Source organism: Rhizobium zaerense (genome assembly GCF_051810725.1).
Taxonomy (GTDB): Bacteria; Pseudomonadota; Alphaproteobacteria; order Rhizobiales; family Rhizobiaceae; genus Rhizobium; species Rhizobium leguminosarum_I.
In genome coordinates this window covers 2609495-2666445 of sequence record NZ_CM132690.1, presented here as the reverse complement: position 1 = coordinate 2666445, position 56951 = coordinate 2609495, and the positions used below count along the sequence as shown (strand labels likewise).

Genomic DNA, 56951 nt, shown 5'->3' with positions numbered 1-56951 from the left:
CCAGCCTTGCCGCCAACGCCGAAGGCAACGCCGACATTGTTCGGACCATCGTCCGCAGTAAAGACGGTGGTGCCGGGAATGACGCCGGGAGCAAAGGTACCCTGGTAAACGCCGTCTTCCAGTTCATCGACGCTGAGGCCGGCGTAGAAGGTGCCGCTTTCATACTGATAGCGGATCGAGTTGTGCAGCGTTACGACCGAACCGATGTCGTCGGTTTCGCCAGAGAGACCATCGTCCCACCAGCTGTAGAACAGACCGGCGCGGAAGCCCGCGACGTCGAGGTAAGCGGAGTCGAGGATGGCTTCCTGATCGGTGGCATTGTCAGCATTGAACTGCATGACGATGACGCCGGTCAGCGGACCATACTCGGTGTCGCTCTTGGCCGTGAACTGAACCTGACCGCGGGTGACGGCATCCCAATCCGAATCGCCGCCGACATCTTCGCCAACGTTGACCTGGAAACGGATGTAGCCTTCGATCTTGAGGCAGGTTTCGGTGCCCGGGATGTAGAAGTAGCCGGTGCCGTAAGCGTCGCAGACGCGAACATATTCAACCGGTTCCGGCTCAGCAGCAACAATAGCGTCAGCTGCAAGAACCGGCGTCGATGCAGCAAATGCTGCTGCTGATGCAAGCAAAACCATTCTGATGTTCATTTACCAATCCATTCCTTTGTCGATCGGGGCTGGCTTCAGATCGGGTAGTCGATTTGAAGCCGGCCCAGTTTGAACAGCCATCTCGGCGTGCGGATCGATCGAACCGCCAAACCGTCATCACATACAAGGCTCTATCAAGCAATTCTCGATACACGCCAGATGGGTTCTCACGGGCTACTTTCCCCGGCAACGTGATCTTTATACAACAATTTCAAATATTTATACAAAAAACATGCAAAACAGCTCCGCGACGGAAACCCTCCATCGCAAGCCGCACACGCTACACCCCATTGTCAAATTCTCCACCGTCCGACCCCGTCGAACATACTGGTGAAGCACATAAACTCTACCGCCGGCTAACAAGCACAAACAAGGTGGCGGTTTAGAACATAGTGTTCTGAATTCGATACCAATGAGACAAAATTATGACATATCACCCACTGGTTTCATCGACCATAACCCCAGAATCCTTACCAGGCTATTCATTTTTCCAGGAAATTGGTTCGATTTGAGCGTTTTTTCGCTATTTTTGAGGCTTTTTTTCAGTCGGGGGACCGCACATCCCCAAACTCGGCCTTCCTAACTGGCATTCCCACGTGCGGCCAGGATGTCACAAGTCGCCTCCAACGGGCATATCCGAGGTCGCAGACTCACGCCTGGTATGAGGCCGCGCTGGACTTTGCAGTCTCGCGTGCGGTCACGGCCGCACGCTTGACCTCAATCCTCGTTGGATTTGGCATTATCGAGAATCATGTAGTCGAGCGGCAGCTGCGTCGAATACTTGATCTGCTCCATCGCAAAGGCGGAGGAAACGTCGCGAATCTCGATCTTGGCGATCATCCGCTTATAAAAGGCGTCATAGGCGGCAATATCGGGTACGACGACTCGCAAGAGATAATCGACATCGCCACTCATCCGGTAGAATTCGACCACTTCGGGGAATTCGGCGACCACCTCGGAAAAGCGGCGCAGCCATTCGATCGAATGGGTGGCAGTGCAGATCGACACGAAGACGGTGACCTTGGTATTGACCTTTTCCGGATCGAGGATGGCGACTCGGCGCTTGATGACGCCGTCTTCTTCCATCTTCTGGATGCGCCGCCAGCATGGCGTCGTCGAGAGACCCACTTTCTTGGCAAGATCGGCAACGGCGAGCGTCGAATCTTCTTGCAGAAGACGCAGTATTTTTCGGTCGAGGCGGTCCATGCGCACAACAGTCCTTTCGAATTATTTTCTTTGTATAACTCGATTCCGCGCAACTAAAAGAATTTTGTTTCAGGAAAGCAGCGTTTTCGCCCGTTCCTGCAAGACCGGGAGCAATTCTTTCTCAAACCAGGGATTGCGCTTCAGCCAGCCGCTGTTGCGCCAGCTCGGATGCGGCAGCGGCAGCACGGCCGGCGATCGGTCGGACAGAAGACAGTCACGCCATGCTCGCACCGTCTCGGTCATATTGTCCCGCCTTTCACCGGCCATATGCCAGGCCTGCGCATATTGGCCGATGACCAGCACCAGTTCGATTTGCGGCATGGCTGAGATCACTCTTTGCCGCCAGAACGGCGCGCACTCGCGCCGCGGCGGCAGATCGGCGCCCTTGTCGTCATAGCCAGGAAAGCAGAAGCCCATGGGCACGATGGCGAATCGCCCGCGGTCGTAGAAGCTTGCCCTGTCAACGCCTAGCCATGACCGCAACCGGTCGCCCGAGGCATCGTCGAATGGCAGGCCGCTCTCATGCACCCGAAGTCCCGGCGCCTGCCCGGCGATCAGGATGCGCGCGCTCGACGAGATCACCGCCACCGGCCGCGGCTCGTGCGGCAGCCGGTGTTCGGGGCCTTTCGCCGGTGCGTCACGACAGATCCGGCAGGAGGCGATCTCCCGCCGGAGCGTCTCCAGCATGGCTTCGTCGGTCATGACTTTACTCCCATCCGACGATCTGCGCGATGAAGCGCAAGGCGCCGTCGAAACCAGACCTCTGGCGCGCATGATCGCGCAAGTCGCGCGGCCGCTCGAAAGTTCCGGCCCAGAGGCCCGCCTTCCGAGCTCTCGCCTCGGCCTCCTCTTTGCCATAATCGCCATAGGAAATGGCCATGCCCTCGCGCACCATGGCGGCATTGATGTCGCCGCCTGCCCCGCTCCGGCAGATGACGAGCAGCCTGTCGTAGCGGTCACGCCGGCTGCCCTGACAGAGTGTTCCCGATGCCAGCACCATCTCCTGCAGCGCCGCGCGCGCCGCGCGCCCGCAGGCCCAGGCTTTCCCCGCCCGCTCGCAGCTCTGGTTGAGCTCCGGCGCATCGACGCCTTCGAGGCGCAGACGTTCGTCTCCCAATGTCAGACTGTCGCCGTCGGCAGCATGAAAGGCGCCGGTATGCTCGATTTTTGCTGCATCGTTGAGCTTGGCGGCAATCAGCGCCACGAGCGCCAGCAGAGCAAAAGCGGTCACGCCGTCGCGAATCAGGCGCAGGCCCCTTGTCACGCTTTCGCCTCCTTAAAAAACAAATCCTTGGCAAAGATGGCAAACATCTTCTTAAGAATTGTCGGTTAAGCTCTTATCCACCCTGGGATGAAGTTTCAACGTGCACATGAGTACCGGCGTAAGCACATCGACCGACAAGATCATCGTCGACAGGTCGCGCAGCCACCGCAACAAGGCCGTTTCCAAGGCCGTGCGGCAGACGCGCGAACGTCTTCAGTCCGGTCACGCGTCCAATTCCTCCTTCGATCTTGACGTGCTCAAGATGTATGTGGCGTCGGTGCTGCAGAGCGCGACGATCATGCCGCTCTTCGTCGTCATCATCACCGCGCTTGGCGTCTATTTCACTGAAGATACGCAATTGCTCTTCTGGGCGCTGCTGACGCTCACCTGCCACGCCGGCAATATCCTGCTCGCAAGGCGCGCGCGCCGGCAGGAGATTACCTCCGACAGCGCCCGCAAATGGCGCCGGCTGCTGCTCTCCGGCCAGTTCCTCCTCGGCTGCTGCTGGGCCGTCTTTGCGCTGCAGGGCTGCGACACCTGCGCGCCGTCGAGCTTCATTCTTTATAAGGGCGCGACGTTGCTGATTGCGCTCTCCGTCACGGCGATGTCGAACTTCATGCTGACGCCGGCCGTGCTCGCTGCCTTTTCACCTGCGGTCCTGGCACTCGCCGCCAAGAGCGGCCTGTCACGCGACCTCCTCGAGATCAGCCTGACCGGGGCCTTCACCACCACCCTTGTCTTCTTCAATTATATCAGCGATCGGCTCTTCAAGTCGAACCTCAGGATTCTCTCCTATCAGTCGGAGAAGGACGACCTGATCGCCGAGCTGGAAGTGGCGAAATCGATGTCGGACGAGGCTCGCCGCCGCGCCGAGGAGGCAAACCTCGCCAAGTCGCGCTTCCTTGCCTCCATGTCGCACGAGCTCAGGACCCCACTCAACGCCATCCTCGGCTTTTCGGAGGTGATGTCGGCCGAAGTCATGGGACCGCTCGCCAATCCGACCTACAAGGAATATGCCGGCGATATCCACCGCTCCGGCCAGCATTTGCTCGATCTCATCAACGAGATCCTCGACCTGTCGCGCATCGAGGCTGGCAAATACGAACTGAGCGAGGAGGCGATTTCGCTGCTCGATATCACCGAAGATTGCATCGGCATGGTCCAGCTGCGCGCCCGCGCCAAGAACATTGCCATTTCGGACCAGTTCGAGCGGCAGCTGCCGGCCATCTGGGCGGATGAGAAGTCGATGCGCCAGGTGGTGCTCAACCTTCTCTCCAATGCGGTCAAGTTCACGCCGCAGGGTGGCGAGATCCACGTCAAGGTCGGCTGGACAGCTGGCGGCGGACAGTACATCTCGATCAAGGACAACGGCCCCGGTATTCCGGAAGAAGAGATTCCCGTCGTCCTGTCGGCCTTTGGCCAGGGCTCGATCGCCATCAAGAGCGCCGAACAGGGTACAGGCCTCGGCCTGCCGATCGTCCAGGCGATCCTTGCCAAACATGACGGACAGTTCCTGCTGAAATCGAAGCTGCGCGAAGGCACCGAAGTTATCGCCATCCTGCCTGCCAAGCGCGTGCTCCAGAGCCTGCCGGCCGTCGAGGAGGCTCAGGCCGTCGCGCGCAAACGCAAGAGTTTTGCCTGATTCAGCTAAAGCATGATGCCGAAAACTGTGAGCGGTTTTCGGGCAACATCATGCTCCAATTTTTAGACCTGGATCCGGGTGACTTCAGGCCGATCCAGCGTGAAATCATCCGGATTCAAAGAACAGGTGCTTGCTGAGGACGAAGCCGAGATAGAGGCTGCAGGCGGCGATCATGCAGGTCACCGCGAAGGAGCCGAGATCCTTGGCATGTTTGCCGACGATTGAAATCTCGGGCGAAATCCGGTCGATCACCTCTTCAACGGCGGTATTCATCGCCTCCATCGAAAAGAGCCCGAGAAACAGAAGCACCGCGACGACGATCTCGTCCGCAGTCGCTCCCACCAGCGCCAACGCCGCGATCGAAACGGCGAAGAAACCGAGTTCCTGGCGGAAGGCCGCCTCTTTCAGCACCCGCAGGAAGCCCGCCCAAGAGTAGCTGGCGGCGGCGATGAAATGCCGAAGTCCGGTCTCTTTCGTCACCGCAGGCTTCGTCAAGATGCCCTCTCCTCTTCCCGTTGCATCACAGACAAGGAGAGGCTTTGCCGTCTCCTCTTTGATGAGCGAATACGCAAATACCGAATCCACTTGAGGCGCGCAAGCGAACGCGTACGGATCGACGGCGCCCACCGCGGTCTTAATGCTTATTCGACACACCGGCCTGAGCGAAGGTCGCCATGCCGGAATGACAGGCAGCAGCCGCCTTGACGATACCGGCGGCAAGCGCCGCACCGGTGCCTTCGCCGAGCCGCATGCCGAGCGCCAGAAGCGGCGTCTTGCCGAGCATCTCGATCGAGCGCAAATGTCCGGGCTCGCCGGAGACATGTCCGATCAGGCAATGATCGAGGGCGGATGGATTGGCGGCTTTCAGGATCGCCGCCGCCGCGGTCGCGACATAACCGTCGATCAGCACCGGGATGCGCTCCATGCGGGCGGCAAGAATGGCGCCGGCCATCGCCGCGATCTCACGGCCGCCGAGCCGGCGCATGATCTCGAGCGGATCATCGAGATGGTCACCATGCAGTGCCACCGCCTTTTCCACCGCCGCGATCTTGCGCTCCAGCATCTCGCCTTCCGAACCGGTGCCGGGTCCCACCCAGTCGCGCGCCGAACCGCCGTAGAGCGCATAGTTGATCGCCGCCGCAATCGTCGTATTGCCGATGCCCATCTCGCCGATGCAAAGCAGGTCGGTGCCGCCGGCGATCGCCTCCATGCCGAAGGCCATGGTCGCGGCGCAATCGCGCTCGGAAAGCGCTGCCTCCTCGGTAATGTCGCCGGTAGGATAATCGAGCGCCAGGTCGAAGACTTTCAGCCCGAGATCATAGGCAACACAGATCTGATTGATCGCAGCGCCGCCGGCCGCGAAGTTCTCGACCATCTGTTGCGTCACCGTGGCCGGAAAGGGCGTGATGCCCTGTTTGGTGACACCGTGATTGCCGGCAAATATCGCCACCAGCGGCCGATTGACGGCGGGTGTGCGGCCCGTCCAGGCGGCAAGCCAGAAGGCAATCTCCTCGAGCCGTCCGAGCGCGCCCGGCGGCTTGGTCAGCTGCGCGTCGCGTTCGCGGGCAGCCACCAGCGCGCGGGCATCCGGCCCCGGCAGGTCGCGGAGCAGGATACGGAAATCGTCGAACGGCAGGCCTGAAACGCTCATTTGTGCGGTTTTCCTATGAATCCGGGTATTCTTGTCTTTTCCACGCAAATCAGCTTCCTTGCGGGTGGCAACTCTCTTAAAGCGGGCGGACGAGGCGAACAACTCCAAAAGCGCCGCCGCGACCATAAGCCGAGGCCTCCGGCCGGAACGAAGTAGAATGAAGATCAAGGATCATGCGGTCGATACCGCCCGCGCCGTCGCCTTCCTCAGCCGCATTCCCCTGCCGCAATCGCTGTTCAAAGGCTATGACGGCAGGCTTGGCCGGCTGGTGCGCGCCTTTCCCCTCGCAGGCATCGTCATCGGTTTCGTCCCCGCACTCGCCCTCCTCCTGCTTTTGGGGCTGCGCGCCGATCCGCTGATGGCGGCCCTGATCGCGCTTTCCGTTCAGGTCATCGTCACCGGGGCGCTGCACGAGGACGGCCTGGCCGATGCGGCCGATGGCATTGGAGGCGGCAAGAGCCGCGAGCAGAGCCTCCTCATCATGAAGGACAGCCGGATCGGCACCTATGGCGCGATAGCGCTGATCCTCTCCTTCGCGATCCGCGCAGCCGCGCTTGCCGCTATCGCCGGCCATTCCTCGCCGCTCGCTGCCGCCCTTGCCATTCCCGCCGTCGCGGCCCTCAGTCGCGGCGCCATCGCCTGGCACTGGCAACGGCTGCCGCCGGCAAAGGCCGATGGCGTCGCCGCCTCGACCGGCCAGCCGGACGAGGCGGCGATGCAGTTTGCGCTCGCCTCGGCCGGCCTCGTCGCAGCGCTTCTGATCTGGCCGGCTTTCGGCCTGCGGCCGCTCATCGCAAGCCTGCTCGCCACCGGTATCGCAGGTCTTGCCTTCACCGCTTTCATCCGCCGCAAGCTTGCCGGCCACACCGGCGATACGCTGGGCGCGACGCAGCAGATTTGCGAGATCGCCACTCTTTGCGCCCTTGCCACGGCTCTTTGAAATTCCGATATATCCTTCATGCAAACACCCTGCATTCACCTCTGCTCCCTCGTTTCCGCCACCGGATTTTGCGCCGGATGCGGCCGGACTCTTGAGGAAATCGGCAGTTGGATGAGGTACTCCGACACCGAGCGAAGACGGATCATGGCACTGCTGCCGGCAAGGCTCGGAAGCGCCGCCACGGTGTCGAACCATATGAAATCAAGCCTCGTCGCCGGGCCAGAGCGGCCTTTATGATTCGTTTGACCGTCTTCCTCGTCGTAATCGGCATCGGCCTTGCCGTGCTGATCGTCAACAATGACAGCAGCCGCATCGTCGGCCTGCAGACTGATGACTTCGGCCGTGTCGTCTACCTGCTGCCGATCGCGCTGATGCTATCGGCCGGCATCTGGGCGAGCCGGCGCAGCGTCGGCGAAACGATGCGACATATGATGATCTGGCTGGTCATCATCCTGGCACTCGTGACCGTCTATCTCTATCGCCAGGAAGCGCTCGGCGTCGGCAACAGGCTGCTCGCCGGCCTCGTTCCCGGCCGCGCCGTCGTCGTCACGACAAGCGAGGGCGGCCAGGAGATCATTCTGCACAAGCTGCTGAACGGCCATTTCGAAGCCGATGTTGCGGTCAACGGCCAGACGATCGAGATGCTCGTCGACACCGGCGCCAGCATGGTGGCGCTGTCGCGCGAAGATGCCGAACGGATCGGCATCGATCTCTCCCGCCTCACCTATTCCATGACGGTCATGACCGCCAACGGCCGCGGCCGGGCGGCACCCGTCACCCTCGACCAGGTGGCGATCGGCCCGATCATCCGTAACAATGTCGCAGCCAGCGTCGCCGAAGACGGCCGGCTCGACCAGAGCCTGCTCGGCATGAGCTTCCTGGAAACGCTGGGCTCGCTGCAGATGCGGACCGACGAACTCCGCATGCGCGACTAGTTGCGGCTCCGCCGCTTTACGGCGAGGACCGGATCTGGCAGCTGAACTGGAAGGCATGACACCTCGGCAGAAACAGGCTCCGTTCCCTCGACCACCACAGCAAAGGTAACCTTGATGGGGTCGGCGGCCTCCTGCGACCGACTTTGCTGCGGGGCTAGGCAATGGATGGAGGCGATTGCGAGACATCCAAGCACATTGCTGCTGACCATTGATTGCCCCATGACCGATGACGTCTTGCTGAGCAATCTTTCATGTTGAAATTGCGGCGTTCTTCGGGCCGGATCAGTTCCGCAGCCGGTAGCCGGTCTTGAATATCCAGCCGAGCGTTCCCAGGCAGATCACCAGGAACACCGTGATCATCGCCAGGCTGATCGCCGGGTTGACGTCGGCGATCCCGTAAAAACTCCAGCGGAAGCCGCTGACGAGATAGAGCACCGGGTTGAGGTGGCTGACCGCCTGCCAGAACGGCGGCAGCATGCTGACGGAATAGAAGCTCCCGCCGAGGAAGGTCAGCGGCGGCACGACCAGCATGGGAATGAGGTTCAGCTGCTCGAAATTACCGGCCCAGATGCCGATCATGAAGCCGAACAGGCTGAAGGTGATCGCCGTCAACAAGAAAAATAGGATCATCATGAAGGGATGCTCGATCCTGACGTCGACGAAGAGATTGGCAGTCAGGAGGATGATGAAGCCGATGATCATGCCCTTGGTCGCCGCAGCCCCGACATAACCGAGCAGGATCTCAGTCATCGCCACCGGCGCCGAAAGCACCTCGTAAATCGTGCCTGTGAATTTCGGGAAATAGATGCCGAAGGAGCCGTTGCTGATGCACTGGCCAAGCAGCGTCAGCATAATCAAGCCGGGCGTGATAAAGGCGCCGTAGGACACGCCCTCCACCTCCTGAATACGTGATCCCACAGCGGCACCGAAGACGATGAAATAGAGCGAGGTTGAGATCACGGGCGAGATGACGCTCTGCAGCAGCGTGCGGCGCGTGCGCGCCATCTCGAAGAAATAGATGGATTTGACGGCCTCGACGTTCATTTGCTCGCTCCCACCAGCGCCACGAAAATGTCCTCGAGCGAGCTTTGCCGCGTCGAGAGATCCTTGAAATGGATATTGTTCTCGCCGAGCCTGGTCAGCAGAGCTGCAATGCTTTCCTGCTCGTCGTCAGTGTCGAAATCATAGGTCAGGCGGTTGCCGTCTGCCTCCAGCGTCAGTCCATTGCCGGCAAAACAATCCGGCAGCCGGTTGAGCGGTTCGGTGAGATCGAGGATGAGCTGCTTGCGGCCGAGCTTGGCCATCAGCGCCGCCTTGTCCTCGACGAGCAGCAATTCGCCGCCATTGATGACGCCGACGCGGTCAGCGATTTCCTCGGCCTCTTCGATATAATGGGTGGTCAGGATAATGGTGACGCCGGAGGCCCGAAGCTCTTCGACGACATGCCACATGTCCTTGCGCAGCGTCACGTCGACGCCGGCGGTCGGCTCGTCGAGGAAAAGAATATCCGGCTCATGGGATAGCGCCTTAGCGATCAGCACCCGCCGCTTCATCCCGCCTGAGAGCTGGCGCAGCATATTGTCCTTCTTCTCCCAGAGCGAGAGCGAGCGCAGCACCTTCTCGATATGGGCAGGATTGGCTTTCTTGCCGTGCAGACCGCGCGAAAAGCTCACCGTATTGAACACCGTTTCGAACTGATCGGTGGTCAGCTCCTGCGGCACCAGCCCGATCATCCCGCGGGTGGCGCGGAAATCCTTCACGACGTCGTGGCCGGCGACCAGCACCCGGCCGCCGCTCGGATTGGCGATGCCGCAGATGATCGAGATCAGCGTCGTCTTGCCCGCGCCGTTCGGCCCGAGCAGCGCCAGAATCTCACCCTTTTCGACGTCGAGATTGATGCCCTTCAGGGCCTCGAACCCATTGGCGTAGGTCTTGGTAAGATTTTGAACGGAAATGATGGGGGCCATGCAGGACTCTTGCGGATTCTCGGAGGTTACTTCGGCCCGCTATATAGTCCCTTTGTAACGCTTTAACATCCTTAAGCCCATGAACACTGCATTCGCGCGCTGCGAACACAGTTGGCCTGCCGAAGCGGTTGGCCGGCGAAAGAAAGGCTGCGACCGGCTTCAGATGTCATCATCCGGTGATCTTCGTGCCCGATAAGAGAGCCGAGGTCAGCACCGGCATCCGCCCCGCCGCCCACTCCTTTGCGGAGCCGTTTCCGGGTGTTCTCGTTGCGCCCCATTTTTGCTGCCTCGGCATGTAGAGAAAGTTATTGTTCAGTCACGAAGTGCTTGGAACCGGCCAGTATCCCCTGTTCAGCCGCGTTCGTCTTAGCCGGCCTTGCGCCGGCTTTCTTTTTTCGTTCCGCACCTCATCCTTTCCGTGGTCCACCGCGGATGAATGCGACCAGGGGCGCTCCTCACAGCTCGTCGTAATTGAACCAATCAAAATCCGCGATCTTCGCCCGGCCTGACGTATCGAAGGCAAACACGCCGGCGAAAGCGCCGGTGAAGGAGCCGTGTTCGCCGCGTCCGCCCTCGTCTGAGATCACGCCGGCATCGAGGACCGGGCCGATCGGCTGCCAGGCGCCCTTGCCTTCGGTCTGCCAGAAGAATTGCAGGTCGTTCTCCCGGATTTCCATGGCGAGCTGGACACGGCCCTCGGCGGCAATCGCCACGCCGCTTTCTGCGGGAAAGCTCAGCCGTCCGTTCGGGTAGTCGCCGTTGCAGGAGAGGATCGTCACGCAGCGGCCGAGTGTTTCGTGCAGCGTCACGGCGACGGCGTGGAATTTGTGACGGTTGTAGTAATGCGTCAGCCCCGCCACCTGCTGGTAGGTGTCGGGCGAGAATTCGATCACGGTCTCGGCACGGAAACTGTGATGCTCTTGGCGGCGGGCAACCAGCGACTGTTCGAACCAGGAGCCGATGCTTTCGCGCGCAATCAGGCGCAGATGGCCGGGACGATCCGTCAGGTTGAAGATGCGCGCGGGCTCTGGCGTCCGCAGCCATTGGAAATCGGCGGGCAGCGTGCCGCCATCGAAGCTGTATTCGCTGCGCATCGGCTTTTCCACCGGCACCGCGCCAAAGAGGCCCGGCACATCGACATCGGGCACTGAGGTGCCGTTTTCAAGATAGAGCCAGTCATCGTCGCGCCAGACGCATTTCTGTAAGGACGTCTCGCGCCCCAGCGTACAGCGCCGTTTCGGTGGCAGCGGCCGGCCGCAAAGATGGGTGTGATAGGCCTCCCCCTCCGGCGTCTCGACATATTGGCCATGCCCTGCTCGCTGCAGCACTGCGCCCGGATGATCCTTGGAGGTGATGAGATGTATGTTCGGATGCATCTCATAGGGCCCGTCGATATCACGCGACCGCGCCATGGTGACGGCGTGGTCGTAGCCGGTGCCGCCCTCGGCGGTGGTCAGGTAATACCAACCGTTGCGCTTGAAGAGATGCGGTCCTTCGACGAGGCCGAGCGGGCTGCCGGCGAAGATGTTCTTGATCGGACCCTTCAGCGCCTTTGTCGCCGGATCCCATTCCTGCAGCAGGATGCCGTCAAAGGCCGGCGATTTCGGCGAGCCGCCATAGCTTTCGGTGCGGTGGTTCCACTGCATGTTGACGAACCATTTCCGGCCGTCATCGTCGTGGAAGAGCGAGGGATCGAAGCCGGAGGAATTGACATAGACCGGCTCGGACCAATCGGCCTCGATCGTAGGTGCCGTGACGATATAGTTCGGCGCATCCTTGAAGTTGCCGTCGTAGCGTTTGACGTCGGTATAGACCAGCCAGAACTGCCCGTCGGCATAGGACAGGCACGGCGCCCAGATGCCGCAGCTATCCGGATTGCCGCGCATGTCGAGCTGCGATCGCCGCTCCAGCGGCCGGCGCACCAGCGTCCAGTTCACCAGGTCGCGCGAATGGTGGATCTGCACGCCGGGATACCATTCGAAGGTTGAGGTGGCGATGTGATAATCCGCACCGACGCGGCAGATCGACGGATCGGGGTTGAACCCGGGCAGGATGGGGTTGCGGATCATGACAGGGTCTCCTCCGACCAGCGGTGCTTTTTGCTGTACGTACGTCAGATTATAGCAGAAAAAGGCCTGGAAGACTTGCCTCCGGGCCTGAGATGACTAGTCGCGTTCGGCCGACTTGGCCCAGAGGTTAATGTCGGCCTCGCGGGCATAAACGTCGATCTCGGCAAGTTCCTCGACGCTGAAATCGAGATTGTCGAGCGCCTTGACGCAATCGACGATCTGCGACGAGCGGCTGGCGCCGATCAGCGCCGAGGTCACGCGGCCGCCGCGCAACACCCAGGCGATCGCCATCTGCGCCAGCGTCTGGCCGCGCCTTTCGGCGATCTCGTTGAGCTTGCGGATATTGTCGATGATCGAGGGGCGGATGTAGTCGCGCTTGAGAAAGTGGTTCTGCGCCGCGCGGCTGTCTTCGGGAATGCCGCCGAGATATTTCGTTGTCAGCATGCCCTGGGCAAGCGGCGAGAAGACGATCGAGCCCATGCCGATCTCATCCAGCGTATCGAGCAGCCTGTCGTCCTCGACCCAGCGGTTGAGCATCGAATAGCTCGGCTGATGGATCAGGCACGGCGTACCAAGCTCCTTGAGGATTGCGGCGGCTTCTCGCGAGCGCTGCGAATTGTAAGAGGAGATGCCGACATAGAGCGCTCGGCCGGAACGGACGATATGATCGAGCGCGCCGCAGGTCTCTTCCAGCGGCGTTTCCGGGTCGAAGCGGTGCGAATAGAAGATGTCGACATAATCGAGGCCCATCCGCTTCAGGCTCTGGTCGCAGGAGGCGATCAGATACTTGCGGCTGCCCCATTCGCCGTAAGGGCCAGGCCACATGTCATAGCCGGCCTTGGAGGAGATGATCAGCTCGTCGCGAAGCCCGACGAATTCGGTGCGCAGGATTTCGCCGAAGGCAGTTTCGGCACTGCCGGGCGGCGGGCCGTAATTGTTGGCGAGGTCGAAATGGGTGATGCCGAGGTCGAAGGCCGTGCGGCACATATCGATCTTGCGGTCATGCGGCGTGTCGCCGCCGAAATTGTGCCAGAGGCCGAGCGAGACGGCCGGCAGCTTCAGGCCGGAACGGCCCGTGCGGTTATATTTCATTTTCGAATAGCGGTCTGCGGCCGGTTGCCAGCTCATCCGAATGTCTCCTTGATAAAATAGCTATAAGGTCGTCGTGCGACATTATCGGCCCAAGAGATTGCCGACACCCGCCCCTCATCCGGCTGCCGCCACCTTCTCCCCGTAAACGGGGCGAAGGGACAAGCCGCGCCGCCTTCCTCAACCTCGACGCTGCGTTTGGCGCGTCCCCTCTCCCCGTCTTTACGGGGAGAGGGTTAGGGTGAGGGGCAGCCATCGGCGCGAACAGCACAGCCGTGGGACAGGCCCACGGTTGACGAAACTATTGTAGCAAGCGCGCCGATACGCCAAGCCCAAGGCGCGCGTGCTCTCTACTTCAAGAGCGCTTGCGCCTCTTCGATACCAAGCGCGGCCGGCTGCGTGCAGGTCGTGGTCAGGTCGATGAAACGGCCCTCTTCGCCCGATTTCAGGATCGATGTCATGACGTCGACGCCGTGCAGCGTGCGGTCGAGCGAGCAGCGCGCATCGCGGCCCTCGATCAACGACATCGCCATGTCGGCCAAGCCGGCGGTGCGGTAGTTGGCGCGCGATCCGCTCGGGTTTTCTTGGTTGATCTTGCCGAATGGATGCTCCCAGGCATCGAGCGGCTTGATGTCCTTGTCACGGCCGCTTGCCTCAACCACGCCGCCGAAGAAGTTCGGATCCGGAACGTAGAGCGAACCGTCGGTGCCGTAGAGTTCCATATTGGCATGGCGGTGCGACCACACATCCCAGCTTGCCGTCAGCGTCACCGTGGCGCCGTTGACGAATTCGAGCAGCGCCTGGATCGTCGTCGGCGTCTTGACTGGGATGATCTCGCCATTGCGCGGCGCGCTGGTGATCGTGCGGGTGGGCGACGCCATCGAGGTCATGCCGCCCACCCGTTTGACCGGGCCGATCAGGTTGATCAGATTGGCGATGTAATATGGGCCGAGATCGAGGATCGGGCCGCCCCCCGCCAGGAAGAAGAAATCCGGGTTCGGATGCCACATTTCCATGCCGGGGCTCATCACGTAACAGGCGCCCGATGTCACCCGGCCGATGCCGCCGTCGTCGATGAACTTGCGGGCGAGCTGATGGGCGCCGCCGAGGAACGTGTCGGGGGCGCAGCCGACGGCGAGGTTCTTCTGCTTGGCGATGCGACGAAGCTCCTCGCCCTCTTCGAGCGAAAGCACCAACGGCTTTTCGGAATAGACGTGTTTTCCGGCCTCGAGGATCGCCTTCGATACCCGGAAATGCGCATCCGGGATCGTCAGGTTGACGATGACGTCGATCTCGTCATTGACGAGAAGCTCGTCGATCGTCTGCGCTTTGACGCCATATTCCTCGGCCCGCGCCTCGGCCGCCTGCACGTTGATATCGGCGCAGGCGAGCACCTTCAACCCCTTGAAGAGCGGTGCCAGCGAGAAGTAAGTGGTGGAGATGTTGCCGCATCCGATGATGCCGACGCCAAGTTCCTTGGTCATGATGAAGCCTCAGTAGGTCTGGAAGGATGCGATCGAGCGGCTGATGTTGCGATCGATGTCATTCGGGTTATCGTGTTCGACGACGTAGTGCTTGGCCTTGGTGGCGCGCAACGCCGTCATCAGCCTGGCCCACTCGACCTTGCCGTGACCGACATCGGCCCAGCCGCTCTCATCCGTCGCCTCGCCAGCCGGCGCGATGTCCTTGACGTGCACGGCGGTGATGCGGGACCCAAGCTTCTCGATCCAGGCGAAGGGGTCGGCGCCGCCGCGGATAACCCAGGCAATGTCGGCTTCCCAGGAAATATCGGGCGCGCCTTCGAAGATGTGCTCGATCGGCCGCGAGCCGTCCTGCAGCTTGAAGAATTCGAAATCATGATTGTGCCAGCCGAATTCGTAGCCGGCAGCCTTATAAGGCTTGCTGATCTCCTGCAGGCGCTTGCCGAAGGCGACCCAGCCGGCAGCGTCGGACGGGCGTTCTTCGGCCGCCAGATGTGGCGCATAGATCGAATCCATGCCGAGGATCTTGGCAATATCAAGCGACTTCTGAACTTCCTTCTCCAGAAAATCAGGGCTGAAATGGCCGGTCGCCATGACCAGGCCATTCTTGTCGAGATCGGCGCGAAGGCTCTTCAGCCCGGCATCGTCGAGATCGGCATAGATGCCGCCGAAGCCTTCGACTTCGGCATAGCCAGCCTTGCCGAGCTTTTCGAAAATCACAGAATAGGGCTGGAAGTTGCGGGCGCTATAGAGCTGGTAGCTGAGTTTCGTCATCATGTTCTCCTTGGGCCTCGTGCCCATTCTTGCAAGATCAATCCGCCGACTGGCAGGAATACAGGTCGTAGAACCGGAACTCCGGAAGCGCGCCACGATCAAGCGGCCGTGCCGGGGTAAAGGTGATGCGGCGGCTCTCGCCGGCCGCAAGATCGAAGGCGTTGTCGGAATATTTGCCGTCGGTCTCGGTTTCGATCATCACGAAAAGCGCAAGTCCACTAGCGGTGACGTTGATGTCGACGGAACCATTCTCCTCGACATATTCGTGGGTAACTGTCAGGCCCGAGGGCTCCAGCTCCAGCGCCTTGTATGTGCCGTTGACGTAATGCCCCTCGCCGCCCGTACCGTTCGACGCGGTGAAGTGCCAGGCAAGCAGCGTTCCCTCGGGAATATCGGAGACGTCAATGCTCGTGGCAGTGACGGCCGCATCCGGCGAACACACAGCCTGCACGTCCTTCAGGTGCCGGCGTTCGCCCTTTACCGTCAGGATCGAGACTGCAAGATCAACGCTGACATCGGCAAGCGTGTCATTGACCAGCGAGAGGCGGATCGTCTCTCTGTCATCGGAAGGAATGGCAGCGACCGCGACCGGCTGGAAGAAGCGCTTGACGAGGTAGTGCATCGCCTTCCAGCGGCCGCCGTAATCGAGGCTCGACCAGGATGCCACCGGCCAGGTGTCGTTGAGCTGCCAGTAGATCGTACCCATACAATGGGGTTTGAGCGACCGCCAGTATTCCACCGCCGTCTTGATCGCCAGCCCCTGCTGGATCTGGGACAGATAGACGAAGTTCGGAAAATCCTTGGGGAAGCGGAAATAACGGAACATCGTGGCGGCGATGCGCTCGTTGCCGCCGGCATTCTTCTGGTGAAGCTCCATGACGGGGGAAGCGACGTTCATGTCCTTCTCCTCGGCATAGGTCCTGATCACAGGCAGCGAGGTATAGGACTGGAAGCCGAATTCCGAGCAGAAGCGCGGACGCACCGAACGGTAATTGTCGAACGACTTGTTCTCGTGCCAGACCGACCAGTAATGCATGTCGCCGGAACCGTCGGCATGCCAGGCATCGCCGAAATCGAGATAGCCGGACGCCGGGCTCGACGGCCACCAGAGCGCGCCGGGCAGCGCCTTCTTCACGGCCTGCTCGATCGTGCGGTTGAGCCGATCATAGGAGACGAGATAGCGGTCGCGGTCCTTCCTCGATTCCTCGAACCAGGTCAGCGCCCCGACCAGCTCGTTGTCGCCGCACCAGAGCGCGATCGACGGATGCGAGGAAAGCCGGCGCACTTGGTAATCGACCTCGATCGTTACATTGTCGAGGAAGTCCTCGGTCGAGGGGTAGAGGTTGCAGGCGAACATGAAGTCCTGCCAGACCATGAGGCCCAGCTGGTCGCAGAGATCGTAGAAATGATCCTGCTCGTAGAAGCCGCCGCCCCAGACGCGGATCATGTTCATATTGGCGGCTTTGGCCGATTGCAGCAGATCCTCGGTCTTCTCAGGCGAAGACAGCGAAAACAGCGCGTCGGCCGGGATCCAGTTGGCGCCGCGGCAGAAAATCTCGCGGCCGTTGACCTTGAAGGCGAAGCGGCTGCCTGACGCATCCGGCGTGGTGATCAGCTCGACGGTGCGAAGACCGATCTGCTTGGTCACCTCATCGGTCGGCAACTCGACGGAAAGCCTGTAGAGCGCCTGCTCGCCGCTGCCGGAGGGCCACCAGAGGCGTGGATTGTCGATATGGAAGAGGTGGTTGACATGGGTCTCGCCATTGACACCGACATCCAGGCGCACGCGCTCGCCGTCGAGCTCGAAATAGACCTGGGCAATGTCTGGCCCCTTGGAAAACAGCGTCGCCGTCACTTTGAGGTCCACCGAGCCGTCGTTATTATGGGTCTGGCGGGTGACCACATGTTCGATGCGCGCGGTTTCGAGCTTCTTCAGCGCGATCATCCCGTAAAGGCCGAGCGGCGCAATGGCGATATTCCAGTCCCAGCCGAAATGGCATTGCGGCTTGCGCAGCATGTTGCCGTCGGGGATCGGCGAGTTGCCCGTGCTGTAGGGAATGTAGAAGGGCTGCTGCTTCTGTCGCGCAGCGCCGACGGCGATGTTGGAGGCAAAGACGATGCGGATGCTGTTGTCGCCTGATTTCAGCATGCTGGAGACATCGGGCCGGTAGCGGCGGAAGCTGTTATCGGCTTCGAGCGCCAGGAAGCCGTTGACGTGGACGCTGGCGACCGTGTCGAGATAGTCGATATCGAGATACCAGTCGCCCTCGACCTCAGGAAGCGTGAAGCTGCGCTCGACAGCCCATTCACGTTCCGCGACCCACTGCACCTTTTCCTCGTTGCGGCCGAAATAGGGATCGGGGATCAGTCCTGCCCGGTGCAGCGCCGTGTGCACGTCGCCCGGCAGCATGATCGCCGTGCGGATCTCACCGTCGACGGAGGCAAGCTGCCACGAACCGGAAAGGTCGATGTTGGGAGTAGTTGATCGATGCGTCACGATATCGTTTCCGATTTATGATTTTGAAAGAGACGGCGTTTGGTCGTCGTCCGGTAGTTGTCGTTCGTCAGGGCTCCTTCCGGCCGCCTCACTCTCCGTCATCCTCGGGCTTGACCCGAGGATCCACACCGCATCCACCAGCAGCCACGGGCATGGATCATCAGGTCAAGCCCGAGGATGACGGAGAGTGGAGTTGGCCCTCTCGCCGAACTCGCCCCGCCCGCAGAACCTTCTAGAGACGCAGCTCGCTTTCGGCGTCGAAGACCGAGGCGACCGTCATGTCGAAGCTGAGCTTAACCTTGGCTCCGACATTGAAGCGGCGTGCGCCGTTGACACGTACCGACATCGTGTGACCGGCATGTTTCAGCCACAGCAGATTGTCCGCGCCCATCGGCTCCTCGATATCGACGGTGGCGTCATGTTCTTCGCCGCCGGTATTCTCGTTGACCTTGATGTGTTCTGGACGAACGCCGAGCACCACCTTGCGGCCGGGCTGTAGCATCTCGCTAGCGTCGTAGGCAGCGAGCGAGAAAATGACGCCGTTGGCTGAAAAGGCAATGCCGCCGCCTGATTTGACCAGCTCGCCGTGCAGGAAATTCATCGACGGCGAGCCGATGAAACCGGCGACGAACAGATTGCGCGGCCTGTTGTAGATCGTCGTCGGATCATCGAGCTGCTGGATGATGCCGCTCTTCATGATGGCGATGCGGTCGGCAAGCGTCAGCGCCTCGATCTGGTCGTGGGTGACATAGATCATCGTGTTCTTCAGCGACTGGTGCAGGCGCTTGATCTCGACGCGCAGCTCCGAGCGGAGCTTGGCGTCGAGATTGGACAGCGGCTCATCGAACAGGAAAACGTCGACATCGCGCACCAGTGCCCGGCCGATCGCCACGCGCTGGCGCTGGCCGCCGGAAAGCTCGGCCGGCTTGCGCTTCAGCAGCGGCTGAATCTGCAGGATTTCGGAGGCACGCGCCACCCGCTTGTCGATCTCTGCCTGCGGCACCTTGGCGACGCGAAGACCGAAGGACAGGTTCTTCTCGACGGTCATCTGCGGATAGAGCGCATAGGACTGGAACACCATGCCGATGCCGCGGTCCTTAGGCTCTTCCCAGGTAACGTTCTTGCCCTTGATGAAGATCTGCCCTTCCGAGGCATCAAGCAGGCCGGCGATGCAATTCAGCAAGGTCGACTTGCCGCAGCCGGACGAGCCGAGCAGCACGAGAAATTCGCCGTCATTGATGTCGAGGTTGAGATCCTTCAGCACGCTCACCGCACCGAAGTTCAGGGACAGATCCTTGATGGAGACGCTTGCATTCATATTCATGAGATCAACCCTTCACTGCGCCGGCGGCGATGCCGCGGACGAAAAGCCGTCCCGACACGAAGTAGACGATGAGCGGCACGAGACCCGTCAGGATCGTTGCCGCCATGTTGACGTTGTATTCCTTCACGCCCTGGACGGAATTGACGATGTTGTTGAGCTGCACGGTCATCGGATAGGTATCCGGCCGGGTGAAGACCACGCCGAACAGGAAGTCGTTCCAGATGCCGGTCACCTGCAGGATCATCGCGACGACGAAGATCGGCAGCGACATCGGCAGCATGATCCGCAGGAAGATCTGCCAGAAGCCCGCCCCGTCGACACGCGCCGCCTTGAACAGTTCCTCCGGCAGCGACACGAAATAATTGCGGAAGAGCAGCGTCAGGATCGGCATACCGAAGATCGAATGCACGATGACGAGGCCGGTCAGTGTGCCGTAGATGCCGATTTCGCGCAGGATGATGACGATCGGATAGATCATGACCTGATAGGGAATGAATGCCCCGATGATGAGGATTGAGAAGAAAAGCTCAGAGCCTCTGAAGCGCCAGTTGGCCAGCGCGTAGCCGTTCACCGAGGCGATCGCGATCGAGATGATGACCGACGGCACCGTGATGCGCACCGAATTCCAGAAACCGCGTGACAGGCCATCGCAGTTGAGGCCGGTGCAGGCCTGCGCCCAGGCTTTCACCCAGGGTTCGAAGGTGACCTCCACCGGCGGCGAAAAGATGTTGCCGAGCCGGATTTCCGGCATGCCCTTCAGCGAAGTCACCACCATCACATAGAGCGGCAGCAGATAGTAAAGCGCTGCGATGATCAACGTGCCGTAGAGCATGATGTTGCGCGCCGACAGTGCCGGGCGTGGCCGGGGGCCGCTGGGGCCTTCGCCGAGTTTTGGTGCAACGGCGTCCATCCCGGCAACAACCGTGTTGAGCGTTTCTATATCAGCCACGTTTGCGCCCTCCGCCGAATTCCAGATAAGCCCATGGAACGATGATGATCGCGACTGTGACGAGCATCATGGTCGAGGCAGCAAAGCCCTGCCCCAAGTTCTGCGCCTGGAACATGTAGTCGTAGACATATTTCGCCGGCACTTCCGAAGAGATGCCCGGCCCGCCCGATGTCTGCGCGACCACGAGGTCGTAGACCTTGACGATGCCGGAGGCGATGATCACGATCGTCGTGATGAAGACCGGCCGCATCATCGGGATGACGATGAAGAGATAGGTCCTCCACATCGGAATGCCGTCCACGCGCGCCGCTTTCCAGATGTCCTCGTCGATCCCACGCAGGCCGGCAAGCATCAGGCACATGACGAGACCCGTTCCCTGCCACAGCGCAGCAATGAGAATGCCGTAGATGACGATTTCAGGCGTATAGAGCGGATTGAAGGTGAAACTCGTCCACCCGATCGAGCGGACCACCGCCTGAATACCGAAATCGGGGTTCAGAATCCATTGCCAGACGAGGCCGGTCACGATGAAGGACAGCGCGAAGGGATAGAGAAAGATGGTGCGAAAGGTGTTTTCGAAGCGGATTTTCTGGTCCATCAGCGCGGCGAGCATGAAACCGATGACCAGGCTGAAGATCAGCGAGAGGATGCCGTAGACAGCCAGATTCTCGATCGCTGTCACCCAGCGGGGTGCCGCCCAGAGGCGCTGGTACTGATCGATGCCGACAAAGCTCAGCCGCGGAAGGAGCTTGGAATTTGTGAAAGAATAAAAGATCGTCCAAAACGTGCCGCCGACAAAGATCACCAGCGCTGTCAGGATCATCGGGATGGACGCAATCTTGGCATTCAGATTGCGCAGCAACTTGTTTGGCCGGCCTGCTCGCGCTTGACCCGTCATAAACACTTCTCCTCAATCGCAACTGCGACAACTAACAGAACGGCAAGGCGCCGCCTGTCGTCTCCACCTCTGAAACCTGCTGAAGATACCAGAGAGACGCCGCCGCCCGCCGGACCATCACCGACCGTCCGGAACGATCCGGCCCCGATGGGAGCCGGACCGCAAGGGCAGCGAATCTGCTGATCAGTCAGCAGAAGCGATGATCCCGGCGAAACGCTTCTGAGCGTCTTCCGGCGTCATCGACGGATTGGCGAAGAATTCGGAGAAAAGGTCTTCCTTCTGCTTCTGGCTGTCGGCCGAAAGCAGCTGGTCGGTGCCTTGGATCACGTTGCCCTTGGCCAGGATGTCGAGACCCTTCTTCATGCAGTCGTTAGCGGCAGCGAGATCGACGTCGCCGCGAACCGGCAGCGAACCCTTTTTCAGGTTAAAGGCAACCTGGGTCTTGGGATCGAGCAGGGTCTTGGCAAGCACCGCCTGCGCCTTGGACTTTTCTTCGTCCTTCAGCAGCGGGAAGTAAAAGGCGTCGCCGCCGGTCGAGATGATCTCGTTCACGCCGAGGCCCGGGAGGCAGGTATAGTCGGTACCGGCCTTCTGACCGGCGAGCGCGAACTCACCCTGTGCCCAGTCGCCCATGATCTGGCCGCCGGCCTTGCCTGTGATGACAAGGTTGGTGGCCTGGTTCCAATCCTGGACGTTGCTGCCTTTGGCCATGCGCCGAGCGTCGTCGGCCGCCTTGAACACCTTGGCGATTTCAGGACCGGCGGCAACTTCCGCATCCTTGTCCTTGAAGACCTTGTTGAAGGTATCCTTGCCGGCAACCGCGACCATCAGCACGTCGAAAGCGCCTGTCGCCTGCCACGGCTGACCGCCGACGGCGAGCGGAATGATGCCGGCCTTTTCGAGAGCCGGAGCCGCAGCGACGAACTCATCCCAGTTCTTCGGAACTTCGACGCCGGCCTTCTTGAAGGCAGCGTTCGAAAGCCACAGCCACTGCCAGGAGTGGATGTTGACGGGAGCGCAGTAGATCTTGCCGTCGATGGTGCAGGAATCGAGCAGGCTCGACGGACGAATGATATCCTTCCAGTGCTCGGCGGTCGCCACGTCGGTCAGATCGCGCATCAGGCCGGCCTGAACTAGTTCCTCGGCCTGGCGGCCATGGTTGAACTGAGTGGCACCCATCGGATCGCCGCCGGTGATGCGGCTGATCATGATCGGACGGGCAGTGCCGCCGGAACCGGCGATAGCACCGTCGACCCAGTGGTTGCCGGTGGCGTCGAATGCCTTTGCCAGCTCGGCGACGGCAGCGGATTCACCGCCCGAAGTCCACCAGTGCGTGACTTCGAGATCGGTGGCGTTGGCGGCGCCGAACGGAAGCGCGACCGAGGCGGCAAGCATGGTCGCCAATATACGGATTTTCATGAGTTCTCCTCCCTCACTGAAACGTTGCCGGAAAAACTTAGATCAATCGATTTCTCCACGCAACTGCCCGCAGGCAAATTTTTCCGCGATAACGGGAATTGCTACTTTTGGCTGTTTCCATCAGAGGCGCCGCATCCCCTGAAGCGATATTCAGTCGGCCGGTCTCGCACATGCGTTTTCAATTTAGCCATTTGAATTTACATAATAATTTTACATGATATATTTAGCCGAGCGATTTAGCCTCTTCGCAATCGCAAAAAAACAGAGCACGAATTGGCGATTCAACCTATGCGTATGATGCTGCAATGCACACAACAAAAAGCACTCGACATTTCTACTGTATCGTTACAGATTGCATTCCTCAGGGAGGTGCGATTTTGGCATGCGGCGGGCTTACGACGCTGGAAAAAGCCTCTATAAGCGTCACCAATTCGCGCAGGACGGCCTAAAGGGATGGAAAACAAGGGAAATTTCGGGAACGCGGCATCGACGCCGGCAGCGCGCGAGCGCCCGACGTTGAAGACGATCGCCTTCATGACCGGCCTTGGCGTGACGACGGTGTCGCGCGCGCTGAAGGATGCGCCGGATATTGGGGCGGAAACCAAGGAGCGCGTGCGCATGGTCGCCCGCCAGCTCGGCTACCAGCCGAACAGGGCAGGTGTGCGCCTGCGCACCGGCAAGACCAACGTCATCGCCCTTGTTCTCAGCATCGACGAGGAGATCATGGGCTTCTCGAGCCAGATGGTCTTCGGCATCTCCGAGGTGCTATCCGGCACGCCCTATCATATCGTCATCACGCCGCATTCCCACAGCAAGGACCCGATGCTGCCGGTGCGCTATATCCTCGATACCGGCTCGGCCGACGGCGTCATCATCTCCCGCATCGAGCCGGACGATCCGCGCGTAAAGCTGCTGAGCGAGCGCGGCATGCCCTTTGCCACGCATGGGCGCACCGATGCGGGTCTCACGCACCCCTTCCACGATTTCGACAACGAGGCCTTCGCCCATCAGGCCGTGGAAAAGCTCGTCAAGCGCGGCCGGCGCCGCATCGCCCTGCTGCAGCCGCCGAGCAAGCTCACCTACTACGCCCACATCCGCATCGGCTTCCAGACCGGCCTGCATGATTACGGCGCCGAGGAAGTGCCGTTGCGCGTCAACACCGACGCACCGCTCGCCGACATCCGCGACATCGTCGAGGTGATGATGCGCTCGGCCAACGCCCCTGACGGCATCGTCTGTTCGGCCGGCAGTGCTGCAATCGCCGTCAATGCCGGCATCGAGGCCGCCGGCAAGGCACTCGGTCGCGATCTCGACATGGTCTCCAAGCAATCGGTGCCGATCCTGAACTGGATCCGCCCCGAGATCATCACCGCCCAGGAAGACGTGCGCCAAGCCGGCCGCGAAATGGCCAAAGCCGTCATCGCCCGCATCGACGGCGTCGAACCGGAACTGCTGCAGAGCGTAAGCCAGCCGACCTGGCCGGAGAGCAGCAGGTAGGCGGTCGGTTGAGGGAACGGATCGTCGGGCCCAAATCCGACGATCAGCTTTGGATCATCACAGGTCGTCGACGACGAAATTCACCAGTCGCCCCGGGACCAGAACTTCCTTGACCACCGTTTTGCCGTCGAGTAAGGCCATGACGGAAGGTTCGGATCGCGCTGCTGCAAGCAGCGCCTCGCCGAGATCGGCGGCGGCTTCGAAGCGGTGGCGAACCTTGCCGTTGATCTGCACGACATATTCGCGGGTCTCCATCTCGATCATTACAGGATCGAAGGTGGGCCAGGAAACCCATGTCAGTGTTTCCCCGTGACCAAGCTTGCTCCACAACTCCTCCGCAATGTGAGGCGCAAAGGGTGCGAGCAACAGCACGAATGTCTCCACCACTTCGCGCGGACGCGCTGCTTCCGACGTCAGTGCGTTGGCCAGTTCCATCAGCCGGGAAACCGCGGTATTGAACCGAATTGCTTCGATATCCGCCGTCACGGCCTTCACCGTCTGGTGGCGCAAGCGCAGAAGCTGCGGGCTGGGAGCCACCTCCAGCACCACTGGAGACAATCCGTCGCTCTCGTCGCAGACAATACGCCAGGCACGCTCCAGAAACCGACGCACGCCGATCACGCCAGCGGTCTGCCAGGGTTTTGCCGCGTCCAGAGGTCCCATGAACATCTCGTACAGGCGCAAGGCGTCGGCCCCGAACTGATGGACGACATCGTCGGGATTAACAACGTTCAGCTGCGACTTCGACATCTTCTCGACGGCGCGCTGCACTTCGACCGGCCCAGCGAACCATCTACCCTCCTTGCCGACGACGGAAGACGGCTCGTAATACCGGCCTGCCGCGTCGCGGTAGGAATGAGCAAGGATCATGCCTTGGTTGAACAGCCGCTGGAACGGCTCTTCCGTCGAAAGGACGCCGATGTCGTAAAGCACCTTGTGCCAGAAGCGGGCATAGAGCAGATGCAGGACCGCGTGTTCGGCGCCGCCGACATAGAGATCGACCGGCATCCAATAGCGCTCGGCTTCGCGCCCGACGGGTTCGCTGGTGTTCTCCGGATCGAGGAATCTGAGATAATACCAGCAGGAGCCCGCCCATTGCGGCATCGTGTTGGTCTCCCGCCGTGCCGGAATGTCGGTGCCCGGCACGATCGTTTCGACCCAGGCCTGCGCACGGGCAAGCGGCGGTTCGCCATCCGGCGTCGGAGCGTAGTCGTCCAGTTCAGGCGGCAGCAGGGGCAGGCATTCCTCGGGCAGCGGCATCACCGAGCCGTCCGCCAGATGCAGCACCGGGATCGGCTCGCCCCAGTAGCGCTGGCGGGAGAACAACCAGTCACGCAGGCGATAGATGACCTTAGGCCAGCCTGCGCCGCTCGCCTGCATCCAAGCGATCATAGCTTTCCTAGCCTCCGGCGAGGCCAGACCATTCAGGAAGCCGGAGTTGACTATCGTCCCCTCGCCCTCATAAGCCGCCTTTTCGATATCGTCCTCGCTGTCGATCACGCGAATAAGCGGCAGCTCGTGCGCATGGGCAAAAGCGTGGTCGCGCGCGTCATGAGCCGGCACCGCCATCAGGGCGCCGGTGCCGTAGCCAGCCAGCACGTAATCGGCCACCCAAACCGGCAGCCGGGCTCCGTTGGCAGGGTTGATCGCATAGCGCCGGTGAAGACGCCCGTCTTCTCGCGCCCGGCATCGGCCCGCGCCGTCTCTTCCAATCCTTCGGCCTCGGCAATATAGGCGGCCACCGCCTCGCGCATTTCCGGCTCGACGATGGCGGCAACTGCTGGATGCTCCGGCGCGAGCACGATATAGCTTGCTCCGAACAGGGTCTCGGGGCGCGTCGTGAAGACGGTGATGACCTCTTTGCCGTGCTCGAGCGGAAACCGGATTTCGGCGCCCTCGGAGCGTCCGATCCAGTTGCGCTGCATGGTTTTCAGGTTTTCGGGCCAGTCGAGGCCGTCCAATCCCTGCAGCAGCCGATCGGCATAGGCCGTGATGCGCAGCATCCACTGGCGCATCCTGCGCCGAATGACGGGATCGCCGGTCTCGACATAACGCCGGTCCTTGACCTCCTCGTCGGCAAGCACCGCGTTCTGGGCCGGGCACCAGTTGACCGCGACCTCCGCCTGATAGGCGAGGCCCTTCTCTAACAGCTTCAGGAAGATCCACTGCGTCCAGCGCACATAAGCGGGGTCGGTCGTGGCAAACTCACGACTCCAGTCATAGGAGAAGCCCAGCCTCCGCACCTGCCCGCGAAACGTCTCGATATTGCGCTTCGTCGTGATATCGGGATGCACGCCAGTCCGCATCGCGTGGCGCTCCGCCGGCAGGCCGAAACTGTCCCATCCCATCGGATGCAAGACATTGAAGCCGCGCATGCGTTTGTATCGGCACATGATATCAGTGGCCGTATAGCCGAGAGGATGGCCGACATGCAGGCCCGCACCGGACGGATATGGAAACATGTCGAGTGCGTAGAATTTCGGTCTGGCCGGATCGATTTCCGCTCGGAAGATATGGTGGTCCGCCCAATGGGCCTGCCACTTCGGTTCGATCTTTGTGGGATCATAAGGCATGAATTACTCCTGGCGCCGGCCGGCTTTGCGGCGGCGTGTCCTGAAAAATGGAGGCGTTCTTTGGTTCAGGAGCAGCTACAGCTGCCGGTGCTCCGGTGACGTCCGGCAGCCGCGGCTAAGTCGAAGCACGTGCGGAGTTGCAGCAAGCAATCTCATTACCGCCTGCAGAACGGAAAAAGCACAATACGGCTTGGGAAACGATTTGATGTCCATGGATGGTAACTCAGGCAAATAAACGGAAAGCAAACGACAGCGTCGACCCGGCTCCGATCAGGAGGCCGTGGTCATAAGTCGTGTACCGCTTCTGCGGGCGATTGGTGCTTGAGTTGCCATAGTCACAAGCCAAGAGTGCCCGATAAGATCGCTCATGCCAAGAGTGTATTGCACGAAAAGCTCCGTTCAGATCCGCCAGGTTTCTTACCAGCTGATCGGAGCACCGCCGCGATCTTCGGATGACTGCCTCGCCCGCCGCGTCACCGCAGGATAGCGCGGTGGACGGATGGCGCCAGCGACTAGATGATCAGGGTGTGCCGCATCGGCTCGAAAAAGCCCAGATTGCCCGCCATCTCAGAGACAAACCACAGGGGAATCGACAGGATGCAGCAAAACGGTGTGCCCTATTTTAGCCAGTGGGAAACACCGGGCATGACGTTGCCGGTGCTTGCCCAGGGATCGCAGGCCTTGCTCAGCGATCCGCTCTGGCGCCATTCGGGAGCCGCGACTATCGAGGAATATGCGCGCTGGGCGGTCAATGTCTGCGGCATGGCCTGCCTGAAGATGATCCTTGCCGCCCGCGGCGAGATCCATCCGACACTCGAGCTTGCCCGCGCCTGCACCGCCTATGGCGGTTATGTCGTCAACGAGATCGATGCCTCGATCAAAGGGCTGATCTATGCGCCCTTCGTCCGCTTCGCCGCCGCCCGTTTCGGCCTCGGCGCCGAGACGGTGACCGGCGTCGAGACATCGGCCATTCTCGGGCTGCTGTCGAAGCGCCGGTTCTTCATCGCCTCGGTGAACTCGGGCATCCGCTGGCCGGAGCGCGAGCCGCCCTCGAAAGGCGGACACCTGGTGCTGGTGACGTCAGCCTCACAGGAGACGATTCGCTTTCACAACCCGTCCGGCCACGACAAAGCGAGCCAGGCCGATGTGACTCTGCCGCTTGCGGTCTTCGACCGTTTCTTCGCCAATCGCGGCATATCGGTCGACGCCTGACCCTATTCAACACCAGATCGTTTCGGAGGCTTTCATGACCCCATCCCCAAACAGGCTGCGCATTGCCGTTCTCTTCGGCGGCCGCTCGGCCGAGCATGAAGTTTCCGTGCTCTCGGCAACCAATGTCATGGGCGCACTCAAGCCCGAGAAATACGATGCTATCCCTATTTTCATCACCCGCGAGGGGCAATGGCTGCTGAGCAGTTTCGAGGACGGCATACTGGCGACGCCTTCATCGGGCACGGAAATCTGCCTGGTGCCGGGTGGGCGCGGCCGCGTGCTGGCAATCCCAGCTCGTGGGGCGCCGCATGACCTACCAAAGGTCGACATCCTGTTTCCTGTTCTCCACGGCCAGCATGGCGAGGACGGATCGGTGCAGGGTGCTGCGGAGGTGGCCCGCGTTCCACTCGCCGGTTGCGGCATCCTCGGCTCCGCCGCAGCGCTCGACAAGGACATCGCCAAACGCCTGCTGAGGGCGGCGGGCCTGCCGGTGGCGCGCGCGGTGACGATCCATGAGGGTGGCGCCCCTTCACTGGCAGCCTTGGAAGGCGAGCTTGGCCTGCCGCTCTTCATCAAGCCTGCGCGCCAGGGATCGTCGGTCGGCGTTGCCAAAGTCCATGCCAGCCAGGAATTCGCGCCCGCCCTTACTGAGGCCTTCCGCCACGATCGCACGCTGCTCGCCGAGGAATTCGTGCGCGGCCGTGAGATCGAATTCAGCGTATTGGAAGATCCAGCAGGAGAACTCTTTGTCTCCCGGCCGGGCGAGATCGTGCCGGCGGAAAGCCACGGTTTCTATAGCTACGATGCCAAATATGTCGACGAGAAAGGTGCGGCGCTGAAAGTGCCGGCCGAACTGCCGCAGGAGATCGAGACCGCCATGCGCGACGTAGCCGCGAGAGCCTTCAGAGCGGTCGGCTGCGATGGCATGGCCCGCATCGACTTCTTCCTGACGGCCGACATGCAGTTCCTCGTCAACGAAATCAACACCATCCCCGGCTTCACCGATATCAGCATGTATTCCAAGGCCATGGCGGCAAGCGGCGTCACCTATGCCGAAATCATCGACCGCCTAGTGGACCACGGCCTGGCGCGCGCCCGCCGATCCGCCTGAGACGGGAGCTTGATCATGAACAGGTCGGTCTTGATTTCGGGATGTTCCGGCGGTGGAAAATCGACACTGCTTGCAGAACTTGCCGCCCGCGGTCGTGCCATCATCGAAGAGCCCGGCCGGCGGATCGTCAAACAGGAACTCGAGGGCGACTGCGCAGCCCTGCCCTGGGTCGACATGGCGGCCTTTGCCCGCCGCGCAATCGAGATGGCGATGGCTGACTACACGACGGCGCGTGAGCAGGCCGGCTGGACGTTCTTCGATCGCGGGCTGATCGATGCGGCGGCAGCGCTGCAGCACCTGACTGGAGAACCGGTCCTGGAAAAATTGAGCGCCGCCCACCGCTATCATCCGAGGGTTTTTCTCACGCCGCCGTGGCCCGAAATCTATACGACCGACCCCGAGCGGCGCCATGGCTTCGACGAGGCGGTCGCCGAATATGATCGACTTGCCGCCGTCTATCCGAAGCTCGGCTACGACGTTGTCACGCTGCCGAAAATCGTGGTCGCCGACCGCGCGGATTTCATCCTCGACTGCCTCTCTCGGGAAACGAGGCAGCAGTAGACGACATCGTTAGATGTGTTGCTCAGCCGCCCGCCTTCTCAAAAAGGGTTTAGGGCCTGCGAAAAACGCACCACTGGAACGACTGCCGGCCACCGCCGGGTGTCGTGTGTTCCTCCCGCCAGTCACGCTGAAGCGCGAAGGTGGACGAGAATTCGGTCGTAAGCGCCACCGCGTCGTAACGCTGGACCGGCAAGCCGCTGCACCGTTCCGGCCCGTCCGGCGCGAAGGTCGCGATAATCACGACGCTGCCTGGCGCTGTGCCGGTTTCGAGCGCGCGGCGGTAGGCCAGCCGCTGCTCGGGCTCGGTGAGGAAGTGAAAAACGGCGCGGTCGTGCCACACATCGTAGTGGCGGTCGGGTTGCCATGACGTGACGTCGGCAACCACCCAGGCGATGCGGGCGGCTTCATCCCGCAGCCGCGCCTTGGCGACTTCGAGCGCCGGCGCAGCGATGTCGAGGACGGTGAGGTCGGACCACCCGCGCTCGACAAGACGGTCAACAAGGCTCGATGCGCCGCCGCCCACATCGATCAGCGAGGCCGTGGCCGGCAGTTGCAGCTCGTCAAGCGCCCGCAAGGAAGGCCCGGGCATCGGCTGATACCAGCTGACGCTGTCGGCAGATTTCGTGCGGTAGACCTCGTCCCAGTGTTCCCGCTTCTCGCCTGTCATCCGATATCCCCATCTCTTGCCGAGCCCGATATCCTACAGCGCCGAGCGTCTTTTCAGACGCGCAAAGGACGCTGTAGCACTTTGAATTAAGCAGTAGCTGATCAACATGTAAGAACTGAGACGTCTGCAACCAATCGCAGTGCGCCCAAGACCATGTTCCGCGTTTCAGGACGCGAGGTGACGGCAAACGAGATCGGCAGGCTCCGTTCGGGGTGCTGTGGGATCGAGACGCGCGCCCAGCCGCTCCGCAACGGCAACGGATGCCGCATTGCCGGGAGCGATATAGCTGACGAGCAACGGCAACTTGAGCGTCGCGAAGGCCCAGTTGCGCAGCGCGAGCGCCGCTTCGGTCGCATAGCCTCTGCCTTCGTATGCCTCATAGACGAACCAGCCCAGTTCCTTTTCGGGAAAGAGTGGTCCGTGATTGATCCCCACCTGACCGACGCATTCGCCGGTTTCGCCAAGCTCGATCGTCAGCGCTCCGTGCCCGAAAAGCTGCCACAGAGCGACGTCGTGACAGAACATTCCCCAAGCCGCGCGCAGATCGAACGGGCCGCCCATTCCGACGGATCGCGGCGAGGCCATGATCTCAGCATAGGCGGCGAAATCGCCGATATCAGGCATGCGGAGCTTGAGACGCTCGGTTCGAATGGTCACCGTGCCCGCTTCGGACATGTCGTCACCTTCCCTGTCAGCTTGGGTCTGGAGTTTCGGCCGTTGAACGGAATATTCTAGCTTTCAAATGCCGGAACGAATTGCAACGTCCCGCTTGGTGGAGATCCCCGAAAGACAATCCTCTGCACGAGCCGCGTATCGAGGTCGAGATACTTCCTCAACCGCCATAGTTCACAGGTGCTATGCAGGCAAAGTCGAAGACCAGCAAGCCGGGCTCCCCCAGCGGCAGTTGCGCCACGACTTGCCCTTGCCGGTTCAGCACCGCCGTCGGTCCCCAGGCGATGCGCCCATTGCGCTCACCCGTTACGTCGGACGATATCAGCCACAGACCTGTCTCGCAGCATCTTTCGCCGCGAACGGTATTATGCATCTGCTTGAATATTTCCGCCTTTCCCCGTGGCATCATGTTGTTGGAGAGGCATACGATCAGCGACGCGCCAGACGCGGCGGCCTTTGCCGCTGCTTCGGGAAAATTCGTGTCGTAGCAGATGTTGATTCCGAAGCGCAGGGCACCGATCGCAAAGAGCGGGCTCTCCTTTCCTGCCTCGAAAGCCCGTTCGCCGCGCAGCAGGTGGGTTTTCCGGTAGCGGCCGAGGAGGACACCGCGCTCGACGACGATGGCGGTGTTGAACAATCGCCCATCATCGATCTCGATCAGCCCCATCACCAGTACCGGTCCCGACTTCGGCAACCGATCGAGGACCGCCGCGAACTCGGCCGATGCCAGATCGAGGGCAACGCGCCGCGCCGATGCTTCATCGGTCAGGTAGCCCTGGAGAAAACCTTCGGGAAAGACCAGCAGGGCCACGCCATCAGCCTCGGCGAACGCCGCGACCCTAACCGCATAATCCATTGCCGCCTCGACATTCTCCCGAAACTCCGGCGTCTGGGCGGCGGCTATCCGAATGCTCGTCACTTAGACCTCCGGGTTCTCGGCCGCGGCATCTCAGCAAGAGGCCCGGCACTGTGGCCGGGCCTCTTCTTGAAAATCGGTGAACCTCAGAAGGTCGAGGCACCGCTGCCCCAGGGGCCGTGGTGGAAGTCCTTACCATCAAGGCGGTCGAAGCCGTGGGCGCCGAAGAAATCGCGCTGTGCCTGGATGAGGTTTGCCGTTCCCCTGCCCTGGCGATAGGCGTCGAAATAGGTCAGCGCCGAGGTCAGTGCAGGAACCGGCAGGCCTGCGGCAATCGCGGCGCCGACGACGCGGCGAAGCGCCGGGATCGATTCCTTGACCATGTCGGAGAAGGCTGGCGTGACGATCAGGTTTGCAGCGTCAGGTGCCTTGGTGAAGGCCGAGGTGATCTCGTCGAGGAACTGCGAGCGGATGATGCAGCCGGCGCGCCAGATCCGGGCAATCGTCGGCATCGGCAGCGACCAGTTGAACTCGCGCGATGCTTCCGCCATCACCGCGAAGCCCTGCGCATAGGCGCCGATCTTAGCGGCGAACAACGCCAGTTCCAGATCCTTGTTCAGCGCGGGGCCGTAAGTAATCGGGAAGGACACAGCCTGCGTCCCGAAGATCTTTTCGGCGGCTTCGCGCTGCGACTTCATCGAAGAGAGACTGCGGGCGGCGACGGCGGCTTCGATCGCCGTTGCCGGAATGCCCATGTTCTGCGCCTCGATCGCCGACCACTTGCCGGTGCCCTTCTGGCCGGCCTTGTCGAGGATCATGTCGACCATCGGCCCGCCGGAGACCGGATCGGTGGCGGCAAGCACCTTCTCGGAGATTTCGATCAGGTAGGAGTTCAGCCGGCCTTTGTTCCATTCGCCGAAGATGCCGGAAATTTCGGAGGCGCTCTTGCCGAGGCCGTCGCGCAGGATGCCGTAGATTTCGGCGATCATCTGCATGTCGGCATATTCGATGCCGTTGTGGATGGTCTTGACGAAATGGCCGGCGCCGTCATTGCCGAGCCAGGCGACGCAGGGCTCGTCATTGTAGCGCGCGGCAATCGAGGTCAGCACCTTCTCGACGCGCCTCCAGGACTCTTCGGTGCCGCCGACCATGATCGACGGGCCATGGCGCGCACCTTCTTCACCGCCGGAAACACCCATGCCGATGAAGGTCAGATCGGTATTCTTCAGCCGGTCGAAGCGGGCGACGGTGTCGCGGAAATTGGCGTTGCCGGCATCGATCATGATGTCGCCCTTGGAGAGATGCGGGCGCAGCAGCTCCATCTGCTGGTCGACGGGCTCGCCCGCCTTGATCATGATGATGATCGGACGCGGCGGCCGGATCGCATCGACGAATTCCTCGATGGTCTTGCAGGGAATGATCTGCTTCTTCAGATCGCCGGCGCTTTCGTAGAATTCGTCGGTTTTCTCCGGCGTGCGGTTGAACACCGCAATTTTATTGCCTTTCTCCGCGATGTTGAGCGCCAGGTTGGAGCCCATGACCGCAAGGCCGATCAGTCCGATTTCTGCCTTTTCCACGACAAACCTCCGATGTGTCATTTGGACCGGTGTTGTGGCACTGTCTCGGTCAAACGGCAAGTCTCGCAAGGGTCTAATCGGTTCGCAAATGCCAATGAAATGAGGCTTGCAATTCCCTCGCTTGTCCGACAACCCGCCGGCGCCCGCCCAATCCGAAGCCGCAAGTTTTTCGCGCGTCCCGCCCGCAATGCCCAATCTCATGGTATCATCAGTGCCTCGGGAGATATCGCATTGGCATCGGGAAAACGAAAAGAGACGGCTCTCCTGGCGGCCCGCGCCGGCTGCTACCGTGAGTCTATGCCGCCGCCGGCGCTGCGACGCCATTTCAGCCGACTCTGGTCGCATGCGCTGCATGACGGACCGCCGGCAATGGTGGCGATCGTGCCGGACGGCTATTGCGATCTTCTCTGGATCGACGGCCGGCTGGTCGTCGCCGGCCCCGACAGGGCGGCGGCCTTTCCCGTCATTCGGCCGGGCGCGACTGTCATTGGCGCACGTTTTGCGCCCGGCGCCGCAGCACCCTGGCTGAAGACGCCGCTCTCGGCGCTAGTCGGCTGCTCGGTGCCCCTTGCCGACATCGGCCGGAAGGACACCGCCGAATTCGAAGCGCAGCTTGCGGATAGTCCCGACCCCTCGGCCGCGACGGCGCTGTTTGGCCGCCTGCTCGAAGAGGCCGCGCGCGATGCGGAGGAGCCCGCCCGCGACGCCGCCATGATCTTCGCCGCCGCCAACAGCACTCGCCCGGCGTCCGGTCTGCTCGACAGGCTCGGCATGAGCGAAAGGCAGTTGCGGCGCCGCTGCCACCACCATTTCGGCTATGGCGCAAAGACACTGGAACGGATCCACCGGTTCCAGCGTTTCCTCGACCTCTGCCGCAGGTCGGAGACGATGCCGCTTGCCCGTCTTGCGCTCGAAGCGGGCTTTGCCGATCAGTCCCACATGACGCGCGAGGTCGGCGAGCTCTCGACGCTGACGCCCGCGGTCATTCTCGACCAGCTCAGCTTGCGGCAAAGAGCCGACTGACCGTTTTGTTCAAGACGCTGCCGGCCGGTTCGTTATTCTGACGAAACGATGACAGGGACCTGCAGCCGATGACGACAATGCCCGCGAAAATCATCCACCTGTCGATCGAGCGCGACTGGCGCGACGTCTATGACTTCGCCGGCAAACCGGAGAACATGCCGCTCTGGGCTTCCGGCCTTGCGACCGGCCTCGAACGGCACGGCGCCGACTGGATCGCCCACGGCGCTCTTGGCAGCGTCAAGGTGAGCTTCGTGCCTGCCAATGAATTCGGCGTGATCGATCATACGGTGACGATCGAATCCGGCCTCAGGGTCTATAATGCGCTGCGCATCGTGCCGAACGGCGATGGCTGCGAGGTCATGTTCACGCTGCTGCGTCTGCCCGGCATGACCGACGCGCAGTTTTCCGCCGATGCCGCCCATGTCGAGAAGGACCTCGCCATGCTGAAAGCCCTGATGGAGAGATAGATGGCCGAGAAGACAGAAAACCACGATCGCCGCATCGACTATGTCGAATTCAACGTCGCCGACATCGCTGCCGCCAAAGCCTTTTACGGCTCGGCCTTCGGCTGGCGTTTCACCGATTACGGCCCGAACTATTGCGAATTCGACGATGGCCGGCTGAAGGGAGGCTTTACCGATTTCGGACCGGTGCGGACGGGCGGCGGCCCGCTGGTCGTCGTCTATGCCAATGATCTGGAAGAAGTGCTGACCTCAGTCGAAAGAGCTGGCGGCACGATCTGCCGGCCGATCACCGATTTTCCCGGCGGCCGTCGCTTCCACTTCCTCGACCGCGATGGTTACGAGCTCGCCGTCTGGGCGGCGGCTTAACCAGACTACCCAAGGTAGCCGAGTTGGTCAGGCTGCCTAAGGCCGCCGACCGGGATCAGGCAGCCTGCGACAGCCGATCGAGATCTTCCATGACGAGCAGGGCGCCGATCACCGTGCCGCCCGCATCGCGCAGCGGCGACATGCGACAGCGCACCTGCCGCGACCCGCCGCTGCCTGCCGAGCGCTCATAGGTATAGTCGATCTGATCACCGGCAAAACAGGCGTCGAGCTTGTGCTTGGCGCATTCGGCAAACCGCTCCTCGCCGATGAATTCGGAAAGGTGGCGGCCGATGAGTTCCATCGGCTTCCTGTTGAGATGGGTGCTGTTGGCTGGATTGGAATAGAGGTAGCGATAGTCCCTGGTCAGCACCGCCACGCGATCCGGCAGGCTCTCGAGGATCACCGCGTTGAGGAACTGACCGTTATCGGTATCCGGCACATAGGCCGGCGGCGGCTCGATGCGCACATCCTGCGGCGAAGGCACGCGCCAGTCCGGCCCATGCGCCCCGAAATAACGGTCGAGCAGGTAGGAAAGCACCGACGTGTGCTCCGTGACGCTGGCGCTGTCGTCGGCATCCTGGCTGATCAGATGGCTCACAAACTGCAGCTGCATGTAAACTTCGAGCAGATTGACTGCCCGGCAGGCGAGGATTGCCTCGACCAGCGGCTCGACATGACGGTCGAGCGCCGTGACGCGCCGGTCGTCGCCCAGGCGTATGGCTTCCTCGATTTGCACGCAACGCAAAGAAAAAGCTCGAAAAAGCTCCAGCAAGACGACTCCACTCCCATTGTCCCAAGAGACGAGTCCGAAACCTCACATGGCTGCATTTCCCAAAAATGCACCTTCCGGTAGACATTATTCGCGTCTTGGTGGTGACGAGTAACATGAAGCGCCCTCAGTTTCAATCCGAGGGCACCTGCCGCTTTTCACCGCTGATAAATGAGGGTGGACGTTTTTGCAGCATGATGCCGAAAGTGTGAGCGGTTTTCGCCAGACATCACGCTCAAACTATTATTTTAGATCATTCTGTTCTAAGGCGCGAGCGTCTGCTTGATCTGCCAACGGTCATGATACCAGAGCCACTGGTCCGGATATTCCCGCACCCAGCTCTCTACCTTGTCGTTGAGCAACTGGGCGGCGGCCGGCAGGTCGAGATTACCCACGGCGTCGCGCGGCATATCCAGCCGCGGCTCGATTTCCAGCCGGTAGCGATTTCCCGGCAGCCGGATGCAGCGCGCCGGATAGACCTCGCAGTCGAACTGGCGCACCAGCTTCGGCAGCAGCGGATTGGTCTTGACCTCGCGTCCGAAGAAGGTGCCCTTCAGCCCCTTGCGGAATTTCTGGTCGACCAGCACGCCCACGCCCTGGCCCGCTTCCAGCTGACGGGCAAGCGCGAAGGATGAGCCGGCATGCGACGGCACCAGCTTGCCCATCCGCGCGCTCCTGAAGTCGAACACCTTCTTGGCGACATAAGGATTGTTCGGCGGCCGAAAGAGCACCGTCACCGTCAACCCGAAGGCAGCACCCGCCACCGGCAGCAGCTCGAAATTGGCGGTATGGCCGGTAAAGACGATGAAGGGTCGCGGATTATCGCGCAGGTCGAGGAAGATCGGGACGCCCGACACCTCCACCCTGCCCGGCTCCGATTTTTCGGGATCATAGTCAAACAGCTGGTCGAGGAAGACGTATTCGGCGGCAAGCCGGCCCATATTGCCCCAGCTGGCGAGTGCGATCTCCTCGATCTCGGCCTCGCTCTTCTCAGGGAAGGCATTGCGCAGATTGGTCAGCATCAGTCTGTGGCGGCTGGTCAGCCGGCCGAGGCGGCGCATCATCCTGTCGGCGAAGCGGATCGCGCCATCGGCCGGAAACAGCTTCAGGAAATTCAGGAAGCCGAACATCACCTGCGCCACCAGCCATTGCTGGAAATTCCTGAGCGCCAGAACGATCCGGGTGATGAACAGTTTCACGCAGTCAATCCATCTTCAGGATGATCTTGCCGAAGATCTGCCGCGATTCCATCCGCTCCAGCGCCCGGTCGATATCGCTGAAGCTGACCTCGGTATCGATGACGGGATGGACGAGCCCGCGGCCCATCTTCTGCATCGCATCCGCCATGTTCTCCATGCGGCAGCCGAAGGAGCCGAAGAGCTTCAGCTGCTGCTGGAACAGCATCATCAGGTTCATCTCTGTGGAAACGCCCGAGGTCGAGCCGCAGGTGACGAGGCGCCCGCCGCGCTTCATGCAGAGCATCGAGCCCGCCCAGGTGTCCTTGCCGACATGTTCGAAGACGACGTCGACGCCCTTCTTCTTGGTGAGTTTGCGCACCACGCCCTCGAAACGGTCGGTGCGGTAGTTGATGACGTGATCGGCGCCAAGCGCCTTGGCCCTCTCGATCTTATCGTCCGAACCGACCGTGGTGATGACGGTGCAGCCGATCTTCTTGGCGAGCTGGATCGCCGCCGTGCCGATGCCGGAGCCGCCGGCATGGACGAGGATCGTCTCACCCGGCTCAAGCTTGGCATTGTCGAACAGCATATGCTCGACCGTGCCGAAGGTGACGGGCGCTAGCGCCGCGCCGATCGCGTCGACGCCGGGAGGGGCCGGCACCAGCAGGCGCGCCGGCAGGTTGACCTTCTCCTGCGCAAAGCCGTCAAGATGGAAGCCGTGCACGCCGGAGACATGTTCGCAGAGATTGTCGCGGCCTTCGCGGCAGGGGCGGCAGAGGCCACAGGTGCGCGCGCCATAAATCGCCACCAGCTGGCCCGGCAGCACATTCGCGACGCCCGGTCCGATCGCTTCGACGACGCCGGAAGCTTCCGCACCGATGACCAGCGGCATCTTGCGCTTGGCAAATGCCATGCCGCGCCAGCCCCAGACGTCGATATGGTTGAGCGCCACCGCCTTGACGCGCAGCGTCACCTCGCCGGCACCTGGGGCATCCGGTTCCGGCAGATCGGTGATCTCAAGCTTGCGGTCGTCGATCAGTTGCAAAGCGCGCATGGCAAAATCCCTCGCCTTGAAGGCGTTCTTCTTGTCATAAAATTGTCGGGAACCGCTTAAGCCGGTTCGAGCGCCATGACAAGGCTGGCATTCTGCCCGCCGAAGCCGAAGGAATTGGAAAGCACGGCTGAAACCTGAGCTTCCCGCTTCTTGTTCGGCACGACATCGAGAACGATCGAAGGATCGGGGTTGTTGTAGTTGATGGTCGGCGGCAGCGTTCCGGTCAACATCGTCTGCAGCGAGAACACTGCCTCGACGGCGCCCGCCGCCGTCAGCGTGTGGCCGATCATCGACTTGTTCGACGAAACCGGAATGCCGACGATCCGTTCGCCGAAGACGGCGGACATCGCCCCATACTCCATCTTGTCGTTCTCCGGCGTCGAGGTGCCGTGCGCATTGATGTAACCGATGCCGCTCTCGTCGATGCCGGCATCGGCAAGCGCCGCGCGGATCGTCGCGATTGCCGGGCCGCCATCGGGCGAAGACCGGGTGCGGTGGAAGCTGTCGGCCTTGTCGCCGGCGCCCTTCATGATGCCGAGCACTTTGGCGCCGCGGGCGACTGCTGATTCCAGCGATTCCAGCACCAGGGTCGCAGCACCTTCGGCGATGACGAAGCCGTCACGATCCTTGCTGAATGGCTTGGAAGCTTTGGGCGGCGGATCGTTCTGCGTCGAAAGGGCTGAGAGCAGCGAGAAGCGGATCAGAGCTTCGGCACTCAGCGACCCGTCGGTCGCGACCGTCAGCGCGCGATCCGTGCGGCCCTGGCGGATTGCCTCGATGCCGAGCTGGATCGCCGTGACGCCGGAGGCGCAGGCGGTCGACAGCGTCACGGGCAGGCCGCGGGTGCCGAACCGGTCGGCAAGGCGCTCGGAAATAGCGCCGAACAGTGCTGCCTCATGGAAGGCCGGGTCCGGACGCTGGCGCAGCGCCGTCAGGAATCGCTCATAAGCGTCACCCGGATGGTCGGAGCCCGGCGAACGGTCGGCAAGTTCGAAGCGCGCGCTCCACTCCGGCTCGATCGGCGGAGCGGCGAGGAATAGCGGGCCGTTGAAATCGCCGGAAAGGCCGGCATCGGCGAGCGCCTCGATCGTCGTTTCGCGGGCAAAGGCATAGGAGCGCTCGACGGCGTTCGGCACCGGGATGCCGATGAAATCGACGGTGCCGGCGATCCGCGTCGACAGGCCCTCGGTCGGGAAGCGGTTGATCTCGTGGATGCCCGACGTGCCAGACGAAAGCGCTGCCCAGTTGTCGCTGAGGCCCTGACCGAGCGAGGTGATGATGCCCATGCCGGTAACAGCCACGATCGGACGGCCGAGGTGATCTCTATAAACGGAAGCTGTCATATCTCTCACTCCTCACGCATCTGCGGAAAGAACGGCAACGCCCTCGCCGCGCTGGTGTCCGACCGTGGTCACGACGGCGGCGGTGGCGCCTGCCCGCATCGGCGCCTCATGGGCGGCATCGAAGGGCGGAACCTTGACCTTGCCATCGACGGCAAGGGCTGCGAGCGCCAGACCGAGCGTGAACTGCGTCTCGATCGTATGGCCGGTGACCCCGCCGAAGCCGCGGATCGCAACGTCGGGCAATTGATGTTCGAGCACCGCCCGCTCGCGAGCGGCAAGATCGTGCATGCCGGTCGATCCGGAAAAAATCGCCGTGCTCTCAGTGGCAAGCCCTGCAGCCGGTGCCAAAAGCCGCTCCAGCCGAACTTCGAGATTGCCGGAATTGCGGTTGCCGCGGTCGCCCTCGACCGCGTCGATGACGGCATAGATATGGGCGCCGCGGGCTCCAGCGTGTTTGCGCGATTCCAGCACCAGGAAGGCGCCTGCCGAACCGGTGATCATACCGCCGCCGTCGCTCAGCTTGCGCGACCAGAGCGGCACCCAGTCGCCGCGCGCATGAGCGCCGATCGCCTCGGTGAGCAGGATCATGTCAGGCCGCTCGGCCGCGAAGGCGCCTCCAACAAGTGCATGCGAGGATTCGCCTGATTTGATGCGGTAGAAGGCGGTCTCGACGGCGGATATGCCGGCTGCTTCCTCGCCCATGAAGGTGCGCGACGAACCGGTAACCTTGTGCACGATGGAGATATTGCCGGCGAGCAGGTTGGAAAGCTGGGCGAGGAACAGAGTCGGCCTCAGCTCGGTCGTCAGCTTCTCGTTTAGCAGCAATTCGCGGTCATTGCGCTTCAGCGCCTCATCGACGATCAATGTGTCGACATTGATATCGCGCTCGCCGCCGCCGGCCGCCACGATCATATCCATCGTGCCGCAGGCCTCGATATCGTCCTTGAAGCCGGCATCGTCGAGCGCAAGGCCGGCGGCGAAAACGCCGATGCGCTGCCAGTTCTCCATCTGCCGCTGGTCGCCGCGTTTGGCGATCTGCTGTGACCAGTCGATCTCGGGCAGCGGATGCACCGGGTAGGGCTTGAACTTCTCGGTCTCGACGATCGCCTTCGGGCTGCTTGCGGACGAAAGCAGCGCGATATGCGCATCCTTGCCGACGCCCTGACAGGTGACGATGCCGATGCCCGAGATGACGACGTCGTTTGCAGCCTTGCTCATCCAATCACTCCCTGCGCCGCGATCGCTTCGAGAAGCCCGATCTCGCCGGCACGTTTCTTCACGATATCGCCGAGCGGCACCTCGGAAAACGGCATGGTGCGCAGTTTCAATTGCGCATCGCAGACCTTCTTGCCGCCGCTGGTGATCTTAGCCTTGGTGACCGCGAAACCCGAACCGTCATGCTCGAGCACCGCCTCGATGTCGAGCACGGCTTCCGGTTCGACGAAAGTGCGCATCTTGGCGCCGTCGACCGTCATCAGGAAAGGCATGGCGGCAAAATTGGTGACGGCAAGCACCAGCATGCCGGAGGCCTGCGCCATGGTCTCGATCAGGAGCACGCCGGGAACGAGCGGCATGCCGGGAAAATGACCCTCGAAGACGGGGCTCTTGGCCGGCACGACGGATCGCGCCTTAAGCGTGCCCTTCTTCAGGTCCACCGCTTCGACGCGGTCAATCATCTGGAAATATTCCAGCAGCATTCGGATCCTCCGGCCCGACAGGCCAGATCCGCCCGCCGGTGATGCCTAAAGCGCATCTGGTTCGCACTTTAGGTCTTTGTTTTTATGCATGCCGTTGTCCCAAAACCGCTGCGCACTTTTGGGCGGCACGCACTAGTTAGGAACGAAACCGCCCGGCCGCCATATTCACGGCGGCAGGGCGTTCAAAAAAGACGGTTATGTCGCTCAGGCCTTGGCTGCTTTGAGCTCGTCAATCTTGGCGCAGAGGTTCTTCAGCACGAAGTATTCTTCGGTGGAAACCTTGCCTTCGTTGACTTCCTGCGTCCACTTTTCGAGCGGGATCTTGATGCCGAATTCCTTGTCGATCGCAAAGACGATGTCGAGGAAATCGAGGCTATCGATACCGAGGTCGTCGATCGTATGGCTCTCCGGCGTGATCGTCGCGCGGTCGATCTCGCTGGTTTCTGCAATAATGTCGGCAACTTTATCGAATGTAGCGGTCACGCGCTGTACCTCATGAAATGACGATTTAAACCCCCTCATAGGCAAATCCATTTCAAAAGCCAATGCTTTCGTCCCGGCGTCGCGGCAATTTGCCGGCTGGGTGTTGCCTAAACAGCAATGGAATGCCGGCATTTGCCGTCACCCGAACAGGCGTCGAAGCGGAAGGCGAGGCCTCTGTGGAAGGTCCGCCCGCCGGCAGATCGGAGAAGCCGTCCGAATCAAACCCATGGATGGCCCTCGCACCGGGGCAAGCGCGGTTCCCGACAAAACCCACGGGCGGGCATGCTTTGATCTAGATCAAACAGCGATCCCGGCAAAATTGATAATCCTCAAGCGGCGCTGGGGCATGCTGGCGATGCCGGACGCGCCAGTCGTGCCAGCCATACGAGGATTTCAAAAGGGATCAGGACATGGATATTGCCCGCAGCGAGCCTTTCGAGACCGGCACTCCCGTCGCTTGCGCTTCCTGCCAGGCGCGGCACGGCGCCGTCTGCGGCGCCCTGTCGAGCGGTCAATTGAGAGAGCTCAACCGCCACTCTCTGCGCCGCAAGATCGGGGCCGGCTGCGAGATCATCGCCCAAGGGTCGGAAAGCTCTTTCTATTCGAACATCGTGCGCGGGGTGGTGAAGCTCTGCAAGGTGATGCAGGACGGGCGCCAGCAGATCGTCGGCCTGCAATTCGCCCCAGATTTCGTCGGCAGACCCTTCATCCGTGAAAGCTCACTGTCGGCTGAGGCTGCGACCGATGCCGAAATCTGCGTCTTTCCCCGCAACCTGCTCGACCGGATGATATCTGAGACGCCGGACCTGCAGCGCAGTCTGCACGATCAGGCGCTAAAGGAGCTGGACGCCGCGCGCGAATGGATGCTGACCCTCGGCCGGCGCACCGCAGGCGAGAAAGTCGCAAGCCTGCTTTACCTGATCGCCACACACGCCGAACCGCAGACCGCCACGAGCACCGATTTCGACCTGCCGCTGTCCCGCGCCGAGATTGCCGATTTTCTGGGGATAACGATCGAAACCGTCAGCCGCCAGATGACCAGGCTGCGCAAGAGCGGCGTCATTCGAATCGAGAACTTCCGACATATCATCGTGCCCGACATGGATGAGCTGGAGCGAATGATCAGCGCATAGAACGCGGATCCGGGATCAGCGCGCAAAACGGATCAGATGCCGAATTCGGGGTCTGGCGCCGAGCCGAGATCAGCGCGTGATCACGACGCGGGTATTGGCAAGGCCGGCCTGTCGCGCCAGCGAGAAAAACTGGGCGGCGTTATCGGGATGCAGGCGAACGCAGCCATGCGAGGCCGGCGTACCCAGACGCTTCAAATCGAAGGTGGCGTGAACGGCGTAACCGCCGTTGAAGAACACTGCAAACGGCATCGGCGCATTGTCGTATTTGCGCGAGCGATGATCGCGCGACAGCCACTTGGCGCTCCACGAACCGGTTGGCGTGACATAGCCGTTGCGCGCCGTCGAAACCTTCCAGCGATACTTGACGAAGCCGTTCTCGGAAACGGTCATCATCTGGTTGCCGATGCTGACATTGGCGACCAGCGTTGCTGCCTCAGCGGCAACGGGAGAAAACTGCAGCAATAAACTTGCGGCCGCGGCCGCCAAAATCGTCTTCATCATAACCCCTCTTCGAACTCGCGCAGCTTAATTGCGCCCTCACGAAAGAGAGACTACGGCAATACTTATTATATTGCTTTAATCCGAATGGTAATCACAATTATAACGAGCGAAGCGGGAGCTGGCGCCGGAAGACAGCGGCGCCTGCCTCACTGGAGTTTGCGCGCCGCCGAAGGCTTCTTGAGTCCTTGGTAGGCCTTGTTCATCTTCTCGCGGATCGAGGCCATCGTGCCGAGATTATGCCCGCAGGCCGCACACGTGATGATGTCGGTCTCCCGGATCTCGGGCCGCTCGAACTTCATCTTGGTGCTCTTGCACTTCGGGCACGGTAATTCAACCTGAACTGTCATCGCTCTGCTTCCGGTCTGATGGAGATATGAGGCGTTTCGCATAAACGTTTGAGCGGGAGCTGTCTACCGGGGAGCGTGCCGTGTGAGCCCCCCTCTGCCCTGCCGGGCATCTCCCCCACAGGTGGGGAGATTGGCTGGACGCACCGGCTTCCCCAAACAACTGGTGTCACAGCAGGGCGAAACCGTAAAGGGGCACGAAGTTCAAGCCACTTGTGATCTCCCCACCTGTGGGGGAGATGCCCGGCAGGGCAGAGGGGGGTACCACGGCACACCCTACATCCCGTATGCACGGCACGACCCTACAGAAAACACAGAAACAGCCCGAACGTAATGCCCGCAAGCACCATGCAACTGGCATAAAACACCGATACGCCGTCCTCGACGTCACCCGACGTCGCCATGTCGCGGCCGGCGTCGTTGATCATCGGTTCGCGCACGATGACGCCGCCATAGATGCGCGGCCCGGCGAGCTGGACGTTCAGCGCGCCAGCCATGGCCGCCTCCGGCCGGCCGGAATTCGGCGAGCGGTGCAAGGCCCCGTCGCGCATCGCCACGCGGATCGCCTCACGGCCGGCGCTTGTTCCCCGCCGGATCCAGGCGCCGGCGGCAATCAGCAGGATGGAGAGGCGCGCGGCCGGCCAGTTGGCGACGTCGTCGAGCCGGGCGGCAGCCCAGCCGAAGTCGATGTATTTTTCCGACTTATGGCCGATCATCGAATCCGCCGTGTTCAGCATCTTGTAGGCGAAGAGCCCCGGCAGGCCGAAGACGGCATACCAGAGCGCCGGCGCAACGACGCCGTCGGAGAAATTCTCGGCGAGGCTTTCGATCGCCGCGCGGCAGACGGCTGGCTCGTCCAGCGTCTCGGGATCGCGTCCGACGACGCGGGAGACGGCGGCCCGCCCGCCGGCAAGCCCCTCGTCGCGCAGCGCGAGGGCAACGGCCGCGACGTGATCGGCAAGGCTTTTCTGCGCCAGGAAGATCGCCACCAGCCCGGTCTCCAGCAAGATGCCGACAAGGCCGAACAGCGCGAAGAACCGGTTGAACACAAAGCCTGCGGCCACCGTCAAAAGAAGCAGCGCCAGGATGGCGGCGATACCGTTCATTCGGCGTTGCGAGCTCGTGAGGCTTGCTGGGTTGAGCTGCCGGTCGGCATAGGAGATCGCCGCGCCGAAGACGACGACGGGATGCGGCATCCGCGACCACAGCCATTGCGGATCGCCGACGATCCGGTCGAGCAGCAGCGCCAGAAGCAGTACGAGAAGGTTTTCGTCGATCGTCATCGCTCAAATCTCTGAAGGGCTTCGCCAAGCCGCCTGTCTGCCGCCGGATCGGGAGTCAGCCCGAAACGCAGCCAATTCGGCGCATACTCGAACTTGCGGACGAGAATATGATGGCGGCAGAGATGCATGTAAATGTCGCCGGCTCTCGCATCGGCGACAAGGGTGAAGAGTGCCGTTCCTCCAGCCATCCGCACCCCCGCGCCCTTCAGCACCGCATGCTGGCCGGTGCAACGTTCATTGATGCGGCTGCGGATAGCAGAAACGTCCGATCGCAGCAGCGAACCGGCAATCGAAAGGGCCGGTCCGGAGACCGCCCAAGGTCCGAGCCAGTCTTCGAAACGCGCGAGAATATCGCCGCGCGCAATCGCAAAGCCGAGCCGGAGGCCGGCAAGTCCAAAGAACTTGCCAAAGGAGCGGAAGATGATGAGATTGGTAAGCTGCGGCGCACGGGATGCAAGACTGAGCGCTGGATCCGTATCACCGAAGGCTTCATCGACGACGAGAAGCCCGCCTGCTGCCTTCATCCTGTCGTGCAGAGCAATCAGTGTTTCGGCCGGCCATACCCGTCCGTCAGGATTGTTCGGATTGACGACGACGGCCAGCCTATGCTCGATCCCGATCGCGGCGAGATTATCGACAGCGTCGACGGTAAAGCCGCCCGAGGTGAAGGCGCGCGCATACTCGCCATAGGTTGGCGACACCACGGCGATCCTATCGTCCGTCACGGCGATCCTGTTGTCCGTCACATCGACTTGCTCATCCGCGACGCCAACCAGCCTGCCCGCCTCGACCAGGCGTGGCAGAAGCTGGATCACCGATTGTGTGCCGGGCACTGGTAGCGGCAGAATCTCGCCGCTGCCGTAGTGGTCGCGCGCCGCGCGCCTTGCCTCATCGACGAGGTGCCTGTCCGGCAGGCGGTGCCAGGCTTGCGCCGGAATGTCAGGCAGCGCGACGGGGCACGGATTGATGCCTGTGGAAAGATCGAGCCAGTCTTCCGGCCTGCCGCCGAAGGCGGCGGCAGCGGCGGTGATGCCGCCGCCATGCGCGATCGGTGCGCTCATGCGGAGGCTCCGGCAAGGTCGATCAGATGCATGTAGGAGCCCGCCACCTGCTCGCGCCGCAGCCCGGCCATGCCGAGATCGGTTCCGAGCGCATCCTGTACCTGAAACAGCCGCTTGCCCTCGCCCTCTGAGACGACGCTGGAATAGTGGAATTCATGGGCCGTCATCATCCGTGCGAAGAAGGCGCCGTCGAGCGGCACAACTCGGCGATAGCCGAGATGGCGCTTTCGCTCCGCATAGCTGGTGACGACGGGCAGCAGGCCGAGCATCTGATGGCGCTTGCTCTCCGCATCGATCAACCCGTCGCCGAGCACCATGTAGCCGCCGCACTCGCCGTAGATCCGGATGTCGCGCGCTGCCGCATCGAGCATGCCGGCGCGGAAATTCTGCGCCTCTGCCAGCCGTCCGGCATGCAGCTCGGGATAACCGCCGGGCAGATAGATCGCATCGGCATCGCCAGCCGGCGCCTCGTCGGCGAGCGGCGAGAAAAAGGAGATCGCAGCACCCCGGCGGCGCCAGCCGAGCAGCATATGCTCGTAGGAAAAGGCAAAGGCGACATCGCGGGCCACGGCGATGCGTGCGCCCAGCGGCGGTAGCCGGTCGATATTGGCGGCCGATGGCCGGTTGAGCCCCTGCTTTGCAATGCGCAGCAGGAATTCGAAATTGCATTCCTCGGAGACCGCATCCGCCGCATGGTCGATGAAAGCGTCGAGCGTAGCATGTTCGCCGGCCTGGACCAGCCCGAGATGCCGCTCCGGCAAAGAAAGCCCTTTGTCGCTGCCGATGACGGCGATGACGGGCATGCGGATAGCCTCCAGCGCCTGTCGCAGCATCGCTTCGTGGCGGCCGCTGCCGACCTTGTTGAGGATGACGCCGGCGACGCGGACATCGGCACGGAAACCGGCAAAACCGGAAACCAGCGGCGCCACCGACTGCGACATGCGCGAGGCGTCGACGACCAACACCACCGAAAGCCCGAGCTGAGCGGCAAGGTCGGCCGCAGTTCCCCTTCCGTCGGCGGCTCCGTCGAAAAGCCCCATCATCGCCTCGATGACGAGGATGCGGTCGCCGGAGCGGTGAAGCGCGGCATTGGCCGAGATCAATTCCCCACGCATCGCCCATGGGTCGAAATTCAGGCAGAGCGTGCCGCTCGCCGCCGCATGGAAGGCGGGATCGATATAGTCGGGGCCGGCTTTGCCGGGCGCGACCGCAATGCCGCGCCGGCGAAGCGCTCGGAGCAACCCGAGCGTTACCATCGTCTTGCCTGCGCCGGAGGAAGGGGCTGCGATCAGGAGGCCGCTCATGCCCGCACCTTGCCGGACCGGCGAAACGGATCGGGCTGCAGCCGCCGTCCAGCGAGTGCGCCGAGCCAGTCGAGCGAGGCCCTCAGCCGCACCACCTCGCCGACGACGACCACCGCCGGCGGCTCCAGCCCGGAGACAGCAACGGCCTCGGTCGCCTCTCCAAGCGTCGTCTCCAGCACCTGCTGCCGGCCAGTGGCGGCATTGCAGACGAAGGCGACGGGTTCTGATGGCGGCCGGCCGGCGGCCATCAGGCGGGCGCTGATCTCGGCGATATGCTTCATCGCCATGTACATGACGATGACGGGTGAGCCACGGCCGATTGCCTCCCAGTTGATCCGGTCAGGCACGATGCCGGAGGAATCATGGCCGGTGAGGAAGGTCACGGCATGGTTGATGTCGCGATGCGTCACCGGGATGCCGGCATAGGCAAGCCCGCCGATGCCGGCGGTGATGCCGGGCACGATGCGGAAAGGAACGTTGTGCTCGACCAGCGTCAGCGCCTCTTCGCCGCCGCGGCCGAAAACGAAGGGATCGCCGCCCTTCAGCCGCAGCACCCGCTTGCCGGCGCGCGCAAGTTCCACAAGCCGCAACGAGATATCGCGCTGTTTCGCCGAAAGCTTGCCGCCGCGTTTACCGGCATATTCCACCAGCGTTTCCGGCCGCGCCAGCGCCAGGCATTCCTCGTTGACCAGCGCATCGTGGACGATGACGTCGGCCTCGGAAAGCCCCTTGGCGGCTAGCAGCGTCAAAAGGCCGGGATCGCCGGGACCGGCGCCGACGAGCCAGACGCTGCCCGGCTCCAGCGCCGGAAGATGGGAGAATGCGGCATCGATCATTCTGCTGATCTAGGCCCCGCAAAGGGCAAGGTCAACGCCGCGCCCATCACCTCACTTGAAGTTGCTGAGATTGATATGACTCACTTTGCGAAGAGGCGGATCTGAATTCTCGAAAAACCCGCACAACAATATGAATATATTATCATATATCGAAAGCCGGCGCGATGCCGCCGGCTCTCCCATCCGTCAGGCTGCAAGCAGCGTGTTGCGGATGAGGTCGAGGACCTTCTCCGATTCAATACCGGTGCAGACGACCTGGCTCGGCAGCCCATCCCAAGCGCCGTCAGGCGGAAAACGCCGGGCGTCCGGCCTAACGATCGTCTGACCGTCGGCAATGCCGCCGCATACGACGCGCACCGCACCCGAGATCGACGAGAACAGCTCCGGCACCACGACATAGACGCAGGCGCAACTGTCATGCACCATCATGCCGTCTTCAACCGCGTGCTTGTAGAAATCGATGTAGGACTGCGAGAGCGCGTCGAGCTGCTTGACTGCTTTGTCACCCCTGGCCGCCATCTCGCCGAGATAGCTGCGGCTCATCGTGGTGATCGCGGTGACGTCGAGGCCGATGACGGCGACCTTCCAGGGCGCGGTCATGACGATGTCGGCAGCTTCGGGATCACCGTGGATATTGGCCTCGGCGACCGGAGAGACATTGCCCGGCACATAGAAATTGCCGCCCATGATGACGACGTCCTTGGCCAGCGTCGCAATCTCGGGATCTTCCTTCAGCGCCAGCGCCAGGTTGGTCATTCGGCCAACGGCGACGAGTCGCACTTCGCCCGGATGGGCGCGCACCGTGTCAATGATAAAGCGATGCGCCGGGCGCGGATCGAGCGGCAGGTCGATCGTCTCGGGCACGTCGATATCACCGAGGCCGTTCTCGCCATGCACCATGGCCGGCCATGGCCGCTCCGCGCGCGCGGAATCGATGGTGACGCTGGCGCCTTTGGAAACGGGTGCCGGAATATTCCATTCGCGCTTGAGGAAGAGCGCATTGCGCGTCGTCGTCTCGACCGAGGCGTTGCCGAAAACCGTGGTGATGCCGAGAAGGTCGATTTCGGGATGACGATGCAGGAAGAGAAGCGCCATGGCGTCATCGACGCCAGGGTCAGTGTCATAAATGACCTTGTGCATGAGATATCCTCTAGATGTGAACCGTGAAGCAGCCGGACGGCGCCGCGCGTTGGCGCCACCATAGCGCCAGAGAATGATGCTGAAAAGTGTGAGCGGTTTTCAGACGACATCATCCTCTATTTTATTGATTTGATACAGATTCTGCGACCCGCTGCGCCAATGCCGCCGTCGCATGCGCAGATTTGATCTTGGCAACGGCAAGCTCGGCCGAGGCGCCCGCTGCCGCTAGTGCTGCCGCCTCCGCAACGCCATGGCAGCCGACGCGGGCAAAGACGATCTCCGACGGGTTCTTCAGCCGCGGCGTCTCCCCTTCCAGCCGTGCGGCGGTAAAGAATACCGCCGGCACCGAGAAATGCGCCGCCACCGCAAGCACCGCCGGCTCGTTCTTACGGGTATAGATCGAGGCAACGGCCGCCAGTGCCTCCCCGCTGACCCCGGCCTTACGAAGCGCCTGTTCGGCTAGAGCCAGCACCTCCTGTGCCGGTGCACCACGCTCGCAGCCGACCCCGAGCACCAGGCGCCGAACGATGTCGAATCGGACTTCATCCATGACGAACAGCCCACAAAGATTCCAACAGAGACTCTCTCACGTGAATGTTTAGCGCAGAGCGCGAGGCCCACAACGTTGCCCGCGCGCTTTGCCGACGGGAGCCGGTCCTGATGTTCAGAACTCCACGCCCGGCTGGCCCTTGATGCCGGAGCGGAAGGGGTGTTTGACGAGCTCCATCTCGGTCACCAGATCGGCGATGTCGATCAATTCTTCCTTGGCGTTGCGCCCCGTCAGCACGACGTGTGTCATGGCCGGCTTCTCGCTCTTCAGGAAGGCGACGACATCGTTGATATCGAGGTAGTCGTAGCGCAGTGCGATATTGATCTCGTCGAGCAGCACCATGGACTTGCGCTCGTCGCGGATCAGCTCCTTGGCCTTTTCCCAGGCAGCCGACGCTGCGGCGACATCGCGGGCGCGGTCCTGGGTTTCCCAGGTGAAGCCCTCGCCCATCGTGTGGAACTGGCAGAGATCGGAGAAATGCTTCTCGATCAGGTCGCGCTCGCCGGTCCACATCGCGCCCTTGATAAACTGCACGACGGCCGACGGCTTGCCGTGGGCGATATGGCGGAAGATCATGCCGAAGGCGGCAGACGACTTGCCTTTGCCCTTGCCTGTATGGACGATGATCAAGCCCTTGCCGTCGGTCTTGGTCGCCATGATCTTGTCGCGCGCGGCCTTCTTCTTCGCCATCTTCTCGGCGTGGCGGGCGTCGTCCTTGCCAACTCCGCCTTTTGCGATCTCGCTGTCCGGGGTCTCGTCGCTCATTGGGTCACCTCATTCTGTTGTCTGGCTAGAGCATGATGCCGAAAAGTGTGAGCGGATTCCGGACGACATCATGCTCTATTTTTTTGATTTAAGTCGAACCGGGCCGAATTGCTGCGCGGCGTCCAGAGACTGCGGTCGATCGCTTCGAGCAGCCGCTCCTTCATCTCGTCGAACGCCGCCGGGTTCTTCTCGATCATGAAATCACGCACGCCGGGATCGCCAACGAAAGCCTGGTAGACCGCCTCGAAATGATGTTCACCGACCGTGCCCGTCGTCGCCGCGAAGGCGAAGAGATAGTCGACGGTGGCGGCGATCTCGGCTGCCCCCTTGTAGCCATGGCGCATGACGCCCGCGATCCATTTCGGATTGACGACGCGCCCACGCACGACGCGGCCGATCTCCTCTTCCAGCGAACGGATTACCGGCTTTTCCGGTCTGGAATGGTCGTTGTGATAGATCGAAGGGCGCGCGCCGGCGAGCTGCTCGGCGGCGGCGGCCATGCCGCCCTCGAACTGGTAATAGTCGTCGCTGTCGAGCAGGTCGTGCTCGCGATTGTCCTGGTTCTGGATGACAGCCTGCACCGAGCGCAGCCGCTCCTCGAACAGGCCGCGTTCGGCCCTGCCCTCCTCGCCGGCACCATAGGCATAGCTGCCCCAGACAAGATAGGCCTCGGCGAGATCGGCGCGCCGCTCCCAGCCCTTTTCATCGATCAGCGCTTGCAGGCCGGCGCCGTAAGCGCCGGGTTTCGAGCCGAAGACCCGGTAGCCTGCCCGGCGTTTTGTCGAGACTTCGTCGAGGCCGGAGGCACCAAGCCTTGCCGCCTCGCCGCGCATGCGCTCGGCAATGGGATTGTCGGCAGCATCCTCCTCCAGCGCACCGACGGCGCGGATCGCCTTGTCGAACAGCGCGATCTGCTCGGGAAAGGCATCCCGGAAGAAGCCGGAAATGCGAAGCGTCACGTCAACGCGCGGCCGCCGGAGCATCGCCGGCGGAATGATCTCGTAGCCAGTGACGCGGCGCGAGCTCATGTCCCAGAGCGGCTTGACGCCGATCAGCGCCAGCGCCTGGGCAATATCGTCGCCGCCAGTGCGCATGTTCGAGGTGCCCCAAGCCGTCAGCCCGAAGGAGACAGGCCATTCGCCGTGATCCTGCACATAGCGGCGGACAAGCAGTTCGGCCGATTTCTTGCCGAGCTCGTAGGCAGCCGGCGTCGGCACGGCACGGCTGTCGACGGAGTAGAAATTCCGTCCTGTCGGCAGCACATCGGGTCGCCCGCGCGTCGGCGCGCCGGAGGGTCCGGGCGCCACGAACCGGCCGTCGAGACCGGAGAGCAGGCCTGCGATCTCGGCGGGGCCGCAGGCGAGAATGGAGGGTTTGAGGCGGGTTTCGATCTCGGAGAACACCGCACGCGTCGCTGTCCAGTCCGCCGGGCACTCCAGTTCGCCGGAAACGAACTTTGTCGCCAGCAGCTCGATGCGCTCGACGGTGTCGCCGTTGGTTCGCCATGGGGTATCGAGGAGGTCAGCGAGGATCTCAGAACGTGGCCCGGTCCAGATGGCGGCCATGTCGGTGTCGAGAGGGTCGAAAGAAGGCCCCTCCCCAACCCCTCCCCACAGGTGGGAGGGGCTTGCTGGGCGCCCCGTCTCAACATCAGCTTTAGCAATACGGGCTGCAGCAAGCGCAGAGGTAAGTCCCTCCCCCTTGTGGGGAGGGGTTGGGGAGGGGTCTTTCAGCTGGGAGAGATCTTTCACCGCATCCCCAGCAATCGCCCGCTGCAAGCTCGCATCACCGCCCTCGCCAAGCCCGCGCGGCACCCGCGCCAGCGCCACAGTGAGGTCGGTCAGCAGCCGCCCCTCGGGCGAGACCCCAAACACATGCAGCCCATCGCGAATCTGCATTTCCTTGAGGTCGCAGAGATAGGCGTCGAGCTTCTTCAGCGCCTCGCCCTCGCTTTCGCCCTTCGCAATCCCGGCATCCCGGTCGAGACCGATATCGGTCACGAGATCGAGGATCTGGCGGCTGAGCAGGCGGATGCGGCGGGGATCGCCGCCAGACGCCTCGTAATATTCGTCGACCAGCGCCTCCAGATCCTTCAGCGGCCCATAGCTCTCGGCCCGCGTCAAAGGCGGCGTCAGATGATCGATGATCACAGCAGCACTTCGGCGCTTGGCCTGCGTACCCTCGCCCGGATCGTTGACGATGAAGGGATAAAGGTGCGGCAGCGGTCCGAGGATCGCCTCGGGATAACAGCTTTCAGACAGCGCCAGCGCCTTGCCCGGCAGCCATTCGAGATTGCCGTGCTTGCCCATATGGATGACGGCATGCGCACCGAACTCGCGGCGCAGGAAAGCGTAGAAGGCGAGATAACCGTGCGGCGGCACGAGATCCGGCGAATGATAGCTCTCTTTCGGATCGATATTATAGCCGCGCGCCGGCTGGATGCCGACGAGCACCTCGCCGAAGCGCGCGAAGGGCAGGGCGAAGACGCCCTCGCGAAAATACGGATCGTCCTGCGGATCGCCCCAGCGGGCTCTCACCTCATCCTGAATCTTGTTGGGAAGAGATTCCAGGAAGCTGTTGTACGAACTCAGGGAAAGCGTCTCGCGGATGATCTTTCCGTCGGAACTGGAATTGGTCGGCCCTTCCATCAGGTGGCGGATCAGCGCATCGCCGTCGTCGGGAATCTCGGCGACCGGATACCCCGCCGCCCGCATAGCCTTCAGCACCTCGATGGTGCCGGCCGGCGTATCCAAGCCGACGCCGTTGCCGAGCCGACCGTCGCGGTTCGGATAATTCGCCATGACGAGCGCGATGCGCCGGTCGCCGGCGGAAGTCTTCCGCAGCCGTGCCCAATTGCCGGCGAGCTCCGCCGTATAACGCACACGGCCGGCGTCGGCCTGGCTGGCGACGATATTCGTCTCGACCAGCGCATCGTAGCGGGCCGCCGTCTTGAAGGAGACCGCCCGCGCCAACACCCGACCATCGACTTCAGGCAGCGCCACGTTCATGCCGAGATCGCGCGCCGACAAGCCCTGCGAGGAAGCCGCCCATGCCTCCCTCGACGAGGCCGACAGGATCGCCTGCAGCACGATCGCCTCATTCGCCTCCAGCACAGTCGGCTGCCGGTCCGCCCCCGGTGCCGAGACGGCAAAGCCCGTCGTGTTGATGACGACATCAGGTTTCAGCGCCGAAAATACGCTTTCGAGAACGCCTGTCGAAACCGGATCTTTGAGACTATAGGCAAAGACCGGCAGCGGCCGCAGGCCGAGTGTCATCAGCGCTTCGATCAGAGCTTCGATCGGCCCGGTCTCGCCGCTTTGGACGAGGGCGCGGTAGAAGCTGATGGCGACGATGGGTTGGGATCCTGCGTCTGCCGCCGAGTTCGGGATACTCCCCTCTGTCCTGCCGGACATCTCCCCCACAAGGGGGGAGATCGGCAAGTCGCCTGGGCTTCCCACAAAAGAAATGTTGGAGGATGCCGCACCTTCGGCCGAGGAGATGGAGCGAGGCCTCTCATCCCTGATCTCCCCCCTTGTGGGGGAGATGTCCGGCAGGACAGAGGGGGGTGCCACACCCAAAGACATCTGCGAAGGTGTCGCAACGGTCCGCCGCCACGCCTCGACCCCGATCACCCCCCGCCCCGGCCACCAAATACCCGCCTTCATCAGCGGCACCGCCGGCGCAGGCTTTTCGCCATCCGCCAGCATCGCCTCGGCATAATCGAGAAACGCCTGCGTATTGGCATCGCCGCCCTCGATCAGATAGGCCCAGAGCGCATTGAGATCGTCGAGATCAACATTAGAGAACGGCACCAGCCCCGCATCCGGCCTGGCATCGCCCGGCAGCACGGCGATCAGCGCACCGGCGCGGGCGGCTGCCGCATGCAGCGCTTCCAGCGCATAGTGGAAATAGCTGGCGCCGCCGAGCGCACGCACGATGATCAGCTTCGCATGCCGCGCGGTGCGCTCGACATAGGTGTCGACCGACATCGGGTGCTTGAGGCTCATCAGGCTGGCGAGTCGCAGCGAAGGTGCTGTCCGGCGATCGCCATAGGCGGCGGCGATCGCGGCAAGCTCGCTGTCGGCCGCCGACAGGAACAGGATATCGCCCGGGGACTGCCCGAGGTCGATTGCCTCCTCACCGTCGCTGATCGTTCCTTGTTGAGCCAGAAGCAGATGCATCGGGTTATGCCAGCGCTTCGATCGCCGCCCTCACCGCGCCCTGATCCATTTTGTGCAGGCCGATGACGACGAGCCGCGTGGCGCGCTTTTCGCCAGTTGCCCAGGCGCGGTCGAAATAATGGTCGATGCGGCTGCCAACGGCCTGGAGTTGCAGGCGCATCGGCTTGCCCGAGACATCGACGAAACCCTTGAGGCGCAGCACGTCATGGGCTGAAATAACAGTCTTCAGGGACTCGATGAAGCCAGCGGGATCGGCAACAGGGCCAAGCTCGACAACGAAGCTGTCGAATTCGTCATGGTCGTGCGGCGCACCGTCCTCGTGCTCCAGCTCATGATGTGACTTGCGATTGGCGACATCGTCCTCCGTGCCGATGCCGAGGCCGAGCAGAATGCCGGCCGACACCTCGCCGTTCCTCGCCTCGATCATCACGGGCTTGCGCACCGTACGGGAAGCGACCTCGTCGCGCACCCTGATAAGGCCGGCAGCATCGATCAGGTCTGTCTTGTTGAGCACGATGAGGTCGGCGCAGGTGAGCTGATCCTCGAACAGTTCCTCGATCGGGCTTTCGTGATCGAGCGATTCATCCTCCGCGCGGCGCGCATCGACCGCATCATGGTCGTCGGCAAAACGGCCGGCGGCGACGGCGGCGCTGTCGACCACCGTAATGACGCCATCGACGGTCACCTGGGTGCGAATGTCGGGCCAGTTGAAGGCGGCGACCAGCGGCTGCGGCAGGGCAAGGCCCGAGGTTTCGATGACGATATGGTCGGGCCGATGTTCGCGTTCCAGCAGCTTGGTCATCGTCGGGATGAAATCGTCGGCGACAGTGCAGCAGATGCAGCCATTGGTGAGTTCGATGATGTCGTCCTCGGTGCAATTCTCCGCACCGCAGCCCTTCAACACATCACCGTCGACGCCGAGATCGCCGAATTCGTTGATGATCAGCGCAATCTTCTTGCCGCCGGCATTGGTGAGCAGGTTGCGGATCAGCGTCGTCTTGCCGGCGCCGAGGAAGCCGGTGATCACGGTTGCGGGAATCTTCTGCTGGTTCATGGACTTAACCCTTCATTTTCAACGGCAGGCCTGCCGCGATGAAATAAACTTCGGCGGCCTTCGCCGCGATCGATTGGTGCAAGCGGCCGACATGATCGCGAAAATCCCGCGCCATGCGATTGTCGGGCACGATGCCGAGACCGACCTCGTTGGAAACGAAAACGAGCCGTGCCTTCGCGGCAGGCAGAAAATCGGCAAGCGCAGCAAATTCCGCCGCCATCTCACGCTCCTCCATCATCAGATTGGTGACCCAGAGCGTCAGGCAGTCGACGAGAACGATGCGCCCCGGGCCATCGATGGCGGTGAGCTTGCCGACAAGATCGACCGGCTCCTCATGCGTCGTCCAGGACGGGCCGCGGTCGGCCTGGTGTCGGGCGATGCGCGCCTGCATCTCCTCGTCCCACGCGCGGCCGGTCGCGAGATAGTGGCGATCCAGATCGGTCGCGGTGACGAGGTCTTCGGCGAAACGGGATTTGCCGGAACGTGCGCCGCCGAGGATGAAGACGGTGTTGGATGGGGAGGCCGTCATGCGAAAGCGGCCTCCAGAGGAAACGCAACGTTCCACCACGCTCCCTCATTCCTGTGCTCGTCACAGGAATCCAGCCACGGCGCGTCCGCGCCGTGAATGACTCTGTGCTGTCGTGAAATGATTCTTTCGCGCCCAAGGACTTGGGCGCACTGGATTCCTGTGACCAGCACAGGAATGAGGGAGGAGAGGAAAGTGCCTCGCAAATGCACCGAGCCACAGGTCTCAACCCGTCTTTCGATCCCCCCTCGCGAATGAGAGGAAGCGAGGCGCCCCCGCACATCTCTTCTCCCCAGCGGGGAGAAGGTGCCGGCAGGCGGTTGAGGGGGTGAGCGGCGAAGCCGCGAATGCACTGTGCGCAAGCGAAGGGCAATGATGAAGGGCGTGCCGTGCGGCCCCCTCATCCGACCCT

The 56951-nt window shown here is 62.1% G+C and carries 52 protein-coding genes and 2 pseudogenes (1 of these 54 cut by a window edge); 12 read left to right on the top strand and 42 right to left on the bottom strand.

Translation table 11 applies throughout. The features are described 5' to 3' along the window. The 4 genes from ACS4RR_RS12890 to ACS4RR_RS12875 all read right to left on the bottom strand — a co-directional run. Positions 1-653: the 5' portion of a porin gene (locus ACS4RR_RS12890; protein ID WP_260110993.1), read on the bottom strand. The gene continues 415 nt to the left of window position 1, outside the view; 653 of the gene's 1068 nt are visible here — the first part of the coding sequence; the start codon lies at positions 651-653; its stop codon lies beyond the left edge, outside the window. Positions 654-1370: 717 nt separating this feature from the next. Continuing rightward, entirely contained in the window at positions 1371-1859 is a 489-nt protein-coding gene (locus ACS4RR_RS12885; RefSeq protein WP_456188877.1) for an Lrp/AsnC family transcriptional regulator, read from the bottom strand. 69 nt (positions 1860-1928) lie between these two features. Then, a complete protein-coding gene (locus tag ACS4RR_RS12880; protein ID WP_017964626.1) occupies positions 1929-2561 on the bottom strand; it encodes a uracil-DNA glycosylase family protein in 633 nt (210 codons plus the stop codon). 4 nt (positions 2562-2565) lie between these two features. Then, the gene (locus ACS4RR_RS12875; RefSeq protein ID WP_260110994.1) at positions 2566-3123 is read right to left on the bottom strand and encodes a thermonuclease family protein; all 558 of its coding nucleotides are present in this window, start codon (positions 3121-3123) and stop codon (positions 2566-2568) included. A gap of 106 nt (positions 3124-3229) precedes the next feature. Between ACS4RR_RS12875 and ACS4RR_RS12870 the strand changes: the two genes are divergently transcribed. Then, positions 3230-4765, top strand: a complete 1536-nt coding sequence (locus tag ACS4RR_RS12870) for a sensor histidine kinase (protein WP_260111045.1) — start codon at positions 3230-3232, stop codon at positions 4763-4765. A gap of 105 nt (positions 4766-4870) precedes the next feature. On the opposite strand, the gene ACS4RR_RS12865 is transcribed toward ACS4RR_RS12870, so the two are convergent. Beyond that, positions 4871-5260: a diacylglycerol kinase gene (locus ACS4RR_RS12865; RefSeq protein WP_260110995.1), complete on the bottom strand. Its 390-nt coding sequence runs from the start codon at positions 5258-5260 to the stop codon at positions 4871-4873. 139 nt (positions 5261-5399) lie between these two features. Then, entirely contained in the window at positions 5400-6416 is a 1017-nt protein-coding gene (gene cobT / locus ACS4RR_RS12860; protein ID WP_222387521.1) for a nicotinate-nucleotide--dimethylbenzimidazole phosphoribosyltransferase, read from the bottom strand. A gap of 157 nt (positions 6417-6573) precedes the next feature. Between cobT and ACS4RR_RS12855 the strand changes: the two genes are divergently transcribed. From ACS4RR_RS12855 to ACS4RR_RS12845, 3 genes are read left to right on the top strand one after another with little or no spacing between them, the layout of a single operon-like run. Then, entirely contained in the window at positions 6574-7356 is a 783-nt protein-coding gene (locus tag ACS4RR_RS12855; RefSeq protein WP_222359281.1) for an adenosylcobinamide-GDP ribazoletransferase, read from the top strand. An 18-nt stretch (positions 7357-7374) separates the two neighbouring features. Further along, positions 7375-7593 carry a DUF1289 domain-containing protein gene (locus ACS4RR_RS12850; RefSeq protein WP_260110996.1) on the top strand — a complete coding sequence of 73 codons (219 nt, stop codon included), beginning with the start codon at positions 7375-7377 and terminating at the stop codon, positions 7591-7593. Further along, complete coding sequence (locus tag ACS4RR_RS12845; protein ID WP_260110997.1) at positions 7590-8291, top strand: TIGR02281 family clan AA aspartic protease; 702 nt, start codon at positions 7590-7592, stop codon at positions 8289-8291. Before ACS4RR_RS12850 ends, ACS4RR_RS12845 begins: the two co-directional genes overlap by 4 nt. 282 nt (positions 8292-8573) lie before the next feature. On the opposite strand, the gene ACS4RR_RS12840 is transcribed toward ACS4RR_RS12845, so the two are convergent. The 11 genes from ACS4RR_RS12840 to ACS4RR_RS12790 form a co-directional block, all read right to left on the bottom strand. After that, positions 8574-9335 carry an ABC transporter permease gene (locus tag ACS4RR_RS12840; protein ID WP_018074633.1) on the bottom strand — a complete coding sequence of 254 codons (762 nt, stop codon included), beginning with the start codon at positions 9333-9335 and terminating at the stop codon, positions 8574-8576. After that, a complete protein-coding gene (locus ACS4RR_RS12835) occupies positions 9332-10258 on the bottom strand; it encodes an ABC transporter ATP-binding protein (RefSeq protein ID WP_222387524.1) in 927 nt (308 codons plus the stop codon). Before ACS4RR_RS12835 ends, ACS4RR_RS12840 begins: the two co-directional genes overlap by 4 nt. A gap of 455 nt (positions 10259-10713) precedes the next feature. After that, positions 10714-12327, bottom strand: coding sequence for a glycoside hydrolase family 43 protein (locus ACS4RR_RS12830; protein ID WP_456188876.1), 1614 nt, complete (start codon positions 12325-12327; stop codon positions 10714-10716). 96 nt (positions 12328-12423) lie between these two features. After that, positions 12424-13455, bottom strand: coding sequence for an L-glyceraldehyde 3-phosphate reductase (gene mgrA, locus ACS4RR_RS12825; RefSeq protein ID WP_162117694.1), 1032 nt, complete (start codon positions 13453-13455; stop codon positions 12424-12426). 311 nt (positions 13456-13766) lie between these two features. Then, positions 13767-14900: a Gfo/Idh/MocA family protein gene (locus ACS4RR_RS12820; RefSeq protein WP_170261114.1), complete on the bottom strand. Its 1134-nt coding sequence runs from the start codon at positions 14898-14900 to the stop codon at positions 13767-13769. 9 nt (positions 14901-14909) lie between these two features. Next, entirely contained in the window at positions 14910-15671 is a 762-nt protein-coding gene (locus ACS4RR_RS12815; protein ID WP_017964640.1) for a sugar phosphate isomerase/epimerase family protein, read from the bottom strand. Positions 15672-15708: 37 nt separating this feature from the next. Further along, entirely contained in the window at positions 15709-18168 is a 2460-nt protein-coding gene (locus ACS4RR_RS12810) for a beta-mannosidase (protein ID WP_260110999.1), read from the bottom strand. 232 nt (positions 18169-18400) lie between these two features. Then, on the bottom strand, positions 18401-19492 hold the full coding sequence (locus ACS4RR_RS12805; protein WP_170255704.1) for an ABC transporter ATP-binding protein: 1092 nt from the start codon (positions 19490-19492) through the stop codon (positions 18401-18403). A 4-nt stretch (positions 19493-19496) separates the two neighbouring features. After that, complete coding sequence (locus ACS4RR_RS12800; protein ID WP_222387531.1) at positions 19497-20441, bottom strand: carbohydrate ABC transporter permease; 945 nt, start codon at positions 20439-20441, stop codon at positions 19497-19499. After that, positions 20434-21339: a carbohydrate ABC transporter permease gene (locus ACS4RR_RS12795; RefSeq protein ID WP_456188875.1), complete on the bottom strand. Its 906-nt coding sequence runs from the start codon at positions 21337-21339 to the stop codon at positions 20434-20436. Before ACS4RR_RS12795 ends, ACS4RR_RS12800 begins: the two co-directional genes overlap by 8 nt. 183 nt (positions 21340-21522) lie before the next feature. Next, positions 21523-22758, bottom strand: a complete 1236-nt coding sequence (locus tag ACS4RR_RS12790) for an ABC transporter substrate-binding protein (RefSeq protein ID WP_222387532.1) — start codon at positions 22756-22758, stop codon at positions 21523-21525. A gap of 453 nt (positions 22759-23211) precedes the next feature. On the opposite strand from ACS4RR_RS12790, the gene ACS4RR_RS12785 reads away from it, so the two are divergent. Beyond that, on the top strand, positions 23212-24255 hold the full coding sequence (locus ACS4RR_RS12785) for a LacI family transcriptional regulator (protein WP_222387533.1): 1044 nt from the start codon (positions 23212-23214) through the stop codon (positions 24253-24255). Positions 24256-24315: 60 nt separating this feature from the next. Here ACS4RR_RS12785 and ACS4RR_RS12780 read toward each other — a convergent pair. Beyond that, positions 24316-26828 (bottom strand): annotated as a pseudogene (locus tag ACS4RR_RS12780) (class I tRNA ligase family protein); the annotation flags it as partial. Positions 26829-27425: 597 nt separating this feature from the next. On the opposite strand from ACS4RR_RS12780, the gene ACS4RR_RS12775 reads away from it, so the two are divergent. From ACS4RR_RS12775 to ACS4RR_RS12765, 3 genes are read left to right on the top strand one after another with little or no spacing between them, the layout of a single operon-like run. Beyond that, positions 27426-28040 (top strand): C39 family peptidase, encoded by a 615-nt coding sequence (locus ACS4RR_RS12775; protein WP_456188874.1) that lies wholly within the window; start codon positions 27426-27428, stop codon positions 28038-28040. Positions 28041-28074: 34 nt separating this feature from the next. After that, entirely contained in the window at positions 28075-29151 is a 1077-nt protein-coding gene (locus ACS4RR_RS12770) for a D-alanine--D-alanine ligase family protein (RefSeq protein WP_456188873.1), read from the top strand. 15 nt (positions 29152-29166) lie between these two features. Then, on the top strand, positions 29167-29712 hold the full coding sequence (locus ACS4RR_RS12765) for an AAA family ATPase (RefSeq protein WP_456188872.1): 546 nt from the start codon (positions 29167-29169) through the stop codon (positions 29710-29712). A gap of 49 nt (positions 29713-29761) precedes the next feature. Here ACS4RR_RS12765 and ACS4RR_RS12760 read toward each other — a convergent pair whose 3' ends face one another. The 5 genes and pseudogenes from ACS4RR_RS12760 to gnd form a co-directional block, all read right to left on the bottom strand. After that, on the bottom strand, positions 29762-30379 hold the full coding sequence (locus ACS4RR_RS12760) for a class I SAM-dependent methyltransferase (RefSeq protein ID WP_456188871.1): 618 nt from the start codon (positions 30377-30379) through the stop codon (positions 29762-29764). Positions 30380-30544: 165 nt separating this feature from the next. Then, a complete protein-coding gene (locus tag ACS4RR_RS12755; RefSeq protein WP_456188870.1) occupies positions 30545-31054 on the bottom strand; it encodes a GNAT family N-acetyltransferase in 510 nt (169 codons plus the stop codon). Between the two features lie 56 nt (positions 31055-31110). Next, a pseudogene (locus tag ACS4RR_RS12750) lies at positions 31111-31209 on the bottom strand (GNAT family N-acetyltransferase); the annotation flags it as partial. A gap of 2 nt (positions 31210-31211) precedes the next feature. Continuing rightward, the gene (locus ACS4RR_RS12745; protein ID WP_456188869.1) at positions 31212-31970 is read right to left on the bottom strand and encodes a carbon-nitrogen hydrolase family protein; all 759 of its coding nucleotides are present in this window, start codon (positions 31968-31970) and stop codon (positions 31212-31214) included. Between the two features lie 83 nt (positions 31971-32053). Continuing rightward, positions 32054-33505 (bottom strand): NADP-dependent phosphogluconate dehydrogenase, encoded by a 1452-nt coding sequence (gnd, locus tag ACS4RR_RS12740; protein WP_260111008.1) that lies wholly within the window; start codon positions 33503-33505, stop codon positions 32054-32056. Positions 33506-33715: 210 nt separating this feature from the next. Here gnd and ACS4RR_RS12735 point away from each other — a divergent pair, with 210 nt between their 5' ends. The 3 genes from ACS4RR_RS12735 to ACS4RR_RS12725 all read left to right on the top strand — a co-directional run bounded on the left by ACS4RR_RS12735 (position 33716) and on the right by ACS4RR_RS12725 (position 35337). Beyond that, positions 33716-34507 carry a helix-turn-helix domain-containing protein gene (locus ACS4RR_RS12735; RefSeq protein WP_456188868.1) on the top strand — a complete coding sequence of 264 codons (792 nt, stop codon included), beginning with the start codon at positions 33716-33718 and terminating at the stop codon, positions 34505-34507. A gap of 68 nt (positions 34508-34575) precedes the next feature. Then, a complete protein-coding gene (locus ACS4RR_RS12730) occupies positions 34576-34974 on the top strand; it encodes a polyketide cyclase (RefSeq protein ID WP_017964657.1) in 399 nt (132 codons plus the stop codon). Continuing rightward, positions 34975-35337, top strand: a complete 363-nt coding sequence (locus ACS4RR_RS12725) for a VOC family protein (RefSeq protein ID WP_017964658.1) — start codon at positions 34975-34977, stop codon at positions 35335-35337. 55 nt (positions 35338-35392) lie between these two features. Here the strand turns inward: ACS4RR_RS12725 and ACS4RR_RS12720 are convergent, their stop codons facing one another. The 7 genes from ACS4RR_RS12720 to ACS4RR_RS12690 all read right to left on the bottom strand — a co-directional run bounded on the left by ACS4RR_RS12720 (position 35393) and on the right by ACS4RR_RS12690 (position 41861). Then, positions 35393-36109: a PAS domain-containing protein gene (locus ACS4RR_RS12720; protein ID WP_456188867.1), complete on the bottom strand. Its 717-nt coding sequence runs from the start codon at positions 36107-36109 to the stop codon at positions 35393-35395. A 260-nt stretch (positions 36110-36369) separates the two neighbouring features. Then, the gene (locus tag ACS4RR_RS12715; RefSeq protein WP_162117677.1) at positions 36370-37305 is read right to left on the bottom strand and encodes a lipid A biosynthesis lauroyl acyltransferase; all 936 of its coding nucleotides are present in this window, start codon (positions 37303-37305) and stop codon (positions 36370-36372) included. Between the two features lie 4 nt (positions 37306-37309). Next, positions 37310-38338, bottom strand: a complete 1029-nt coding sequence (locus tag ACS4RR_RS12710) for a zinc-binding dehydrogenase (RefSeq protein WP_138390969.1) — start codon at positions 38336-38338, stop codon at positions 37310-37312. Positions 38339-38394: 56 nt separating this feature from the next. After that, the gene (locus ACS4RR_RS12705; RefSeq protein WP_260111012.1) at positions 38395-39681 is read right to left on the bottom strand and encodes a beta-ketoacyl-ACP synthase; all 1287 of its coding nucleotides are present in this window, start codon (positions 39679-39681) and stop codon (positions 38395-38397) included. A 12-nt stretch (positions 39682-39693) separates the two neighbouring features. After that, complete coding sequence (locus tag ACS4RR_RS12700) at positions 39694-40899, bottom strand: beta-ketoacyl-ACP synthase (protein WP_260111013.1); 1206 nt, start codon at positions 40897-40899, stop codon at positions 39694-39696. Next, positions 40896-41378 (bottom strand): 3-hydroxyacyl-ACP dehydratase FabZ family protein, encoded by a 483-nt coding sequence (locus ACS4RR_RS12695; protein WP_003540474.1) that lies wholly within the window; start codon positions 41376-41378, stop codon positions 40896-40898. Before ACS4RR_RS12695 ends, ACS4RR_RS12700 begins: the two co-directional genes overlap by 4 nt. Before the next feature lie 204 nt (positions 41379-41582). Next, a complete protein-coding gene (locus tag ACS4RR_RS12690; protein WP_003540486.1) occupies positions 41583-41861 on the bottom strand; it encodes an acyl carrier protein in 279 nt (92 codons plus the stop codon). A gap of 410 nt (positions 41862-42271) precedes the next feature. Between ACS4RR_RS12690 and ACS4RR_RS12685 the strand changes: the two genes are divergently transcribed. Continuing rightward, entirely contained in the window at positions 42272-42994 is a 723-nt protein-coding gene (locus tag ACS4RR_RS12685) for a Crp/Fnr family transcriptional regulator (protein ID WP_260111014.1), read from the top strand. A gap of 69 nt (positions 42995-43063) precedes the next feature. Here ACS4RR_RS12685 and ACS4RR_RS12680 read toward each other — a convergent pair whose 3' ends face one another. The 12 genes from ACS4RR_RS12680 to cobU form a co-directional block, all read right to left on the bottom strand. Continuing rightward, the gene (locus ACS4RR_RS12680) at positions 43064-43495 is read right to left on the bottom strand and encodes a L,D-transpeptidase (protein ID WP_222387544.1); all 432 of its coding nucleotides are present in this window, start codon (positions 43493-43495) and stop codon (positions 43064-43066) included. 146 nt (positions 43496-43641) lie between these two features. After that, positions 43642-43842: an ECs_2282 family putative zinc-binding protein gene (locus tag ACS4RR_RS12675; RefSeq protein ID WP_018074603.1), complete on the bottom strand. Its 201-nt coding sequence runs from the start codon at positions 43840-43842 to the stop codon at positions 43642-43644. A gap of 299 nt (positions 43843-44141) precedes the next feature. Further along, a complete protein-coding gene (gene cbiB / locus ACS4RR_RS12670; RefSeq protein WP_260298828.1) occupies positions 44142-45122 on the bottom strand; it encodes an adenosylcobinamide-phosphate synthase CbiB in 981 nt (326 codons plus the stop codon). Further along, positions 45119-46183, bottom strand: a complete 1065-nt coding sequence (locus ACS4RR_RS12665) for a threonine-phosphate decarboxylase (protein WP_456188866.1) — start codon at positions 46181-46183, stop codon at positions 45119-45121. The genes cbiB and ACS4RR_RS12665 overlap by 4 nt, the downstream gene beginning before the upstream one ends. Next, the gene (locus tag ACS4RR_RS12660; RefSeq protein ID WP_260111017.1) at positions 46180-47487 is read right to left on the bottom strand and encodes a cobyrinic acid a,c-diamide synthase CobB; all 1308 of its coding nucleotides are present in this window, start codon (positions 47485-47487) and stop codon (positions 46180-46182) included. The genes ACS4RR_RS12665 and ACS4RR_RS12660 overlap by 4 nt, the downstream gene beginning before the upstream one ends. Continuing rightward, positions 47484-48323, bottom strand: coding sequence for a uroporphyrinogen-III C-methyltransferase (cobA, locus tag ACS4RR_RS12655; RefSeq protein WP_260298830.1), 840 nt, complete (start codon positions 48321-48323; stop codon positions 47484-47486). Before cobA ends, ACS4RR_RS12660 begins: the two co-directional genes overlap by 4 nt. A 186-nt stretch (positions 48324-48509) precedes the next feature. Beyond that, a complete protein-coding gene (locus tag ACS4RR_RS12650) occupies positions 48510-49463 on the bottom strand; it encodes a nucleoside hydrolase (RefSeq protein WP_130754025.1) in 954 nt (317 codons plus the stop codon). Between the two features lie 121 nt (positions 49464-49584). Further along, complete coding sequence (locus ACS4RR_RS12645; protein ID WP_260298832.1) at positions 49585-50013, bottom strand: cobalamin biosynthesis protein; 429 nt, start codon at positions 50011-50013, stop codon at positions 49585-49587. 114 nt (positions 50014-50127) lie between these two features. Then, positions 50128-50778 carry a cob(I)yrinic acid a,c-diamide adenosyltransferase gene (cobO, locus tag ACS4RR_RS12640; protein ID WP_456188865.1) on the bottom strand — a complete coding sequence of 217 codons (651 nt, stop codon included), beginning with the start codon at positions 50776-50778 and terminating at the stop codon, positions 50128-50130. Positions 50779-50846: 68 nt separating this feature from the next. Beyond that, positions 50847-54959 (bottom strand): cobaltochelatase subunit CobN, encoded by a 4113-nt coding sequence (cobN, locus tag ACS4RR_RS12635; RefSeq protein WP_456188864.1) that lies wholly within the window; start codon positions 54957-54959, stop codon positions 50847-50849. A 4-nt stretch (positions 54960-54963) separates the two neighbouring features. Continuing rightward, positions 54964-56013, bottom strand: a complete 1050-nt coding sequence (cobW, locus tag ACS4RR_RS12630; protein ID WP_456188863.1) for a cobalamin biosynthesis protein CobW — start codon at positions 56011-56013, stop codon at positions 54964-54966. Between the two features lie 4 nt (positions 56014-56017). After that, positions 56018-56542, bottom strand: a complete 525-nt coding sequence (gene cobU, locus ACS4RR_RS12625; RefSeq protein WP_456188862.1) for a bifunctional adenosylcobinamide kinase/adenosylcobinamide-phosphate guanylyltransferase — start codon at positions 56540-56542, stop codon at positions 56018-56020. Positions 56543-56951 lie beyond the last annotated feature (409 nt).

Bases quoted from the DNA above. Each gene is read 5' to 3' on its own strand.
- ACS4RR_RS12710 (WP_138390969.1), bottom strand. From the start codon at position 38,338: ATGCGCGCTTTGCAACTGATCGACGACCGCAAGCTTGAGATCACCGAT.
- ACS4RR_RS12660 (WP_260111017.1), bottom strand. From the start codon at position 47,487: ATGAGCGGCCTCCTGATCGCAGCCCCTTCCTCCGGCGCAGGCAAGACG.
- ACS4RR_RS12730 (WP_017964657.1), top strand. From the start codon at position 34,576: ATGACGACAATGCCCGCGAAAATCATCCACCTGTCGATCGAGCGCGAC.
- ACS4RR_RS12855 (WP_222359281.1), top strand. From the start codon at position 6,574: ATGAAGATCAAGGATCATGCGGTCGATACCGCCCGCGCCGTCGCCTTC.
- ACS4RR_RS12880 (WP_017964626.1), bottom strand. From the start codon at position 2,561: ATGACCGACGAAGCCATGCTGGAGACGCTCCGGCGGGAGATCGCCTCC.
- ACS4RR_RS12725 (WP_017964658.1), top strand. From the start codon at position 34,975: ATGGCCGAGAAGACAGAAAACCACGATCGCCGCATCGACTATGTCGAA.
- cbiB (WP_260298828.1), bottom strand. From the start codon at position 45,122: ATGACGATCGACGAAAACCTTCTCGTACTGCTTCTGGCGCTGCTGCTC.
- ACS4RR_RS12705 (WP_260111012.1), bottom strand. From the start codon at position 39,681: ATGACAGCTTCCGTTTATAGAGATCACCTCGGCCGTCCGATCGTGGCT.
- ACS4RR_RS12790 (WP_222387532.1), bottom strand. From the start codon at position 22,758: ATGAAAATCCGTATATTGGCGACCATGCTTGCCGCCTCGGTCGCGCTT.
- ACS4RR_RS12830 (WP_456188876.1), bottom strand. From the start codon at position 12,327: ATGATCCGCAACCCCATCCTGCCCGGGTTCAACCCCGATCCGTCGATC.
- ACS4RR_RS12665 (WP_456188866.1), bottom strand. From the start codon at position 46,183: ATGAGCGCACCGATCGCGCATGGCGGCGGCATCACCGCCGCTGCCGCC.
- ACS4RR_RS12765 (WP_456188872.1), top strand. From the start codon at position 29,167: ATGAACAGGTCGGTCTTGATTTCGGGATGTTCCGGCGGTGGAAAATCG.
- cobO (WP_456188865.1), bottom strand. From the start codon at position 50,778: ATGAGCGACGAGACCCCGGACAGCGAGATCGCAAAAGGCGGAGTTGGC.
- ACS4RR_RS12645 (WP_260298832.1), bottom strand. From the start codon at position 50,013: ATGGATGAAGTCCGATTCGACATCGTTCGGCGCCTGGTGCTCGGGGTC.
- ACS4RR_RS12820 (WP_170261114.1), bottom strand. From the start codon at position 14,900: ATGACCAAGGAACTTGGCGTCGGCATCATCGGATGCGGCAACATCTCC.
- ACS4RR_RS12650 (WP_130754025.1), bottom strand. From the start codon at position 49,463: ATGCACAAGGTCATTTATGACACTGACCCTGGCGTCGATGACGCCATG.
- ACS4RR_RS12840 (WP_018074633.1), bottom strand. From the start codon at position 9,335: ATGAACGTCGAGGCCGTCAAATCCATCTATTTCTTCGAGATGGCGCGC.
- ACS4RR_RS12795 (WP_456188875.1), bottom strand. From the start codon at position 21,339: ATGACGGGTCAAGCGCGAGCAGGCCGGCCAAACAAGTTGCTGCGCAAT.
- ACS4RR_RS12785 (WP_222387533.1), top strand. From the start codon at position 23,212: ATGGAAAACAAGGGAAATTTCGGGAACGCGGCATCGACGCCGGCAGCG.
- cobA (WP_260298830.1), bottom strand. From the start codon at position 48,323: ATGATCGATGCCGCATTCTCCCATCTTCCGGCGCTGGAGCCGGGCAGC.
- cobU (WP_456188862.1), bottom strand. From the start codon at position 56,542: ATGACGGCCTCCCCATCCAACACCGTCTTCATCCTCGGCGGCGCACGT.
- ACS4RR_RS12685 (WP_260111014.1), top strand. From the start codon at position 42,272: ATGGATATTGCCCGCAGCGAGCCTTTCGAGACCGGCACTCCCGTCGCT.
- ACS4RR_RS12805 (WP_170255704.1), bottom strand. From the start codon at position 19,492: ATGAATATGAATGCAAGCGTCTCCATCAAGGATCTGTCCCTGAACTTC.
- cobT (WP_222387521.1), bottom strand. From the start codon at position 6,416: ATGAGCGTTTCAGGCCTGCCGTTCGACGATTTCCGTATCCTGCTCCGC.
- cobN (WP_456188864.1), bottom strand. From the start codon at position 54,959: ATGCATCTGCTTCTGGCTCAACAAGGAACGATCAGCGACGGTGAGGAG.
- gnd (WP_260111008.1), bottom strand. From the start codon at position 33,505: ATGACACATCGGAGGTTTGTCGTGGAAAAGGCAGAAATCGGACTGATC.
- cobW (WP_456188863.1), bottom strand. From the start codon at position 56,013: ATGAACCAGCAGAAGATTCCCGCAACCGTGATCACCGGCTTCCTCGGC.
- ACS4RR_RS12770 (WP_456188873.1), top strand. From the start codon at position 28,075: ATGACCCCATCCCCAAACAGGCTGCGCATTGCCGTTCTCTTCGGCGGC.
- ACS4RR_RS12885 (WP_456188877.1), bottom strand. From the start codon at position 1,859: ATGGACCGCCTCGACCGAAAAATACTGCGTCTTCTGCAAGAAGATTCG.
- ACS4RR_RS12850 (WP_260110996.1), top strand. From the start codon at position 7,375: ATGCAAACACCCTGCATTCACCTCTGCTCCCTCGTTTCCGCCACCGGA.
- ACS4RR_RS12845 (WP_260110997.1), top strand. From the start codon at position 7,590: ATGATTCGTTTGACCGTCTTCCTCGTCGTAATCGGCATCGGCCTTGCC.
- ACS4RR_RS12835 (WP_222387524.1), bottom strand. From the start codon at position 10,258: ATGGCCCCCATCATTTCCGTTCAAAATCTTACCAAGACCTACGCCAAT.
- ACS4RR_RS12815 (WP_017964640.1), bottom strand. From the start codon at position 15,671: ATGACGAAACTCAGCTACCAGCTCTATAGCGCCCGCAACTTCCAGCCC.
- ACS4RR_RS12755 (WP_456188870.1), bottom strand. From the start codon at position 31,054: ATGTCCGAAGCGGGCACGGTGACCATTCGAACCGAGCGTCTCAAGCTC.
- ACS4RR_RS12680 (WP_222387544.1), bottom strand. From the start codon at position 43,495: ATGATGAAGACGATTTTGGCGGCCGCGGCCGCAAGTTTATTGCTGCAG.
- ACS4RR_RS12870 (WP_260111045.1), top strand. From the start codon at position 3,230: ATGAGTACCGGCGTAAGCACATCGACCGACAAGATCATCGTCGACAGG.
- ACS4RR_RS12695 (WP_003540474.1), bottom strand. From the start codon at position 41,378: ATGCTGCTGGAATATTTCCAGATGATTGACCGCGTCGAAGCGGTGGAC.
- ACS4RR_RS12760 (WP_456188871.1), bottom strand. From the start codon at position 30,379: ATGACAGGCGAGAAGCGGGAACACTGGGACGAGGTCTACCGCACGAAA.
- mgrA (WP_162117694.1), bottom strand. From the start codon at position 13,455: ATGAGCTGGCAACCGGCCGCAGACCGCTATTCGAAAATGAAATATAAC.
- ACS4RR_RS12675 (WP_018074603.1), bottom strand. From the start codon at position 43,842: ATGACAGTTCAGGTTGAATTACCGTGCCCGAAGTGCAAGAGCACCAAG.
- ACS4RR_RS12700 (WP_260111013.1), bottom strand. From the start codon at position 40,899: ATGAGCAAGGCTGCAAACGACGTCGTCATCTCGGGCATCGGCATCGTC.
- ACS4RR_RS12775 (WP_456188874.1), top strand. From the start codon at position 27,426: ATGCAGCAAAACGGTGTGCCCTATTTTAGCCAGTGGGAAACACCGGGC.